Source organism: Cohnella sp. GbtcB17, assembly GCF_019091135.1.
Taxonomy (GTDB): domain Bacteria; phylum Bacillota; class Bacilli; order Paenibacillales; family Paenibacillaceae; genus Cohnella.
In genome coordinates, this window is the sequence record NZ_JAGXJW010000040.1 from 1 (window position 1) to 57,671 (window position 57,671).

At 58.6% G+C, this 57,671-nt stretch carries 51 protein-coding genes and 1 pseudogene (1 of these 52 running past the window's edge); 10 read left to right on the top strand and 42 right to left on the bottom strand.

The window, feature by feature from the left end:
* The 6 genes from KVT38_RS21105 to KVT38_RS21130 all read right to left on the bottom strand — a co-directional run.
* A partial coding sequence (locus KVT38_RS21105) for an NAD(P)-dependent oxidoreductase (protein ID WP_217595728.1) occupies nucleotides 1–765 on the bottom strand: 765 nt, incomplete at its 3' end.
* A 31-nt stretch (nucleotides 766–796) separates the two neighbouring features.
* Nucleotides 797–1,402, bottom strand: a complete 606-nt coding sequence (locus KVT38_RS21110) for a glucose-6-phosphate isomerase (RefSeq protein WP_217595729.1) — start codon at nucleotides 1,400–1,402, stop codon at nucleotides 797–799.
* A complete protein-coding gene (locus KVT38_RS21115) occupies nucleotides 1,399–2,373 on the bottom strand; it encodes a shikimate dehydrogenase family protein (protein WP_217595730.1) in 975 nt (324 codons plus the stop codon). The genes KVT38_RS21110 and KVT38_RS21115 overlap by 4 nt, the downstream gene beginning before the upstream one ends.
* Before the next feature lie 67 nt (nucleotides 2,374–2,440).
* A complete protein-coding gene (locus tag KVT38_RS21120) occupies nucleotides 2,441–3,988 on the bottom strand; it encodes a xylulokinase (RefSeq protein ID WP_217595731.1) in 1,548 nt (515 codons plus the stop codon).
* A 16-nt stretch (nucleotides 3,989–4,004) separates the two neighbouring features.
* The gene (locus KVT38_RS21125; protein WP_217595732.1) at nucleotides 4,005–5,048 is read right to left on the bottom strand and encodes an alcohol dehydrogenase catalytic domain-containing protein; all 1,044 of its coding nucleotides are present in this window, start codon (nucleotides 5,046–5,048) and stop codon (nucleotides 4,005–4,007) included.
* Nucleotides 5,049–5,063: 15 nt separating this feature from the next.
* Nucleotides 5,064–6,083 (bottom strand): Gfo/Idh/MocA family oxidoreductase, encoded by a 1,020-nt coding sequence (locus KVT38_RS21130; protein ID WP_217595733.1) that lies wholly within the window; start codon nucleotides 6,081–6,083, stop codon nucleotides 5,064–5,066.
* Nucleotides 6,084–6,309: 226 nt separating this feature from the next.
* Between KVT38_RS21130 and KVT38_RS21135 the strand changes: the two genes are divergently transcribed.
* Nucleotides 6,310–7,110, top strand: coding sequence for a DeoR/GlpR family DNA-binding transcription regulator (locus KVT38_RS21135; protein ID WP_217595734.1), 801 nt, complete (start codon nucleotides 6,310–6,312; stop codon nucleotides 7,108–7,110).
* A gap of 182 nt (nucleotides 7,111–7,292) precedes the next feature.
* On the opposite strand, the gene KVT38_RS21140 is transcribed toward KVT38_RS21135, so the two are convergent.
* The 3 genes from KVT38_RS21140 to KVT38_RS21150 form a co-directional block, all read right to left on the bottom strand.
* Complete coding sequence (locus tag KVT38_RS21140; protein ID WP_217595735.1) at nucleotides 7,293–7,460, bottom strand: hypothetical protein; 168 nt, start codon at nucleotides 7,458–7,460, stop codon at nucleotides 7,293–7,295.
* Between the two features lie 33 nt (nucleotides 7,461–7,493).
* Nucleotides 7,494–8,765: an erythromycin esterase family protein gene (locus tag KVT38_RS21145; protein WP_217595736.1), complete on the bottom strand. Its 1,272-nt coding sequence runs from the start codon at nucleotides 8,763–8,765 to the stop codon at nucleotides 7,494–7,496.
* 105 nt (nucleotides 8,766–8,870) lie between these two features.
* Nucleotides 8,871–9,989, bottom strand: a complete 1,119-nt coding sequence (locus KVT38_RS21150) for a threonine aldolase family protein (protein WP_217595737.1) — start codon at nucleotides 9,987–9,989, stop codon at nucleotides 8,871–8,873.
* 201 nt (nucleotides 9,990–10,190) lie between these two features.
* Here KVT38_RS21150 and KVT38_RS21155 point away from each other — a divergent pair, with 201 nt between their 5' ends.
* A complete protein-coding gene (locus KVT38_RS21155; protein WP_217595738.1) occupies nucleotides 10,191–11,081 on the top strand; it encodes a deoxyribonuclease IV in 891 nt (296 codons plus the stop codon).
* A gap of 50 nt (nucleotides 11,082–11,131) precedes the next feature.
* On the opposite strand, the gene KVT38_RS21160 is transcribed toward KVT38_RS21155, so the two are convergent.
* The 4 genes from KVT38_RS21160 to KVT38_RS21175 all read right to left on the bottom strand — a co-directional run bounded on the left by KVT38_RS21160 (nucleotide 11,132) and on the right by KVT38_RS21175 (nucleotide 15,867).
* A complete protein-coding gene (locus tag KVT38_RS21160; RefSeq protein ID WP_217595739.1) occupies nucleotides 11,132–11,782 on the bottom strand; it encodes a FusB/FusC family EF-G-binding protein in 651 nt (216 codons plus the stop codon).
* Between the two features lie 191 nt (nucleotides 11,783–11,973).
* Nucleotides 11,974–12,900, bottom strand: a complete 927-nt coding sequence (locus tag KVT38_RS21165; protein ID WP_217595740.1) for a polyprenyl synthetase family protein — start codon at nucleotides 12,898–12,900, stop codon at nucleotides 11,974–11,976.
* A gap of 13 nt (nucleotides 12,901–12,913) precedes the next feature.
* Nucleotides 12,914–13,549 (bottom strand): response regulator transcription factor, encoded by a 636-nt coding sequence (locus tag KVT38_RS21170; protein WP_217595741.1) that lies wholly within the window; start codon nucleotides 13,547–13,549, stop codon nucleotides 12,914–12,916.
* Complete coding sequence (locus KVT38_RS21175; RefSeq protein ID WP_217595742.1) at nucleotides 13,546–15,867, bottom strand: ATP-binding protein; 2,322 nt, start codon at nucleotides 15,865–15,867, stop codon at nucleotides 13,546–13,548. Before KVT38_RS21175 ends, KVT38_RS21170 begins: the two co-directional genes overlap by 4 nt.
* Nucleotides 15,868–15,939: 72 nt before the next feature.
* Here KVT38_RS21175 and KVT38_RS21180 point away from each other — a divergent pair, with 72 nt between their 5' ends.
* Nucleotides 15,940–16,116, top strand: coding sequence for a hypothetical protein (locus KVT38_RS21180; RefSeq protein ID WP_217595743.1), 177 nt, complete (start codon nucleotides 15,940–15,942; stop codon nucleotides 16,114–16,116).
* Between the two features lie 297 nt (nucleotides 16,117–16,413).
* The gene (gene sda, locus KVT38_RS21185; protein WP_254639412.1) at nucleotides 16,414–16,770 is read left to right on the top strand and encodes a sporulation histidine kinase inhibitor Sda; all 357 of its coding nucleotides are present in this window, start codon (nucleotides 16,414–16,416) and stop codon (nucleotides 16,768–16,770) included.
* Between the two features lie 128 nt (nucleotides 16,771–16,898).
* Here sda and KVT38_RS21190 read toward each other — a convergent pair whose 3' ends face one another.
* Nucleotides 16,899–17,489 (bottom strand): dihydrofolate reductase family protein, encoded by a 591-nt coding sequence (locus KVT38_RS21190; RefSeq protein WP_217595745.1) that lies wholly within the window; start codon nucleotides 17,487–17,489, stop codon nucleotides 16,899–16,901.
* 55 nt (nucleotides 17,490–17,544) lie between these two features.
* Nucleotides 17,545–20,160, bottom strand: a complete 2,616-nt coding sequence (ppsA, locus tag KVT38_RS21195; protein WP_217595746.1) for a phosphoenolpyruvate synthase — start codon at nucleotides 20,158–20,160, stop codon at nucleotides 17,545–17,547.
* Nucleotides 20,161–20,672: 512 nt separating this feature from the next.
* Between ppsA and xerS the strand changes: the two genes are divergently transcribed.
* Nucleotides 20,673–21,761, top strand: a complete 1,089-nt coding sequence (xerS, locus tag KVT38_RS21200) for a tyrosine recombinase XerS (protein ID WP_217595747.1) — start codon at nucleotides 20,673–20,675, stop codon at nucleotides 21,759–21,761.
* 316 nt (nucleotides 21,762–22,077) lie between these two features.
* Here the strand turns inward: xerS and KVT38_RS21205 are convergent, their stop codons facing one another.
* The 5 genes from KVT38_RS21205 to gluQRS all read right to left on the bottom strand — a co-directional run bounded on the left by KVT38_RS21205 (nucleotide 22,078) and on the right by gluQRS (nucleotide 26,470).
* Complete coding sequence (locus KVT38_RS21205; RefSeq protein WP_217595748.1) at nucleotides 22,078–22,395, bottom strand: MTH1187 family thiamine-binding protein; 318 nt, start codon at nucleotides 22,393–22,395, stop codon at nucleotides 22,078–22,080.
* Nucleotides 22,396–22,397: 2 nt separating this feature from the next.
* Nucleotides 22,398–23,420, bottom strand: coding sequence for a phosphotransferase (locus KVT38_RS21210; RefSeq protein ID WP_217595749.1), 1,023 nt, complete (start codon nucleotides 23,418–23,420; stop codon nucleotides 22,398–22,400).
* Nucleotides 23,421–23,422: 2 nt separating this feature from the next.
* Nucleotides 23,423–24,700: a stalk domain-containing protein gene (locus KVT38_RS21215; RefSeq protein ID WP_217595750.1), complete on the bottom strand. Its 1,278-nt coding sequence runs from the start codon at nucleotides 24,698–24,700 to the stop codon at nucleotides 23,423–23,425.
* A gap of 203 nt (nucleotides 24,701–24,903) precedes the next feature.
* A complete protein-coding gene (locus KVT38_RS21220; RefSeq protein WP_217595751.1) occupies nucleotides 24,904–25,443 on the bottom strand; it encodes a GNAT family N-acetyltransferase in 540 nt (179 codons plus the stop codon).
* A gap of 40 nt (nucleotides 25,444–25,483) precedes the next feature.
* A complete protein-coding gene (gluQRS, locus tag KVT38_RS21225) occupies nucleotides 25,484–26,470 on the bottom strand; it encodes a tRNA glutamyl-Q(34) synthetase GluQRS (protein WP_217595752.1) in 987 nt (328 codons plus the stop codon).
* A 161-nt stretch (nucleotides 26,471–26,631) separates the two neighbouring features.
* Here gluQRS and KVT38_RS21230 point away from each other — a divergent pair, with 161 nt between their 5' ends.
* Both KVT38_RS21230 and KVT38_RS21235 read left to right on the top strand, forming a co-directional pair.
* On the top strand, nucleotides 26,632–27,303 hold the full coding sequence (locus tag KVT38_RS21230; protein WP_368859141.1) for a response regulator transcription factor: 672 nt from the start codon (nucleotides 26,632–26,634) through the stop codon (nucleotides 27,301–27,303).
* Nucleotides 27,300–28,517: a sensor histidine kinase gene (locus KVT38_RS21235; RefSeq protein ID WP_254639410.1), complete on the top strand. Its 1,218-nt coding sequence runs from the start codon at nucleotides 27,300–27,302 to the stop codon at nucleotides 28,515–28,517. Before KVT38_RS21230 ends, KVT38_RS21235 begins: the two co-directional genes overlap by 4 nt.
* A 59-nt stretch (nucleotides 28,518–28,576) precedes the next feature.
* Here KVT38_RS21235 and KVT38_RS21240 read toward each other — a convergent pair whose 3' ends face one another.
* The 4 genes from KVT38_RS21240 to KVT38_RS21255 form a co-directional block, all read right to left on the bottom strand.
* The gene (locus tag KVT38_RS21240) at nucleotides 28,577–30,259 is read right to left on the bottom strand and encodes a methyl-accepting chemotaxis protein (protein WP_217595754.1); all 1,683 of its coding nucleotides are present in this window, start codon (nucleotides 30,257–30,259) and stop codon (nucleotides 28,577–28,579) included.
* A gap of 241 nt (nucleotides 30,260–30,500) precedes the next feature.
* Entirely contained in the window at nucleotides 30,501–32,030 is a 1,530-nt protein-coding gene (locus KVT38_RS21245) for a rhamnulokinase (RefSeq protein ID WP_217595755.1), read from the bottom strand.
* Nucleotides 32,031–32,044: 14 nt separating this feature from the next.
* Nucleotides 32,045–32,704 (bottom strand): class II aldolase/adducin family protein, encoded by a 660-nt coding sequence (locus KVT38_RS21250; protein WP_217595756.1) that lies wholly within the window; start codon nucleotides 32,702–32,704, stop codon nucleotides 32,045–32,047.
* Nucleotides 32,705–32,847: 143 nt separating this feature from the next.
* Entirely contained in the window at nucleotides 32,848–34,638 is a 1,791-nt protein-coding gene (locus KVT38_RS21255) for an L-fucose isomerase (protein ID WP_217595757.1), read from the bottom strand.
* 136 nt (nucleotides 34,639–34,774) lie between these two features.
* Here KVT38_RS21255 and KVT38_RS21260 point away from each other — a divergent pair, with 136 nt between their 5' ends.
* Nucleotides 34,775–35,788 carry a LacI family DNA-binding transcriptional regulator gene (locus tag KVT38_RS21260; RefSeq protein ID WP_217595758.1) on the top strand — a complete coding sequence of 338 codons (1,014 nt, stop codon included), beginning with the start codon at nucleotides 34,775–34,777 and terminating at the stop codon, nucleotides 35,786–35,788.
* Between the two features lie 70 nt (nucleotides 35,789–35,858).
* Here KVT38_RS21260 and KVT38_RS21265 read toward each other — a convergent pair.
* The 5 genes and pseudogenes from KVT38_RS21265 to KVT38_RS21285 all read right to left on the bottom strand — a co-directional run bounded on the left by KVT38_RS21265 (nucleotide 35,859) and on the right by KVT38_RS21285 (nucleotide 40,801).
* Nucleotides 35,859–36,454, bottom strand: a pseudogene (locus KVT38_RS21265) (AAA family ATPase).
* Complete coding sequence (locus KVT38_RS21270) at nucleotides 36,451–36,921, bottom strand: hypothetical protein (protein ID WP_217595759.1); 471 nt, start codon at nucleotides 36,919–36,921, stop codon at nucleotides 36,451–36,453. The pseudogene KVT38_RS21265 and the gene KVT38_RS21270 overlap by 4 nt, the downstream one beginning before the upstream one ends.
* A gap of 182 nt (nucleotides 36,922–37,103) precedes the next feature.
* Nucleotides 37,104–37,529: a zinc ribbon domain-containing protein gene (locus tag KVT38_RS35270; protein WP_368859142.1), complete on the bottom strand. Its 426-nt coding sequence runs from the start codon at nucleotides 37,527–37,529 to the stop codon at nucleotides 37,104–37,106.
* 6 nt (nucleotides 37,530–37,535) lie between these two features.
* Nucleotides 37,536–38,690, bottom strand: coding sequence for a metallophosphoesterase (locus KVT38_RS21280; protein WP_217595760.1), 1,155 nt, complete (start codon nucleotides 38,688–38,690; stop codon nucleotides 37,536–37,538).
* Nucleotides 38,687–40,801, bottom strand: a complete 2,115-nt coding sequence (locus KVT38_RS21285; protein WP_217595761.1) for a HelD family protein — start codon at nucleotides 40,799–40,801, stop codon at nucleotides 38,687–38,689. The genes KVT38_RS21280 and KVT38_RS21285 overlap by 4 nt, the downstream gene beginning before the upstream one ends.
* A 104-nt stretch (nucleotides 40,802–40,905) precedes the next feature.
* Between KVT38_RS21285 and KVT38_RS21290 the strand changes: the two genes are divergently transcribed.
* A complete protein-coding gene (locus KVT38_RS21290; protein ID WP_217595762.1) occupies nucleotides 40,906–41,334 on the top strand; it encodes a universal stress protein in 429 nt (142 codons plus the stop codon).
* Nucleotides 41,335–41,503: 169 nt separating this feature from the next.
* Here the strand turns inward: KVT38_RS21290 and KVT38_RS21295 are convergent, their stop codons facing one another.
* From KVT38_RS21295 to KVT38_RS21355, 13 genes are all read right to left on the bottom strand, one after another.
* Nucleotides 41,504–42,787, bottom strand: coding sequence for a glycoside hydrolase family 140 protein (locus KVT38_RS21295; protein ID WP_217595763.1), 1,284 nt, complete (start codon nucleotides 42,785–42,787; stop codon nucleotides 41,504–41,506).
* A gap of 31 nt (nucleotides 42,788–42,818) precedes the next feature.
* Nucleotides 42,819–44,471 carry a response regulator transcription factor gene (locus tag KVT38_RS21300; RefSeq protein WP_217595764.1) on the bottom strand — a complete coding sequence of 551 codons (1,653 nt, stop codon included), beginning with the start codon at nucleotides 44,469–44,471 and terminating at the stop codon, nucleotides 42,819–42,821.
* Nucleotides 44,468–46,273, bottom strand: a complete 1,806-nt coding sequence (locus KVT38_RS21305) for a sensor histidine kinase (RefSeq protein ID WP_217595765.1) — start codon at nucleotides 46,271–46,273, stop codon at nucleotides 44,468–44,470. The genes KVT38_RS21300 and KVT38_RS21305 overlap by 4 nt, the downstream gene beginning before the upstream one ends.
* Nucleotides 46,274–46,349: 76 nt before the next feature.
* A complete protein-coding gene (locus tag KVT38_RS21310; RefSeq protein ID WP_217595766.1) occupies nucleotides 46,350–47,231 on the bottom strand; it encodes a carbohydrate ABC transporter permease in 882 nt (293 codons plus the stop codon).
* Between the two features lie 17 nt (nucleotides 47,232–47,248).
* Entirely contained in the window at nucleotides 47,249–48,151 is a 903-nt protein-coding gene (locus KVT38_RS21315) for an ABC transporter permease (protein WP_217595767.1), read from the bottom strand.
* A gap of 125 nt (nucleotides 48,152–48,276) precedes the next feature.
* Nucleotides 48,277–49,986: an extracellular solute-binding protein gene (locus KVT38_RS21320; protein WP_217595768.1), complete on the bottom strand. Its 1,710-nt coding sequence runs from the start codon at nucleotides 49,984–49,986 to the stop codon at nucleotides 48,277–48,279.
* 367 nt (nucleotides 49,987–50,353) lie between these two features.
* A complete protein-coding gene (locus KVT38_RS21325) occupies nucleotides 50,354–51,010 on the bottom strand; it encodes a GntR family transcriptional regulator (protein WP_217595769.1) in 657 nt (218 codons plus the stop codon).
* 31 nt (nucleotides 51,011–51,041) lie between these two features.
* Nucleotides 51,042–52,097, bottom strand: a complete 1,056-nt coding sequence (locus tag KVT38_RS21330) for a Gfo/Idh/MocA family protein (protein WP_217595770.1) — start codon at nucleotides 52,095–52,097, stop codon at nucleotides 51,042–51,044.
* Complete coding sequence (locus KVT38_RS21335; protein ID WP_217595771.1) at nucleotides 52,094–52,858, bottom strand: amidohydrolase family protein; 765 nt, start codon at nucleotides 52,856–52,858, stop codon at nucleotides 52,094–52,096. The genes KVT38_RS21330 and KVT38_RS21335 overlap by 4 nt, the downstream gene beginning before the upstream one ends.
* 25 nt (nucleotides 52,859–52,883) lie before the next feature.
* A complete protein-coding gene (locus KVT38_RS21340) occupies nucleotides 52,884–53,729 on the bottom strand; it encodes a phosphogluconate dehydrogenase C-terminal domain-containing protein (protein ID WP_217595772.1) in 846 nt (281 codons plus the stop codon).
* A 115-nt stretch (nucleotides 53,730–53,844) separates the two neighbouring features.
* A complete protein-coding gene (locus KVT38_RS21345; protein ID WP_368859143.1) occupies nucleotides 53,845–55,233 on the bottom strand; it encodes a four-carbon acid sugar kinase family protein in 1,389 nt (462 codons plus the stop codon).
* On the bottom strand, nucleotides 55,230–56,492 hold the full coding sequence (locus tag KVT38_RS21350; protein ID WP_217595773.1) for a ribulose-bisphosphate carboxylase large subunit family protein: 1,263 nt from the start codon (nucleotides 56,490–56,492) through the stop codon (nucleotides 55,230–55,232). Before KVT38_RS21350 ends, KVT38_RS21345 begins: the two co-directional genes overlap by 4 nt.
* 444 nt (nucleotides 56,493–56,936) lie before the next feature.
* Nucleotides 56,937–57,200: a hypothetical protein gene (locus KVT38_RS21355; protein WP_217595774.1), complete on the bottom strand. Its 264-nt coding sequence runs from the start codon at nucleotides 57,198–57,200 to the stop codon at nucleotides 56,937–56,939.
* 278 nt (nucleotides 57,201–57,478) lie between these two features.
* Between KVT38_RS21355 and KVT38_RS21360 the strand changes: the two genes are divergently transcribed.
* Nucleotides 57,479–57,671, top strand: the start of a protein-coding gene (locus KVT38_RS21360) for a C40 family peptidase (protein ID WP_217595775.1). 299 nt of this gene lie beyond the right edge of the window; 193 of the gene's 492 nt are visible here — the first part of the coding sequence; it begins with the start codon at nucleotides 57,479–57,481; its stop codon lies beyond the right edge, outside the window.

A 57,671-nucleotide genomic window follows, 5' to 3' on the forward strand; every position in this document is an offset into this window, starting at 1 on the left:
GCTCGCGCGCAGCGCGTCCACCAGCGCCGCTCCGCCGATGAGCCCGCCGCGCGCCGTATCCACGAGCACCGCGGTCGGCTTCATTATCGCGAACTGCTCGCGTCCGATGATGCCCGCCGTCTTGTCGTCGAGCGGCAGATGCAGGCTTATAAAGTCGGCCTCACGGACGATCTCGTTCACCGTGTCGCGATAGGCAATGCCATGCGCCGCCGCGACGGCCTCGTCGCGGAACAGATCGTAGGCGAGCACCTTCATCCCGAAGCCGGCCGCTCTGCGGGCGACCGCCTTACCGATGGCGCCGAGTCCGAGCAGGCCAAGCGTTTTGCCGTATATATCGATCGCGGTCTCGGCCTTCCATATCCCTTCGCGACAGGCGCGGTCGATGACGTTCACCCTTCTGGCGACCGCCATCATCAGCGCAAACGCAAAATCCGCCACCGCCTCGGTATTCGAGCCCGCCGCCGTCGCTACACGGATCCCCCGCTCCTCGGCGTATCTCAAATCGATGTTGTCCGTGCCGACCCCGTACTTGGAGATGATCCTGAGCCTAGGCGCTTGCGCCAGCACGTCGCGATCGAGCGGGTCGACGCCGACGATGACGCCGTCCGCATCTGCCAGCAGCTCCTTCATTTCGTCCTTCGTCAGAATGCGACCGTACGGGTTATACACGACGTCGTACCCCTGCGACGCCAGCAGCTCGATCGGCGCCGGATCCGACTTGCCGAACGAACGGGGCGTCACGACGATTTTCAGCTTCGGTGCCATGACGGCAGCCCTCCTTTGCGCGGCGCTCTGCTCATTTCCACTTCGGATTGTCGAGCACAGCGGGCTTTCCGTCGCGTTCGACGACGATTTTCCGATAGCCCTTCGTCTCGATCGAGCCGTAGTCGTGGCCGGCGTCCGCCCGGAAGACGTAGAAGGTAATCAGCGGTTCATGCCCGGTGTTGATGCTGCGGTGCGCATACCGGCCCGGCACATAGACGGCCTTGCCCGGCGCGAACTCCTGCACGTCCCAGTCGCCCTCCGGATTTTCCATGAGCATCATCCCTTTGCCCCCGATGCAGTAGTACACTTCGGCCGTGTCGAGGATCGTATGGAAGTGCCCCTTGGTCATGTAATATTCGTCGCCGACCTTGCCCGGATAGACGATGCTCGTGCCGAACGCCAGGTTGCCGTCGGATTCGGGAATGCCGAGCTCGTGGAATTCATACAGAAGCGGGTCTGCGCCTTCTGCGAGAAGACGGTCAAACGCCTCGTCGTCCGCATACATCCCCTTCATTTTCGACAGATGGCGCTTGAGCGAAGGCGCCGCGTCGGACAAACCGTTGTTCAGGCTGAAATAAAGCGTAAACGGGGTTAACGGGTTCGACAGCTTCGTACCGATTGCGTGCGTTTGCGTCATGCCTTTGCAGCTCCTTTCGTTTCGCCGCTGCCGCGCAGCTCCATCGCGATCCGCTCCAGCCGGTCGAACGTCTCGCCCTCGATCGGCACGTGGAACACCTCGGAGATGACCTGCGTCCAGCCGTGAATGAAATAAATCCAGCCGTCCTCCACGTGGAGCCGCCGCTGATCCCGCTGACGAAGCGCCTGATGCATAAAGTCGAGCGCGCCGCGGTAGTTCAGCTCCCAAACGAGGCCGCTTTCCGGAAAAACGGCGCCGTCCGTAAGCGGAGAGCCCGGGCGGTCCTTGCCGAGCCCAGTCGCATTGACGACGAGCGAGCCGGCGGGCATCTCAGCCAGCACCGCGTCATTGTCCGCCGGCTCCGGACACAGCCTGTATTCGAACCGCACAGGCGTATCGATCCGGCCGAGCAGCTCGCGAGCCGATGCGAGACGCTCCGGACTGCGGTTCGTGATCACGATCGTGCCCGGCACGTCGTCTTCGCGCTCCGGCGCCGTCAAATAGCTGCAGATGGCGAGCGCACTGCCGCCCGCGCCCATGATCATCGCATGGCCGCCGGTCCGCTTCCAGTGTCCCGGGGGCACAAACGCCTCGAGCGACAGCCCGCTCGAGATCGGGTCCTTGGCGTGTCCGGCGAGTCGTCCGTCCGCCTTGGAGATCGACGAGATCTCCTCGAACGTGACGGCGTACGAGTCCAGCGTGTCGAACAGATCGCGCGCGGCGTTGAACAGATCGATCTTGTGCGTCGTGACGAGCGCGCCCAGGGAGAGCGGGTCCTCCTTGATAAAACGGACGCATTCCCGGTAAACCTCGGGCTCCGCGTGAATGGCGATATCGATGCCGACCATCTTCGGTCCGCCGAGGCCGAGCGCTTCGGCCCACAGCGGGAACAGCTTCATAATGGACGATTGTCCGGTCGTCACGCCGACGAAGTACATCGTCGGCGACGCCGCGCTTGGCGGCAGCTTCATAGGTTCGCGCTCCTCTCTTTGCCACCGGGCGTCGCGCCCCGGAGCATCTGCATATAGGCTGGTTTCCTTAACGTTCGAACGTTTCGACCAGTTCCTCGTTCTCGTTCAGACTCGCATACAACGCCTGCATGCCGTCCACCGTTCGGCGGTACCGACTTGCAGCAGCCGTGTACAGACGATGCCTGCCGGCATCCGGCTCGATCGCGTCTCCCGGCGCCGCGAAGCGCTCGGCAGACGCAGCCAGATCCGGGAAAAGCCCGACGCCGTGCCCCGCGACGAGCGCCGCACCGATCAGCGCCGTGTCCTCCGCCTGAAGCGGCCGGTACGCAATGCCGAGCGTATCCGCCTTGATGCGGTTGAACAGCGCGCTGCGCGCGCCGCCGCCCGCTACGTGCACGGCTTCGTACGAAGCCGTGCCGACGAGCCGCTCGAGCGTGCCGAGATAATGCTTGTATTCGTAGGCGACCGATTCGAGGATCGCCCGGAACAGCGCGCCGCGCTCGTGGGACCAGGCCATGCCGGTCCAGCTGCCGCGCAAACCCGGCGTGTTCGGACAGACACGTCCGCCGAAATGCGGTACAAACGTCAGCCCCCCGCAGCCCGGCTCCACCGACTCGGCCAGCGCGTTTAGCTCGTCGTAGCTCGCGCCGGTGAGCCGCTTAAACCAGGCGAGGCATTGGCCGCCGCCGTTGATATAAGCGAGCGGCGTCCACAGATCGGGCAGCGCCGAGCGGGCGTAGATCAGCGTCTTGCCCTCGGTATCCGGCCTGTACTCGGCCGTGCAGCACGCCAGCACCGACGCCGTGCCCGCCACGTCGAACAGCAGGCCCGGCCGCGCGATCCCCGCGCCGAGCGTGGCCGCTGCGGTATCGCCGAGGCCCGCCGCGATCGGCGTGCCCGGCAGCAGTCCTGCCGCGGCCGCGTATCGATCCGTCAGCCCGCCGACGATGTCCCATGGCCTAACGATGGCGGGCATTTTGGCGCCATCGATGCCGAACGCCCGCAGCAGCTCCTCCGACCAGGCCAGCTTCCGGATGTCGGCAAAGCCGGCAAAGTGAAGATGCGTATGATCGATGAACGCATCCTGCGCGCGCAGGCCGGCGAGTCTGCCGGCGACGTAGGCGCTGGGTACGAGGAATTTGGCGATCGCGCGATAGACCTCCGGCCGCTCCCGACGCCACCACAGAATCTTCGGTCCGTGCGCATAAGTGACCGGACTGCCCGTCACGCCGATAAAGGCGTCCTCGCCCCAGTCCCGAATGATAGGCATGGCCGCTTCGCAGCGGCTGTCGAGCCAGGAGTCATAGGGCGTCACGGCCTGCCAGTCCGCGTCGATGCCCAGCACGCCGGCCATCTGGCCGCCGATGCCGACGGCGGCTACGCGCGCGGGAGCGATGTCCGTGCGGTCCATGACCGACCGGATGGCGGAGACGACCGACCCGAACATCTCGTCCGGGTCCTGCTCCACCTGTCCGGGCGCGGGACGTATGAGGTTCGAGGCTACGAACGCGTTGCCCAGCAGTTGGCCGTCCGCAGAGACGAGCGCGGCTTTTGTCCCCTGCGTGCCGAGATCCACGGCGATCGTGAAGCTTGATCGGCTGTTGTCGGATGGCAAGTGGTCCCTCTCCCCTCTAATCGAACGCGATGACGGTCTTGATGCCCTGCGAGCTGCCGGCATGACGCAGCGCCTCGTCGAAGCGGTCGATCGCATAGCGCGCCGATACGAGCTTGTCGACGTCGAGAATGCCGCTTGCGATAAATTGAAGCGTCTTGCGGAAATGCGCGTTGTTCGCCTTCGTGCTGCCCGTCACCAGCAGCTGCTTGTAATGAATGACGTTCGTGTCCAGCGCGACGGGGACGCTATCCTTCGGCAGGCCGCCGAAAAAGTTGATCCGGCCGCCCATCGCGGCAAGCTCGATCGCGAGCTGCTGCGCTTCGGGCGACGGATTGGCCGTCACGATGACGTCCGCGCCTCGGCCGCCGGTTTGCGCAAGCAAGCTTTCCTTCAGCCCGTCGGCCGGCAGCGCGATAAACGAAGGATCGATGCGGCGCGCCAGCTCCAACCGGCCGGTCGATCGGTTGCTGAGGAACACCCTGCCGGCGCCCGACATTTTGGCGAGCTGCGCGTACATAATGCCGATCGGACCGGCGCCGATGATGAGCACGTCGTCTCCGGCGCGGATCGGGCACTGCTCGATCCCGTTGTACACGCAGGATAGCGGCTCGTTGACAGCCGCATGGTCGAACGTCACCTGCGCCGGCAGCTCGACGACGTTGCCGAAGCGCAGCGCCTGCTCCGGCACGCGCACGTACTCGGCGAAGCCGCCGTCCATCTGGACGCCGAGCGCCTCATAGCTCGCGCACAGATGCTGGTTGCCGCGGATGCATTCTCCGCAGATGCCGCAGCCCATATTGGGCGCGATGCCGACGCGCATACCAACCCGATAGCCGGTCACCTGCGCGCCGACCTCGGCGATCTCGCCGCTCAGCTCGTGGCCGAGCGTCCGCGGCGACGCCTCTGTGATGCCCGGAAAACCGTTTTTGATCATTCGCATATCCGTGCCGCAGATGCCCGCGCTCCTGACCTTGACGAGAATCTCCCGGTCCGTGATGACCGGTACAGGCACCTCGTCCAGCCGTATGTCGCCGGGTCCGTACAATCTGGCCGCTAACATATTCTTGTTCCCTCCTTAAAGCCTGACCGATGCGCCGCTTTTGATCGACGCATTGCCAGCCTCTACGACGCGTACGGCCATCTTGCCGTCATGCCCCGTCACACGGGGCGGCCGGCCTTCCAATATCGCGGCGACGAAGTCGGTATCCTCGGCAAGATACGCTTCCTTAAAAAGCGAACGCCAGCTGTTCATGAACGGCCGGCGGAGCAGTCGGTCCGGTCCTGCGACGATCGTCGTCTTCTCGTGCGTCTGGCCGAGGAAGATGACGCCCTCGGTGCCGAGAATCTCGACGCGGCTGTCGTAGCCGTAGCGGACGGCGACCGCGCCGTCGACGCTCGCTTGCGCGCCGCTCGCGAAGCGGGCCGTAAGCGAGACGTTATCGTAAAAGTCCGGGTATTCGGCCGCAACATGCCGGTTGCGGTAATTGCCGCCGATGGCGTAAACCTCCGACACCTCCGAGCCCGAGAACCAGCGGATCGTGTCGATGTCGTGGCTGTTGACCTCGGCGAGCGGACCGTTGCTCTTGGCGAGATCGTACATCCACGGCATCGGCTGGCTCGGCCCCCGCGTCAGCGACTTGACGAGCACGACCTCTCCGATGGCGCCTTCATCAATCGCGCGCTTCGCTTCGACGAAGCTCTCGTCGAAGCGTCTCATGAACGCGACCTGCAGCGTGACGCCTGCGGTCTCGCATGCGGAGATCATTTCGTCGCATTCGCGAACGCTGATCGCCATCGGCTTTTCACAGAGTACGTGCTTGCCCGCATGAGCGGACGCTACGACGATATCGCGATGGTAGATCGTCGGCGTCACGACGACGACGGCATCGATCTCGTCATCCGCGAGCGCTTGCCTGTAGTCCGTGTAGTACCGTTCGATGCCAAGCGAATTGGCAGCGGATGCGGCCGTTTCCTCGTTCGGATCGACGACGGCGACGAGTCTGGCGAACGGTACGTTTTTACGAAAGTTGGCGGCATGGATCATGCCCGCTCTCCCCGCTCCGATCACACATACGCCGATTTCCCTATGCTTCATGAGCCATTTCACCCGCTTTGAGGATTCGTTTGCCTTCCGATCGCGAAGAATTGTCGTTCGTTATCGTTTGTTGTATAAACAACAAATGGATATGCTAATTTGCGATCAAACGACAATCGCTTGCTGTTATATAGTATAATTCAGAAGAACCGTCCGCTGGATTGATCAATTTTTCGATCGGGCGCTACAATTTGCGATAATCATTCAACTTCGAAGGAAGATGGCCATGAACGAGGGGAACTCGGACGTCCTTTTCGCCGAGGAGCGGCAGGCGGCAATTGCCAAAATGGTACAGGAGCGCGGGAAAGTTCGCGTGCCCGATCTCGTCGCCTACTTTAAAATGTCGCCGGCTACGATTCGGGGCGATCTGCGGGATTTGGAAGCCAGAGGGTTGATCAAGCGCACGCACGGCGGCGCGATACCGGGGGACGCCGCCCCGGTCGGCTTCGAGCCGGACAACATGGACAAGACGGCGAAGGATCTGATCCTGAAGCAAGCGATTGCCAAAAGGGCTGCCGAGCTTGTCGACGACGGCGACATTATCCTGTTGGACGCCGGTTTAACGACCAAAGCCATGTGCGCGCATCTGCAGGACAAACAAAACCTGACCGTTATCGTCAGCGACATCGAGATCGCCTCAATGCTCGAGCGTTTCGATAACATGACGGTCGTCGTCATCGGCGGCCTGCTGCGTCGCGGCTTTCACTGTACGGTCGGACCGTTTGCCGTCAAGCTGCTCTCCGAGCTGAACGTGGACAAGGCGTTCCTCGGGACGAACGCCTTCAGCGTCCGCAAAGGCTGCACGACGCCGGACATGAACCAGGCCGAGGTCAAGCGGACGATGATCCGCATCGCGACACAGGTCGTCCTGCTGTGCGACAGCGCCAAGATCGGCAAAAATTCGTTCGTCCAATTCGCCGAGCCCGGCGAGCTCGACCTGGTCATCACCGACAGCCGGATCTCCGAGCAGCACCTGCGCGAGATGACCGAAGCGGGTTTGGAAGTGATGGTGGAGCAAGTGGACTGAGTATGTTCGCTGTGCACCTTCATCGAAAAAGCCGCTCGTGTTGCTTTTAATACGGTACTGCCTTAGAGAAGCTTTGTTCCTTTACACCACCATTTCCAACGTAAAAACCGTCAGGGGCCCATTGCCCTGACGGTCTTCTTTTCCCCACATATCGTGTTTCGCCTGCATCTGCACTTCTCGCTTCAGTCGTTTCTGCGCTTGCCGGCTTCCTGCGTCCGTTTGCTGTAAGGTCCGGGGCTGACCTCGGGCGGCTCGATCAACACGGGCTCGTCCGTGATGCGCGTTTCGTGTTGATCCACGATGCCGGCCTGCTCGGTTTTCAGATCGTGCAATTCCTTTTCGTTGGACAAGTTTGTCGCCTCCTTCGGTTTAGCCAGTCCCTGCTAGGAATAGATCTCTTCTACGGCAAGCGGGGACAGTGCGGTCGTCCGGTCGATAAAAATAAACGCGTCGTACCGCTCCGCCAGCCTGGTTGGCACGTAATTGCCCCGCTCGTGCTCGGGATGATATACGACGCCGATCGCGCGGTGTCCGATCCACGATTCGCGCAGCGCCTGGTCCGCTTCGTCTAGGAGGAGCAGCTTGTCGGCCGGCCCGATCCGATGAAGCAGCTCCTCCAGACTCCCGGCTTCCGCTGCGGGCACCTTCATCGCCTCAAGCGGCATACCCCAGCCGCGGCCTGCGATCACGGTGCCTTCGTAGGAGCCGAAACCGATGGCGCACACCTCGGCGCCGTGCGACTCGCGCAGCAGCTGGCCGACGTTGACCATGCCTTCGCGGGCCATGTCCGTCGCGCGCGCATCGCCCACATGCGTATTGTGCGCCCAGACGACGGCACGCGCCGCAGGCCCATGATACGCCATGAGACGCTCAAGCACATCGACCATGTGCCGGTCGCGCACGTTCCAGGATTCCGCGTCGTGGCGAATCATCGTCCTGTAATAATCCTCCGCGCCTTTTACTGCGAGCGCATTTAGCTCCGCCGCTAACGCGTCCTCGCGGTCGCCCGGCTGTGCGGTTTTCCATTTTTCCTGCAGCTTGCGCAGCAGCGCAACGACCTCTTCCTCGCAGCCTTCCCCGTAGAAGTTGGCCGCGAGCCCGTATTGCTGCTCCTCCCGCCCATGCGGCTCGAAGCACGCAAAGGCGCGTTTGGCCGCCTCCAGGTCGGCCCCGTCTTTTTCCCCGAGGTACTTCAGAATCTCGTCCATCGACTCCCAAAGGCTGTACAGATCGAATCCGTAAAAGCCGACCTTGTCTTCCTCGGCCCTGCCGTCGTTGAACACGCGAAGCCAATCGGCAAACGCGGCTACTTCCCGATTGGCCCACATCCACGTCGGCCAGCGCGAGAAATCCCGGAGCGCATCCGCCGCGATGTCGCCCGCCGACGCATCGCCTTTGACGTAGCGGTTCAGAACATAACATGAAGGCCAATCGCCTTCGACCGCGATAAACCGAAAGCCCTTTTCGATGATCAATCGTTTGGTCAGCTCCGCGCGCTCGGCATAAAACTCCGACGTCCCGTGCGAGGCTTCGCCGATCAACACAAATCTGGCTAGGCCCGCACGCTCGACGAGCGCATCCGCGTGAACCGCGCCCTTATACGGAACTGCGAGCCGCTTCAGCGCTTCAAGCGCCTCGATTTCCTTTTTGCGCATATCGGTCTCCCTTCGCTTTTAAACGAATGGCATCGCCTCCGTTAGGATGCGCGTAGACTTTAAGCCCGATACTCGTCCACGGAGGATAATGGTGCGGCGTTACGGCTATGCCTTCGCATGTTCTTCCGCGGAGAACGACAACAGCTTTTCCCGCAGCAGCGCAAATGCTTCGCGCAACCGCGCTTCAGGCACGGCCGCATAGCGGTCGCCGATATTCACTTCATAGCCGCTGCCGCCGCTATCCAGCGTCTTGACCCACGCGGACAAGCCGACACCCGTCTCCTCGGCGACGCTGGCTAAGATCGGCTCCAGCGCCTCCTTCGGCACATCCGCCTCGACATGAAACATGTTGGACACCGGCACCGCCGGCACGGTGCATATCGAATCGGCGCATTCGTTGTACATTTCCGCCAGCGCCTTCGCTTCATCGTAATACTGCGCCATTTTGCCGATCCGCTTGTCGAAGTAATAATCCGAGCTGATCACGTACGGATACAAGCTGATCAGGTCCCCGCCATGCCGCCGCTTCCAGATTTTCGAACGCTCGGTCAGCGCGGGTTCTCCCGCCAATATCGCGCCGGCGATGCCGCCGAGTCCCTTATAGAACGACACATACACGCTATCGAACAACGCGCAGATGTCAGCGGCTGACTTCTCGTAATGAGGCAAAATCTCGAACAAACGCGCGCCGTCCAGATGAAGCCTGATCCCCCGGCTGCGGCAGTAGGCCGATATTTTCTCAAGCTCCGCATACGGCGGCAATTGTCCGCCGATCTCCCGCTGAGGCAGCTCAAGCAGCAGGCAGGCTACATCCTCACTCAAAAGCCGGACGTCATCGAATCGGATGAGCCGATTCCGGTCGGCCAGCAGCACTGTCTCGATCCGATGCAGCTCCTTCAGACCGTCCTCTTCGTGCAGCTCGAGATGGCTGAGCGGATGGTAAGCGACCTGTCGCTTTCCCGTCTCGTCGCAATGGATTCGTAGCGCAATCTGCTGAGCCATCGTCCCGCTTGGGAAAAAGACGGCCTCCGGCTTGCCCAGATAATCTGCCATTTTCGCCTGGAATCGTTCGATAATATCCCCTTTTCCGTACATATCGCTGGCCGTATCGGCGTCTGTTCCCGCCAGCGATTCCAACAGCACCTGCACGCTGCGCTTGCCGTGGCCGACGACCGGATGCTTGCTGTTTTTAAACGCATCCGCCAAAGTCATGCTGCCTTTCATGTCGATGTCCTCCCCCTATTTCGGTTCTTCAAGTATACCATGATGCCAACGAAGGCAATCGGCGCGCAAGCTTCGTCTTCCACGGAGCGATAGCGCGCTTGGTTTATTTGGCATTGGACGGAGCGCCCAAGGCGACTTATGATGATGAAAAAGAGACGACCGTTCGAACGAACGACCCTTTCGAGGAGGCGTACCGCAAGCATGTCCTTGTTAATCGGCTCGCACGTATCGATGTCCGGCCCCCGCATGCTGCTGCAAGCCAGCGAGGAAGCGGCCTCGTACGGCGCGAATACGTTTTTGATCTATACCGGTGCGCCACACAATTCCCGTCGCAAGCCGATCGAAGCGCTCCAGATCGAGGCAGGCGCCGCCCATATGCGTGAGCACGGCATCTCGAACATCGTCGTTCACGCGCCGTTTATTATCAATCTGGCCAATACCGTCTCGCCGCGCACGTTCGAATTCGGCATCGAGCTGCTGCGCGAGGAACTGATGCGCACGGAAGCGCTCGGCAGCCGCCAGCTCGTTCTGCACCCCGGCTCGCATGTCGGCGCTGGCGTCGAAGCGGGCATCGCGCGCATCGTCGAAGGGCTTAACGAAGCGCTGTCCGAACGCCGGGACGTCCAGATATCGCTCGAGACGATGGCGGGCAAAGGCACGGAATGCGGCAGAAGCTTCGAGGAGCTGGCCCGAATTATTGACGGTGTTACGCACAACGAGCGTTTGTCCGTCTGCCTCGACACTTGCCATATTCATGACGCAGGCTATGACGTCGCCGCCGGCTTTGACGGCGTTCTGGACGAATTCGACCGCATCGTCGGCCTGGACCGGCTAAAGGTGCTGCATATCAACGATTCCAAGCATGAACGAGGATCGCGCAAGGACAGGCACGAAAATATCGGGCATGGCTTTATCGGGCTTAAGGCGCTTCGCTATGTCGTCAGGCATCCCCAGCTTCAGGGCCTCCCCATGCTGCTCGAGACGCCATCGATCGGAGCGAAGAAATACGTCAACCCGCCTTACAAGCATGAGATCGCGCTGCTGCGCGGTGAAGTCGACGCCCCCGTCCTCAAACCCGCCGCGGTGTCCTAGACAACAAAAAACGGTGAAGCCGCTTGCGCTTCACCGTTTTTGTGATGCTTCTACTTGACGAGGCTGCTCAAGAACTGCTCGAGCGGAGCGGGATCCGTGATATTGCCATTGCAAACTACGCTGTCAGCGCACATATAATTGCCGATCGCCTTGTAATAGTCCGGCGAAGCGTTCGCAGGCCTGGACTTCGTAAGCGCCGTGAACAGACCGACCTCCGTCTGCCGGTTGCAGACGAAGCAGGTCCCCTTCTTGTTCGTCGGCGTGAACCGGCCTTCGATGCCGATGAGCCGGCCGTCCAGCGGGTACACGATAAACAGCTTGTTCGCGGCGATGTCCGACCAGCCCAGATAGCTGATCGCTTTCCAATCGATCGCATCCAGATCCGGAAGCTTCAGCTTCTTGATCTTCGGATACAGCTTTTTCAGCTGCTGCTCCGTTCCCGGCTCGAACGCGATCCGGCAGCTCTCCAGCGATGCCAGATAAAGCTGGAATTCAGGCGCCGTCCCCAGCTCGGCACCGCGCAGTATGAGGTCGCGCGCCGCTTCGCTTGCTTCCGGGAAAGCCTCGGTGAGTTTGAACTGCATATTTGAACGGACCGACTCGACGATCTTCGGATCCGCAACGGTCGTGCAGGTGTTCTGCAGAAGACCGACTTGTTTTTTGATCAGGTTATATTGATGGTTTCTAATGAATGGTTGCATGCTTTCAGCCCCTTAATTAGTATGGTTCGCTAATTAGGTGCAAAGCCCATGATTAGAAACGATAACGCTGGTACGGGCGATCGATTAAAACTGAAAGTCCGGCCCCATGCAAAGTATCGCCCTGATCGCAGGCTTTGCATGAGTTAAGCGCATTCCGGCAAAGTGATTTGCCATCGACTAACGCCCCCCTCTCAACTTGCATTATACCGAACGTCGTAGTCCGGGACAAATATTTCTCTGAATTGCCCGGCCCATGGCTCCAGCATCGGCGGCAGCAGCTCGTACAGCTCGTTCGCTTTGTCCTTATAAAGCGCCTGCACGACCTTGCAGTATTCGATGCAGCCCGAATCCCGCGCATACTGCACGAATTGATGCTGACGCTCGATGAACTGTTCGCGCGACAGCGATCCCGCGTAATACGCGTCCAGCGCCGGGAATTCCTCATGGCTGTCCTCCAGCATAAACAGAACGGGCAGCGTACGCTTTTTGTGCAGAAGATCGTTCTTGTAGTCGAGCCTCAGCACATCCCTCGCATCGTTTTCGATCTGGGACACGATGCCCGCGCATACGGCCAACTGGTCCAACGCCTTTAGCGTATCGGGTTCCACTCCCTCGACGAGCGAATAGCCCATAGAGACGGCTAGTTGCATCAAAGCGCCCGATTTGTCGGCAACCATCCGAAAATATTCTTCCTCCGTCCGAACCTTGTCCGTAATATCCGCCTGCTGTCCTTGAATCGAACGCGCCAGCAGTCCGCCGATCATGGGGCCGATTCCCGGCCTGTCGCAGTTGCCAAGGATGGCGGCGAACATCGTCAGCACGGCGTTCAGCGTGACCGCTTGATCGCAGCTCATCCATGGCCTGGTCGGACTATCCCGATCCTGCAGGTCGTCCACGATGTCCAGCAGCAGGATGATCAGCTCGGTCAGTGCCGCATGCCGCTCCAGGTCCGGCGACCGTCCGCCCAGCATCCGATGCGTACAGCGGGTCATCTCGGCCCAGGACGTCTTTTCGGCTGCCTTCTCCGCGATAAAGCTCCGCAGCGTCGCGTTCAGCGTCGACTCCAGCGCGTATTCGTCAACCATGCGGTGAAGCTCCACCAGGATGCTCTCGTCCATGTCCGTCTCCCTCTCAGCCCTGATATTGCGGACTTTGCACAAATTTCTCGATCGCCTGCGCCCGCGTCTGAACGCCGAGCTTCTCATAGATGCGCCGCAAATAATTGTCGACCGAACGCTTGCTGATATACATTTGCTCGGCAATCTTCTCGTACGTGTCGCCTTTGATGATCAGTGTCATGAGCAGCACCTCTTCGTCCGTCAACAGCTGGTTGACGGCATCTTTGCCCGTTACGTTCTTGAGCTGCGGTAGCATGCTCTGCGGCAGAACGATCTGATCGTCCAGTACGCAAGCGACGATATGCTTCATCGTCGACTCGGTGACGCCTTTGGAGATGATGCCGCCAATCAGGCCGGACAGCAAAAAGGGAAGCAGATCCGACACATCGACGCCAGTGAAAATGATGATCTTGAGGTTGGGATGCGCCGCCTTCAACTGCTCCGCGACCTGCGTGCCGCTTAGATCGGGCAGCTGATAATCCAGCAGCACCAGATCGGGTCGCACCGCCGCGGATAACTGAATCGCTTCCTCGCCGTTCTTGGCAACCCCGGCCGTCTCGATCCGTTCCATCTGGCCAAGCAATTGCAGCGTCGCCTGCGCCATCAGCGGATGGTCGTCAACGACGATCGTTTTATATTTTCGCTTCATGCAGTCATACCTTCTTTAAGCGGGATTGCGGCGCTGAACGACATGCCACTGCCATGGCCGGACTTAATCTCGAACACGCCGCGCATCGATAAGATTCTGCTCTTTAATTGTTCCAGACCGATATGAGAGCCTCCGATCTCGCGTACGGTATCATTGTCGGACATAAAGCCCAACCCATCGTCACGGTATTGAACGATCAGCTTGCCGCTGGAAGCGCTCAAGTTAAAATTCACTTTATTTGCGTTCGAATGCTTCTTCGCGTTGTTGATCAGCTCCTGGAACACGCGGAACAGATGACGCTTCATCTCGATATCGCAGGATTCAATCATGTCGATCCCCCCGTACCTGAACTCAATTTCAAACGGAAGGGTGGTTTGCTCGAGCTCGATCAGCTTATCGATCGTTCGAACCAAGCCAAGTTCCTGAAGCAAATACGGATGCAGCTCGAAGCAGCTCTGGCGCAAATTCATATTGATAATGTCGATATAATCCAGCAAGCTCTTCGCTTGCTCCGAATCCTGCCAATCATCCGCGTACTTATCAAGCAATGCAGTCAGCTTTCTTTTTAAAAAGAACAAATCCTGCATGGTCGTATCGTGCAGATCGGTAGCGATGCGGAATCGTTCTTTTTCTTGAAGTTCGAACATGAGTTTGCGAAACCAAGCAATGTCGTTAGCTGTTTCCTCATTTGGTACTTGTGAAGCCAAATGCTCAAGGCGTTCCGACATTTTCCGAATTAAAAATAAGTTTTCCAGACTTACAGATAAATAAGAAATAATTAAATTGAGCCATTGCAATTCTTCATTTCCGAGCTGCGTGTTTGTTTTCTTCTGGGTCAATACAAGGTAGCTAGCGTAATCTTGATTTCGAGTCAATTCAAATAATAATAAGTCTGAGACCTCTGTGGAAGATAATGTTAATCGCTCTTCAATTAGATGATCATCAATCGCTCCTACACTAATGATTTCTGTCGAATTATTATGTTTAAAAATAACCGCTCCCCCAGAAACATTTAAGCTCTCAAGAATGTCTACAAGAATCATTTCTTTCAATTCCTTAAAACTTGATATGAAACTCAACTTTTTAGCGATCTTTTTTAAGGAATTTTGCAAAAAATGTCTTCTTGGAAAGACTACGCGCTCCCAACGGGATGATAAATATTCTAAAGAGAAAAGAGTTCCAGATAAAATTACTAATGTAAAAATGAAAGTTAAAAGCGAGGTGTCGAGCTTTAAATTTGCCGGAAAAAGTATTGATATCATACTTACCATTAATAGACTCGGGATAATTGATACGGTGGTAGTAAGAATTAATCTTCGTACGACTAGGTCAATATCATATATTTTTTTTGCCAATAGAAGATAAGTAAATGATATAGGGAATATTAGAATAAACCAAGTTGTATAAACAGTGCTCACCCAAACTTCACCAAAAACAAATTTGGATAAAAAAGAAAGAAACACAATAGGGGAAATTGAAATTGTAAAAAAGATTCCAATTGATTTTAACAAAGTTGATACGTACGGATTCAGATCTTTATTTTGATTATAAATTATGGTTAAAAAGACAATATCGAATATTACGCCTATTGAAAAAAACGCCAATTCAAAAGTTGCTTGAAAGTCATGCAATCTATAGCCAAATTCGAAGTCAAAAAAATACAAAACTTCTAGAAGGGAATTAACCGCAACGAACCCATAAATCCAATTAAAAATTTTAGTATTTATACGTATATTACTCTTTTCATAAAGAAAAACAAAAATAAAATGCAATAATACAATAGGAATAAGCTTCATACATAATCCAATTGTAAATTTACCTAGAATGTCTCCCCTAATTGATGCACCTAAACTAAAAAAGGTTAAACCGATATTTATGAAAACATAGGATAAATAACGTGCAGAGAGGGAATTTCGTACATTTGAAATGAGGACAAAAGACAAGAGCAAACTGAAAATCCCTTCAATTAACGAAGACGTATCATAAATGGTCAGTTTCGGAAATTTCGAAAAGTTAATTTCTTTAACTTCATCATTTTGAAGAATGAGGATTGAATTTGCATCATTGATTGTTCTCCATCTTCTAACAGACTTATTAGATAAAACATTCTCCCCATCTATACTCAAAATCTCTGCCCCAACTTTTAAACTAGTCTTAGAAGCCTGACTCTTGGAATCAATGGCAGTTACGTACCATTTTCCATGGCTTTCTTCAATTTCAATGTCTAGGTATTGATACTTCTCTATCACGCTCATAAACCATATTAAGGATGCAATTGAAAACAAAAATAAAATTGGATAAATCCTTTTATTCGACATATTTCTCCCCCTAACAACAAGTTTCATGGTATATTTTACTTAGAGATTATATTACTTTAGGAGGTATGCGATATGCTTTTGACCTATTCATCATCGGAAGTAAAAAAAGAAATTCGAGCTTTCAAAAAGAATGAAGTACAGAATGGATTTACTTCTCTCTCTTCTAAGTTAAATGGAAAAGAAATTTCAATACTAAAAAAGGTTGTTTATAAGTCTGATGGTACGAGTACAGCAGGTTTTTGGTCCTAACATAGTAATCGCTTCAACAATAATATTATAATTTGTAATTGGAAGCCCTTTCTCCTCTCCAAAAGAGGAAAGGGCTTTTTTGAACTTTTAGCAAAGGAAAACACTATTATTAGCGTAACAGTTCCATTATTTTGATTTTAAACGAAAAAATGCACTTCAAATTGCATCTTCACGCACGCAAATTGCACTGACAACACCAATAAATTACAGGTAAACTTTAACATATAAGCGCAATGCATTCAAAAGAATTCTATTCCTTTCAAACTAAAAGTAAACGAGGTTTAGCAGGTGATTACGATGAAGGAGATAAAGGAAAGCGACGACGCATGGTTCACCTCTCTCGCGGTTCAAACCGTGCTGCAGGAGCAAATGGTCAAGGTGAGGCTTAACCGCCATGAAATATTGAATATCGCCGAAGAAGTGCAAATGGAAATGCTTCGCTTCAAGGAAGCGGCCGGGCTCATAAAGACACCATCCGGCAAGGTGATTCCCCAAATGAGATTTATTCTGGCGCATCTGCAGGACGAACATCTGTCCAGCAGTTATTTCGAGGCCAGATCGCTTGGTCTGGATGCAGAGTTCGTTCAAATGCTGCGCTGCGAGATTATTCGGAGGGGTATTAAAGACCTGGTGTCCGAGGATTTAGAGCATTAATTGATCGAATTCAATATGTTATTGTCATTAAATGTCGAAATACGATTGTCACGAACTAAAAAAAAGACACAGGGTTACCCTATCAGGGCAAGGCCAGTGTCTTCTCATATTATGGTTTGATTTTGTCCTTACATATAGTCCTTCATCCGAAACTTCAGATGAGTAACACCAGGTTTCGCTGCAACCGCTATTGCCTCCAGATCAGCTGGCTGGATCGTAAGTCGATCAAACAAGCGCGTACCGTCGCCGAGGAGCACATGAGCCAGATGAATATAGATCTCGTCTAGCAAGCCGGCGTTAAGGTATTGTTGGGCAGCACCAGCGCCGCCCATGACAATAACATCTTTAGTGCCTGCAGCCTCTCGTGCTCGTTCGAGTGCACGCTCAATACCGTCAGTGACAAAATTATACGAGGTGCCACCTTGCTTGATAATGGTTTCGCCCGGCTCAGCGGTTAACACAAAGCAAGGGGCATGGAACGGCGGATTTTCTCCCCACGGCTTCAGCCCGAGTTCGAATGTACGTTTCCCCATAATGTAGGCGCCGGTATTCTCGAAAAATTCAGCCAGGAATTCGTTGGCCTCCCCTTCCGTGTTCCCCTTGAACATCCAATCGTGGAGCTTCTCGCCCGCATCGCCCATAGGCTCCTCGTCCCGGATACGGGGACCGGCGATAAAACCGTCCAGTGACATGCTGATATTTAGGATCACTTTGCCCATTTTCTTTCCTCCTTGTATACGAAGCGCAGTTCCTCACTGTAAGTGGGGTAGCCCATTAAATAATCTCGATATACCCTTCGGTTCCGTGTACGCGTATACGCTGCCCGTCCTTGATCCGCTTGGTGGCGTTCTCCACGCCGACAACGGCGGGCAAGCCATATTCGCGAGCGATAACGGCTCCATGCGTCATCAATCCGCCCACCTCGGTAACCAAGCCTTTGATGGATAAAAACAATGGCGTCCAGCTCGGGTCGGTAAAGGCGGTAACCAGAATATCGCCCTCCTCCAGATCAGCCTCTTCGACGTTCAAAATTACACGCGCCCTTCCTTCTATAACACCTGAAGAAACTGCGAGTCCAGCAATGGCTCCGGCGGGAACGTTTTCCCGTTTGTATTGCCCCGTGATGATTTCGCCATCCGACGTGATCACACGCGGCGGCGTCAATTTTTCATACAACTTGTACTCGTCTTTTCGTTTGTCGATGACCGTGCGATCCAGTTGGCGAGTGCGAATGACTTCTTGAAGCTCTTCAAACGTGAGATAGTAGATATCCTCTTGATCTTGGATCACGCCGGTCAGAACGAGTTGCTTCGCTTCCTTCAGCAACGCTTGCTTATAAATGTAGTAGCGGCTGACAATGTCGTACTTCGGATATTCCCGATATCCGATGAAATTCCGGATCAAGTCGATCATTTGTTTGGTTTCATCGGCTTTTTGCTCACCATCCGGCAGCGCATTTAATCGGGCCAACAAATCTTGCTCTTTTTTCAAAGCCTCCTGTCGTCCTTGCTCGAATTTTCGTTTACTGGCGCCAGGCGATTGATTTTTGATGTTGCTGAGGATCATCGGGACCAGTATGTTGGGCTTTTCACGCCAGCGCGTTCTTGTAATATCGATCTCTCCGGCACAGCGCATCCCGTATTTGTCGAGATAAGCGACTATAGCATCCCGCACCTGACGTCCGCCTTCGAATGATACCAGTTCATCCAAAAAGGGCTCATCCTTGACTTGTTGCAAATACGCGATGATCTCCGGATAGGGGCGGATTGCATCGGCTACATCCAGCAGCTCCAAGCCCATTTCAGAAGTGACATTGTTAGGGACAGACAGGGAAAGGGTGTCTGCCACATTTTTTTCACCCAACCAGTCATTCATTTTTTCATTAATCCATGCCGAGGCATGGATGGCGGCCATAATTACGTTCAAATGTTTTAAATCTGAACTATGCTGCCTCCGTTGCTGCATATCCTCCAGAATGCATTCCATTACATCTAATCCCGACTTGGACTGAATGTTTTGTTTTAAGACAGCTATCGATGCCTGGCTACGCTTAATCAGAGCTGCCACAATGCCCGGGTCATTTCCTGCCTCAGCCAAAATATCCGCAGACGACATCCCTACATGGCTTTTCACGGGGCCCGAGGCGCTCTTGGCATTAGGGTTCAATTTAATAAAATCTCGCTCTATGAGAGTCATAAGCGCATCTTTGATCAACGGATCGGAGTGCCCCAGCACACCCAATAAATTTTGCCGGCCTTCAGCTGTCCCTAAACCCATCGAAATATCCACGAACAGCCGCCCACCGCCCGTTTTAAACATCGTTGCGGCCCCTGTCAGCTTCCAAACGGATATCCCCAGCGGCTTAATGGGGTCCGTCATCATCTGTTGATGGCCGACCGATACATACACATGATTCTCTTCGTCATTCGTTTCCGGAATCGGATATAACGTGGTGATCGGTCGGCTTTGAAGGATATAAAACGTATCGTCGGCCAACCCCCATTCGATATCCTGGGGACTGCCGAAATGTTGCTCGATCTGTCTGCCGATGCTCGCCAATTGTAAAATTTGTTGATCTGTGAGTGTTTGCGTCACTTGCCGATCGAGATCGATCGCTCGTGTTTCTGTTCCGCCTTCCTTTCTTCCGTAAATTGCGATTTTCTTGGTTTCAATCCGCTTGTTGACGATGCCCCCGTCCTTGATTTGATAGCCGTCGGCGGATACCAAGCCGGACACCAGCGCTTCCCCAAGACCGAAGCTGGCATCGATCGTGAGTATTTTTCGATTGCCGGAGACAGGATCGGCGGTAAATAAAATTCCCGAAGCTTGTGGGAACACCATTCTTTGGACGATTACGGATAAATAAACTTGCCTATGATCGTATCCGTTCAGCATGCGGTAAATGACCGCGCGTTCCGTAAATAAAGAAGCCCAACATTTGCGAATGTGTTCCAGGATGGATGCCTTGCCGATAATATTCAAGTAGGTGTCTTGTTGTCCTGCAAATGAAGCATGGGGCAAATCTTCGGCTGTCGCACTGGAACGTACGGAATAAGCATGTTCATCGCCGAACCAGGAGAGACGGTCAGTCACGGCCTGCTCAACATCGGAAGGAATGTCTGTTTCCATAATGACCTGTCGGATCTTGTTGCTGATCTCAACGATTTGATCCCGATCATCCATTTGAAGCATGGCCAACCGATCCAGCAACGCATGGAATGTTTGGTTAGACGCGATGGCTTTTTGATAGCCAACCGTCGTCACACAGAACCCTTCCGGCACTTGAATTCCTTCCAGCTTGGATAAAGCCCCCAAGTGCAGCCCTTTTCCGCCCACTAACAAAAGCTGAGAAGGATTCATTTCTTGAAAGTCGAGAACCAGAGCGTTCATTCAACATCTCTCCTAACCGTTGCGTTTTTGTTGTTGACACCTGTTTTAACCCCTATTGCACCGAACGCCAGCTTATCGCCTTAATTTCTCCATGGATACACTCCTTCATAATTTCTTCGAGGGATTAAAAAGAGCATTGACAAAACGCAGTATTCGGTTTACTATTAAGATAGGGATCAAAATAATTACCGAACAAAATGAAATTTTCAATGACGCCAAAGATTATATCACGGCGTTTATTTTAGTTCAAATGGTCTTTTAAAAAGAGATGATTCTGGTGTTTACCAGGGTCGTCTCTTTTTGATTTTGGAGATTAATCCATAATGTGTCGGAAATGGGCATTCAATGTCAACTTCGCTGGAACAGCCCCTTTAAACTGATTTTTGGGGCAGCTATTCAAATTCAGTTTACATAATATTATTTACGACGCCTTCTATTGAGAGTTCGTAGCGCACTTCCATCCGTTGGTCTGGTATAATAACCCTAAATCAACTGCATGGAGCGCGAATTCAATGAACCTGCAAAAATTAAAAGACCGCGAGCAGCTGGACCAGCGCGTGCCCAGTATGCCCTGGTACGTCGAGAAGTTTATTAACTACAAGCTGCCGGACCTCTCCCCCTCTTCCCTGCTGGAGTATGTGAGAGATTACGAAGCTTTTTTTAGCTGGTTGATGCGCGAAGGTTTGACGACGGCGGAGAAGATGTCCGACATTCCGATCGAAGCGCTGGAGAAGCTGAAAATGGACGAAATCGACAGCTTCCGGATGGAGCTGTCCACCCGCCGCGAGCATGCCAATTCTCGGACGACCATCTCGCGCAAGCTCTCCTCCCTCCGCTCGCTGTTCCACTATCTCAGCCAGATCGCGGAGGATGACGACTTCTACCCGTTGCTCAAGCGCAACGTGATGGCCAAGGTGTCGATCAAACGAACGCACAAGCCGAAGGACACGGCGGCCAAGCTGGAAGGCAAGTTGCTTCAGGAGGAGGAAATTTCGGAATTTATCGCGTATATCAACGAGTATTATGCGTTGGACGTCGCGAACAATAAGCAGGCCCTTTACGCTCACGAGCTGAACCATACGCGGGACGCCTGTATCGTAAGCCTCATTTTGAATTCAGGCTTGCGCGTATCGGAGCTTGTGAACCTGAACCTCGAGGATCTGGATCTTAAAAAGAAGCTTGTGTACGTCTACCGCAAGGGCAGCAACGACGACACCTTCAAGACGCCGGTTTTTTTCCGGCAAGACGCGCTTGCCAACCTGGAGTCCTACCTGCAGCAGCGCGAGATTCGCTATCATGCGCCTAAACGCGAAAAAGCCCTCTTTCTCGCGCTGGCAAACGGCAAGAAAGAAGGCTCGCGCATGACCAAGCGCGCGGTCCAAGAAATGGTAATCAAATACGCGAAGCGGTTCGGCAAGCCTTATCTGTCCGTCCACAAGCTTCGCCATTCGTTCGCGACCGACTACTATCTGTCCAACGATCTATACAAGACGCAGGAGCAGCTCGGCCACGCATCGCCGGAGACGACGCAGATCTACGCGCATCTGACGGACAAAACGATGGAGGAAGCGATCGACAAGCGCCGTACCTCGGATTCTTAATCGTACACACCGCAAAAGGGACGATCTCGCATCGTCCCTTTTTTTAACCGATTTTAAAGTGTTCTATGACGTAAAAGCATCCGCGGCACTTCGGACTCAATGGACGCTATTTCTTAAAAAAGGGGCTAATTCCGATAGGTTTCGGACTGGAACGACGTTATTTACTCGGATCGACGCTGAGAAAGGCCGACTTACCCGAAATAGCGTCCTCGGTGTCCGCAAGCGGGCCGGGAATCGCGATAAATCCAACAATAGCGGCGCCCCGGTCCGTTCGCTACGCGCGAAAACGCGATGCAAGTTGTGGCAAGCGCCTTTTTTATTCCGACTGCTGCCGCAGCTTGTCCGCGACAGCCTCCATTTTTTGCGCCATACTCCCCTGCTTATCCCGGCGGTCGTCGATCGTGATCGACGTCGATACGCGCTGGGCGCCATGATTATACGGCGTCTCGTGCATGCGTCTGACGACAGCCAGCACATCCTCGAGCTCGCCTTCAATGATCGTGCTCATCGGCGTCATCTCATGTTTGATACGCTCCGGCGCCATGCGCAATACGCGCTCGACCTCGGCGACGTATGCGCTGACGCTCGTCGATCCGGTGCCGATCGGCACGATCGTCACTTGTGCGATTGCCATCGTTATCCACTCGCTTTCTTCGTCATCGTCTCCATGCACACCGACCGAATGGCCGCTTCATGCCGATCCAATAGCGCCAGCCCCGCCGCCATATCCTTCGTCTGCTGACGAAGGACGTCTGCACCGTCCACTTCGCTTAAATAGCGTCCCAGGAAATGGACGAAAACATCCAGCCGCCGAAGCCGCATGAGCAGAGGCAGCGCATCGATCTCTTCTTCGCTTAGCGGAGCGATGCCGCCGAAACCGCTTAAAAACGAGGCCGCCGCGTCAAGGTTCCCCGCCTCGCCGATTAACCCCGCCAACGTAACCGCCGGCTCCATCGCTCTAAGTTCCATCGTGCAAAACTCAAAGTCCAGTATAGCCGCGATCTGCGTACGAATGTGCGTGTCGACCAGCAGATTGGAATCGTTAATATCGCCGTGCACCAGCTGATGCGGCAGGCTGCGAACGGTGTCTAGCGCCGCCTGAAAGTCGTGCATCGCCTTGCCGATCAGCTGAAGCGAGTCCTGCAAATCGGCAAACACGGCCGGCGGCGCCTTGCAAAAAGCCATGATAACGCTGCCCGAACATGCAGGATGCGTCCGCTCGAGCTCGTAGCATGGCAAATAGGCCGGCGCAGCAGCGGGCTCGAGCGTCCGGAGCGCCAGCGACAGACGGCCGACGGCATCGCCGATCGAAGCGGCGACGGCAGGCTCCGATCCGTCCGGCCTGACGCCCTCCGTATACGTAAACAACGCGGCATAACGCCCCGTCCCATCCGCCAGCGTCGAAAAGGTCGCGCCGCCCGGCAGCGCGATCGGCCGTGGCACGGCAAACGGCAAAGCCGTCTCGTTCAGCTTCAGCAGCACATCGTGCTCGAATGCGATCTTGTCGGCATCCTTGTGCGTCTCATAGATACGAAGCACGCGCTTATCGCCGCAATCGTTTTCCGCGATTCGCGTCGTGTTGTTCCAGCCGCTCTCTCCCTCGGAGACCGTCCAGCTTGTTCCCGGATCGTAGCGGTTCAATAAAGCGGCAAACGGCATGCCTATCCTCCGATCTTCTTCACCGAACGATCGATAGCGGTCCGCTCGGCGTCCGTAAATAGCCCCAATCTCCAAAAGGCGGCGCCGCCAAGACCGTAGCGCTTCGCCAGACCGAGCTTGTCGTCGACCGTAGTCTCGTTTTCCGCATTCAAATTAATCGCCAGCAGCAGCTTGGACTTTGGCGCGCCCGTCGCGATCGCCTTGTCGATTGCCTCTACGACCTTCGCGTTCGGCTGCGGCTTATCGTTGTTTCCGTAGTCATAGGCCATAATGACGAGCTCGTCCGCCCATTTGGCCAACGCCGCATAATCGTACCCCTTGTATTCGCCGTTGAGCGGCGGCACTGCTAGCGCTACCTTGATGCCGTCCGGCTTGACTGCCGAGACGAGCTGCTTGACATAGCCGTTCAACGCCGACTGGGCCATGACGGGATCGTCGCGCCAGCCAAGCCCTTCGAAGTCGAGCATGATGCCGCCAAAGGCGTTGTCCTTGGCGAGAGAATGCAGTCGTTCGATCGATGCGTCCCGCAGCGTCTTGTCGGTCAGCATCTTCATCAGCTGCCCCTTGCCGTCCTTGCCGAGCACCGCCAAGTAGCTGCCCGAGCCGTTCGAATTGACTTGCGCCACGATCGATTCGGGCGTATCTTCGGCTGCCGCTTGCGGCCAATACCAGCGATCGCCGGTCGTATCTTTTATGTTGATTTGCCCATTGTAATCGACCTGGCTCCAGCCGAAGGCAACATCGTTCATTTCGTTCGTAATCGCCAGCTGACTATAAGCCCCTACTGCATAAAAACCGAGCAGCCGCATCTCGCTTTGCGGCGATACGACGCGGACCGTCTTGGCAGGCCCGTCCCAAGTCACTTGCGCGCCAAATGCCTGGCTGAAAAAGGCTAGCGGCACGAGCACCGAATCGCCAGACATGACAGGCGCAGCGTTCAGCGCATATTTAACGTTGTTAATTGTAGCCGTTTTCTGGCCGAGCTTCAAAAGCACCTCGACACGCTGCCCCGCGGCGCCTTTGCCCTTCGCGATGACAGACTTGTTCGCGGGCACCCAGACCGCGTTGACGCCCAGCGCCTCCGCAATCTTCCGGAACGGCAGCAGAATCGTTCCTTTGCTGTTGAGCGGCGGCACGGGTACGGGCAGCTTCACGTCGTCCAGCACGATCGTGACCGCTGGCGCCGTCGCCGCCGAAGCGCCTTGCGCGCCGATCGGCAGCAGCATCGCCGAGGCCAGAACGGCCGGGAGACATTTTCGAATCGGATAAGGCAATCTCATCAGGGTAACGCTCCCTCTCTTTCAAGCCATCTATGAATCTATTCATTAGACGCTTTAAAAGAGGAGGAGTTGCATTCGACTGGCAAATTCAAATGTTAATGTCATTAACTAAAACCGCCTTGATACAAGCACGAGGCACGCAGAAGGCGGAACGGGCGGTTTTTGCAGATTTTGTTTACATAATATATTTTATGACGCGTTTATTATTCAGTCCATTCCGACCTCAATAATCCCATTTGAATGACGTCCGCATAGCGGCCATTTCGGTACAGCTTCTCTCTTAACCTCCCCTCTTCGACAAAACCGCACTTCAAATAGCTCCGATACGCTCTCTCGTTAAAATCGTACACCTCCAGTTCCAATCGATGGAGATTAAGCTCCTTGAACGCATAGCCGCACAAAAGCCGCATCGCTTCCGTCCCCAGTCCCTGCCCGCAGCGCTCGAGCGTGCCGATGACGACGCCGATCCGCCCGCAGCGGTTTTTCCAATCGATCGCGTCCAGTCCGATCTGTCCGATATACAGCTCCGTATCCGCTTCCGCGATGACGAAGCTGCGGCTGTCCGGCCGCTGATCCATCATGTCGGCCAGAAATCCTTCCGTCGACTCCAGTCCGTGCGGAAACAGAAAAATATCCGACAAAAATTCCGTAATGGCTTCGTCGTTCACCCATTGGCGGATCGGCACGAGATCCTCATGGCGATATTCGCGCAGTCGAACGCGCTGGCCGATAATGTGCGGCATGTTGCCACGTCTCCTCTATTTTTAATGAATGGTCCGCAAGCTACTTGCCGGTCAGCAGATCGATCCAGTTGTCCGGCAGCGTCACCGCTTGCCTGCGGACGGAAGCAAGGTCGAAGGCGGCGATCCAATCCGCCGGCCTCGACGCCTCGACTCGGTCGCACAAGCCGGCGAGCCAGGCCAGAAACCCGACCAAACGCTCCGCGCGCACGCCGAACCGGTCCCTGAGCTCCGGAAGCGATACCGCTCCGTGACGCTTGGACAGTCGGCTGCCGTCCGCGCCGAGCAGCAGCGGCGAATGCGCGAAGCGCGGCGGCGGACTGCCCAACGCTTCGTAAAGCGCCAGCTGCCGTGGCGTCGAATCGAGCAGATCCCAGCCGCGCAGCACGTCGGTAATCTCCATCTCGATATCGTCGGCAACGACGGCGAGCTGATAAGCCACGATGCCGTCCGCGCGCCGCACGACGAAGTCGCCGCCGCTCGCGCCGGAGAATACGGTCTCGCCGGCGATGCCGTCATGGAACCGATAGTTCGCTTGCTCATCCATCGCAAAGCGCAGCGACGGCGTCTTGCGCAGCGCCCGCTCCGTCCGCTCTGCGGCGGTCAGTCTTCGGCAAGTGCCCGGATAGGCCGGCCCCTCCGCGTCAAGCCCGTGCGGCGCGCTGGCCGCAGCCTGCAGGTCCGCACGGCTGCAATAGCACGGATACAAGCGCCCCTGCCGCTGCAGCTCGTCCAATACCCGTTCGTATAACGCCGTACGCCTGCTCTGCTCGTAAGGCGCGTGGGGTCCGCCCACGTCCGGCCCTTCGTCCCAGTCCAGGCCCAGCCACTTGAGCTCACCGGGCAGCTCGCCGGCCAGCTCCGGCTTGCATCTTTGCCGATCGAGGTCCTCCAGCCGCAGAACGATCTCCCCGCCCGCCGAGCGAATGTGCAGCCAGGCCAGCAGCGCCGTCAGCGCGTTGCCCAGATGCAGCCTGCCGGACGGCGTGGGCGCGAATCTGCCGCGAATCGGTTTCCCGTTTGCAGCCATCTCCCTTCCCCTTTCTCCAATACGCGATCTTGTAGCATAATAGGATTCATATTCAGTTCACAAACTAGCGTCAAAATACTTTCTATACTTTCTTTATTTCTATACTCTAGGCAGCGCAACCCGCGCATGTCCCAATCCAAGCGCAAAGGTGGCCGATGCTTGTGGCGCGCATTCTTATTGTAGACGATGATCCGCATATCCGCGAGTTGCTCGGTCATTTCCTGGCCGCCGAAGGCTTCGAGATCCAGGAAGCGACGGATGGCCAAGAAGCGCTGGCGATGCTGGCGGAATCACCGTTCGATCTGGTCGTGCTGGACATTATGATGCCGAACATGGACGGCTGGGAGCTGTGCCGCGAACTAAGGACGCATTACGAGCTGCCGGTCCTCATGCTCACTGCGATGGGCGAGACCGCGCAGAAGGTCAAGGGCTTCCAGCTCGGCACCGACGACTATATGGTGAAGCCGTTCGAGCCGGCGGAGCTGGTCGTACGCGTCAAGGCGCTCATGCGCAGGTACAAGATCGCCGTCTCCCATCAGACACAGGTCGGCCGCGTCGTCATGAACCGGCAGACGTTCGAGCTTCAGCTGGACGGCGAGCCGCTCACGCTGCCGCTCAAGGAGTTCGAGCTGTTGTTCAAGCTGGCGAGCCATCCCGGTCAGACGTTCTCCCGCGATCAGCTCATCGAGCAGATCTGGGGCTTCGACTACGAAGGCGACGAGCGTACGGTCGACGTGCATATCAAACGGCTGCGCGAGCGCTTCCCCGACGATTGCGGCTTCCGGATCACCACGATTCGGGGGCTTGGCTACCGGCTGGAGGTGCTCGCTTGAACATCGGCGGATCGCGGCTTTCCCGTCTATGGAAGAAATTCGAACAGAGCCACAAGGAATATCGCCGGCTGCAAAAGCAATTCGAGAACCGCATGCGCGAGCAGCGCAGAAGCGAGGCGCTGGCGGCCGGCGGAACGCGGGCATGGTTCGAGAGGCTGCCGCCGCCGTTGCATTTTTTGACCGGCGTCTTCGTGTTTCTAACCTGCTACTCCATTCTTTGGACCGCCGCGCACTTTTTGCTTCGTGCCGTCAACCGCATGCTGCCGATGCCCGGGACACTGCGCGAATATTTGACGCTCATTTTTACTTTTTTCCTGTTTGGCTTGTCCATTGCCGTCATTCGTTATCTGTTCAGGCCGGAGGCAAGGGCGATGCAGCTCGTGAATGCGCTGACCGACGCGATGTCCCGAATGGGCAAAGGCGACTTCAACGTGAACCTGGAGGTCAATCCGCGGTACGCGGGACAATACTATGAGGTCGTCAAAAATTTCAAGCAGATGGCTGCCGATCTCGGTCAGATCGAAAATATGCGGCAGCAGTTCGTCGCCAACGTCTCTCACGAGATTCAATCGCCGCTCACGTCGATCAAAGGCTTTGCGCAGGCGCTCAAATCGGATCGGCTCACGGAGGCGCAGCGCAAGCATTACCTGGACATTATCGAAGCGGAGAGCGAGCGACTGTCCAGGCTCAGCGACAACCTGCTCATGCTTACGACGCTCGAATCCAAGCGCCCGGCGTTCCAGCCCCGCACGTACAGGCTGGACAAGCAGCTGCGCCAGGTCGTGCTGGCCGCCGAGCCCCAATGGCAAGCCAAACGGCTGGAGCTCGACATCCGACTCGCCGAATGCGAACTGGAAGCCGACGAAGAGCTGCTGAGACAGGTGTGGGTGAACCTGCTTCACAATGCGATCAAATTTACGCCCGAAGGCGGCATGCTCGGCATCACGCTGACCGTAACGGGCGGCAGCGCAGTCGTGCACGTCGAAGATACCGGCCCCGGCGTTGCGCCCGAGCATCTCCCCCGTCTGTTCGAGCGATTTTACAAAGCGGACAAATCGCGCAACCGGGCGGCCGGCGGCAGCGGTCCCGGCCTGTCGATCGTCCAGCGGATCGTGCAAATGCACAGCGGCGATGTGTCGATCGCGAACCGGCTCGTCGTCGGCACGCGCGTCACGGTCGAGCTTCCGCTCACGCAGCATGCATCCCCGTCATAACGTGCCGAAAAGCCGCCTTCGCAAAAACGCGAGTGCGGCTTTTCCCAGTCTATGCTCTCTTACAGCTTAAAAGCGCTGACGGTATTCTTGAGCTCCGCCGCGATGCCGGACAGCGTCCGGGACGAGGAAGACAGCTCCTCGCTGAACGCGAGCTGCTCCTCCGCCGAAGCCGCCGCCTCTTGCGTCATCGAAGCGGTCGTGGACGCCATATGGCCGATATTCGACACCGACGCGGACACTTCCTCCGAGCTCGCGGCCAATTGTTCGGCTGCCGCTGCAGCCTCCTGTACGCGGGAGGAAACGTCGTACGAGGCGCTCGCGATCTGCTTGAAGGCGGCAGCCGCTTCGTTCACGGCCGTGCTGCCGGCTTGCACCTCTTCGATGCTCGCGTTCATGAGCGCGGACATCGACTCGACTTGCTCGCGCACCTCGGTGATCAGCGTGTAGACGTTGCCGACAGATTCGTTGGTCTGGGTGGCGAGCTTGCGAACTTCACCCGCAACGACCGCAAAGCCTGCACCGTGCTCGCCTGCGCGAGTCGCTTCGATCGCGGCGTTCAGCGCGAGCAGGTTGGTGCGCGAAGCGATCTCGCCGATGATGCCCGTCACCTCGCCGATCTGTTGAGATTTGGCGACGAGATTGGTGATCTGCTTGCCGGCAAGCGCTACGGTCTGCTCAAGCGACGCCATTCGCTCCGTCACATTGACGATGCGATCTGTCCCCGTCGTAGCCGCAGCAGCGGCACCTGCGGACAGCTCCGCGACCTCGGAGGTCGTCTCCGCGATTCTGCTGACGCCCTCTGCCATCTCCTCCATCACTCTGTCGCACTCTGCCGCCGACTTGGCCTGGCTTTCCGAATTGGAAGCGATGAGCGAGACGGACTCCGCGATCTTCCCGGATGCGCCTTTGTTCTGCTCGGAGCCGCCGGACAGTTGGATCGCGGACGTTGCGAGCACCGAAGCGCTGTCCTGTATCTGGCTGACGGAGCCCCTCAATTTGGCGACCGTATCGTTCAGTCTCCTCAGCAGCGTGCCGAACTCGTCGCTTCGCTTCGTTTCGATCGAGGTAATCTGAAGATCGCCCGCGGCTACTCGGCCAAGTGCTTCCGTCGTCTGCTTCAGCGGCACCGTAATGTTGCGGATCATCGACCAGGACAGCACGACTGCGAGCAGAACGATCGCGATTCCAAGGTAAAAAACGAGCGATGCGCTGCTTTTGAACAGCTTGTCGTTATCCTTCACGCTTTTTACGGCACCGTCGTGGTTAAAGTCGATCAGCAGGTCCACGTCTTTTTCAAGCTTTGTGAACGCTTCGACCGTTTTGTTCGAGATGTCCGCGCTGCCGGCATTTTGAGACGAAGCCGCATAGCTGGCCTTGAATTCCGTCCAGTTTTGCTGCAGCGCCTCATAAAGCTTCTTGTCTTCATCGTTTGCGACCGAGCTTTTATATTCGCTCACGCTTTTATCGATCTCCGGGAACAAAGCCGTCAATTGGTCGATTGCCTTCTTTTTGGCGGCTGCGTCCGCGGCCATTAACGACTGATAGTATTGATTGGTAATCTCCTGAAGATCGATTTTGATGTTGCTCATCGATTCGACGCCGCTTAGCCAGTCGTTGCCGATCTCCTGCGACTGCTTGTTCATAAAGCTCATGTTAACCAAGCTGATAAAGCCCAGCGCCGCAAGCGCGACGACGATGGCGGTAAACGCCGCTACCATTTTTTTGCCGACCGTCCAATTCATCCGTTGACTGCCTCCCGCCGCACGTCCGGCTCTTCGTTAGGTTGCTCTCTACTTCACATATCGGCGTGAGGATTAAAATAACTTAATGTCAAACCCGTAATCGATGAAATATTTGATGAATTATCAACAACAAAGTCGTTTATTGTCGTTTAATGTCGTTTAAAGATTAGGAAAGTGAAATGAAATAAACCCGCCTTTTCCTTTCGGAAGCAGCGGGTTATTCATTATATCCAGTTAGAAGCTACATCTCGGCTTCAGGCTTCAGCGCCCGAAACCGGCTATAGGCCGCCTCCCATGCTTCCCCCTCGGCAGGCTCGTAACGATCCGCCGGGAACGAAGCCGACACAAGACGTCTTGCTTCGGCTAGATCCGAGATCTCGCCTTGGGCGACGAATTGCAGCAGCAGATTGCCGATCGCGCTCGCCTCGGCCGGTCCCGCATGGACCGGACGGCCGATCGCGCCGGCCGAAAGCCGGCAGAGCAGCTTGTTCTGGATGCCGCCGCCGACCATGTACAGTCCGCCGAACTGACGGCCGGTAAGCGCCTCCGCCTGTTCCAGCGCCTGGCGATAGCGGAGCGCGAGACTCTCGATAATGCAGCGGGCGAATTCGCCCGGGTTCCGCGGCTCCGGCTGGCCGGTCTCCCGGCAGAAAGCGCGAATCTTGGACGTCATGTCGGAAGGTCCGTAAAAGCGCGCGTCGTCCGGGTCGATCAAGCTCCGCAGCGGCTCTGCCGCTTCCGCAAGCTCGACCAGCTCGGGATAGCCGATCGGGGACCCGCTCTCGTCCCATTCACGTTTGCACTCCTGCAAGATCCACAGGCCCATGATGTTTTTAAGCAGCTGGTATTTGCCGCCGACGCCGCCTTCGTTGGAAAAGGACAGCGCCAGCGTCTCCGGCTTCAGAACCGGCTCCGCCAGCTCCGTGCCGAGCAGCGACCAGGTGCCGCAGACGAGATAGGCGAACGGCTCGTCTCCCGCCGGCACGGCCGCGATCGCGGATGCCGTATCGTGGGAGCCGACCGCCACCGCTTCGATCGCGGGAATGCGCAGCTCCTCCAGCACCTCGTCCGACAGCGTGCCGATCCGCGTGCCCGGCGCGACCGGCTCGAGGAACAGCGTCTCGGGAATGCCGAGCGCGCTCATCAGCGAAGTGTTCCAGCTGCGCGTGCGCGGGTCGAACAGCTGCGTCGTCGTCGCCATCGTGAATTCGCAAGCCGGCACGCCCGTGAGCAAATAGGTGAGCAGATCGGGCGTCAGCAGCAGCGTCTTGGCTGCGGCGAGCTTCGCCGAACCGGCCCGGCTCATCGCATAGAGCTGATAAAGCGTATTGAAGGGCATGAATTGAAGCCCGCTCGACGCGAACAGCTCGTCTGCGCCGAAGCGCTCGCTCAGCTCCTCGATCAACCCTTCGGTCTGCGGATCGCGATAATGGTACGGATTGCCGAGCAGTTCGCCGCCTTTGTCGATCAGCCCGAAGTCGACGCCCCACGTATCGATGCCGAGCGTCCGCGGCGCATAGCCGGCCTGGAACGTCTTGCGAATGCCGCGCTTAATTTCCTGCAGCAAGCGCAGGATGTCCCAATGCAGATGTTTGCCCACGCGGACGGCTTCGTTTTCGAAGCGGTGCATCTCGGCCACCTTTAGCTTGCGGGTGCCGTCCGCTTCTGCGGCAAGCTCACCGACATAGGCGCGCCCCGAGCTTGCGCCCATATCGAACGCCAGCGCGATCGCGCGGCGAGAATCGCCCCTTGCAGCCGTTGTCTCGCTCATGTCCCGTCCTCCGCCTATTTCATTTTTTGCAGCAGCTCGATCCGATACGCCTCGCTCTCCAGGGAAGCGATCTCTTTGTACTCGGCGTCCGTCAAAGCCTTCGGCGTCTTGATGGCGCTCGCGATCAGCCAGATCTTCGCGCTCTCCTCGACGACTTCGGTACGGTAGTACGCTTCGCGAAGATTGCGCCCCGTCGTGACCAGGCCGTGATTGCCGAGCAGAATCGTGCTGTAGTCGTTCACCTTGGCGACGACAGCGTCAGCGAGACGATCGGTCGTCGGCAGCACGTACGGAACATACGTCGTCGTGCCGACAAGCGCCGCCTGGTCGGGGAACATGACGGGCAGCTCCTGCTCGACCAGCGTGAAGGCGATGCAGTACGGCGGATGCGTGTGAACGATCGCCCCGATGGACGGATTGGCCCGATAGGCGTACAGATGCATCAGCACCTCTGACGATGGCCGCAGTCCGATGTCGGTAATGTCCCCGCTCTCGATGTCCACCTCGACCCATTGCTCGGGCGCGATCTCGTCCAGGGCGAACCCGCTCGGAGACAGATACATTTTGCCCTCGTGACGGGCGCTCAGATTGCCGCCGGGCCCGACGACCAGTTTGTTCGATACCGTCTTGCGCGCGTACTTGCACAGCTCATTGCGAATATCGGTGGCGCTCATGCGTGAATGACCTCCAAGGTTTTAAAAAGTTGCGATCGGAAAATGCCGACGGAAAACGGTGCGGTCGAACAAAGAAAAGGATCAGACGGGACGAAGGCCGCCCGGAGCGGACGGCTTCGCTGGATGGCCCGTTCGTCGGCCCGTTATTTGTAAAGCGGTCCGAAGTTCGCGCACGCTCTGAAGTCGGCGCCTTCGATGCCGTCCGTGCCGAACAGTCCCCATGCCCGCGGGCGGAAGACGCGCTCCTCGGCGACGTTGTGCATGCTGATCGGAATGCGAAGCATCGAAGCGAGCGTGATCAGGTCGGCGCCGATATGGCCGTAGCTGATCGAGCCGTGGTTCGCGCCCCAGTTGTCCATGACGTCGTACACGGTGCGGAACGCGCCCTTGCCGGTCACGATCGGGGCAAACCAGGTCGTCGGCCAGGTCGGGTCGGTGCGCTTGTCGAGCGCGTCGTGCACTTCGGGCGGCAGGTCGACCGAATAGCCTTCGGCGATTTGCAGCGTCGGGCCGATGCCTTTGACGTAGTTCAGGCGGGACATCGTCATCGGCATGCCGCCCTTCGTCAGGAAGTCCGACGAATAGCCGCCCCCGCGGAAGTATTCCGCGGACGCCGGACGCCAGCTCGTCGCGTCCAGACACTTTTGCGCCTCTTCGGGCGAAATGTCCCAGAACGGCTTCATCGCCGGCTTGCCGTCCTTCGATTGTTCGCCGGTGCCGTCCATCGTCGCGGAGCCGGAGTTGATGAGGTGCAGCAGGCCGCCCGCGGCAGCACCCGTTAATTTGTGACCGGTAACTCTTTCAACCGAATCGGGTCCCCAGTATGTCCGCACGTCGGCGAAAATTTGCGCGGTGTTCGTGAGCAGGTAGCCCATCAGCATCGGGATGCCGTTCAGGCTGTCGTTTTCCGTGGCGACGATATAAGGCGCGCGGATGCCGTTCCAGTCGAACGACGAATTCAGAATCGTCTCGAGGAAGTCGCCGTTCGGGAAATGATCGGTCCAAGCGCGCTGCCCCTGGAAGCCGGAGACGATCGCGTTGTGGCCGAGCGCTTCTTCGCCGAAGCCGAGCTCCGCCAGTCGCGGGTTGCCGATCATCAGATCGCGGGCGATCTGCGTCATCTTGACGACGGTCTCCCAATCCTTGTCCTTGTCCGCGCGGCTCTTCTGCAGGCGCTCCGGATTGTTGTCCGGCCCTTCCTTGCAGTTCTCCTTCACCCACGCCAGCGCCTTTTCGAACTCGGCCGGATCGTAGATCTCCTCTTCGATGCGGCGCACGAACTCGGACATGTCCACGTACTCCGTGCGCATGCCGAGGTATTCCTGGAACAGGCCGTCGTTCACGATCGAGCCTGCGATGCCCATCGATACCGAGCCCATCGACAAATACGATTTGCCGCGCATAATCGCGACCGCAAGCCCCGCGCGGGCGAACCCGATCAGCTTCTCGCGGACGTCCTCGGGTACGGTCGTGTCGCCAGAGTCCTGCACCTGCTCGCCGTAAATGCCGAACGCGGGCAGTCCCTTTTGCGCGTAGCCGGACAGCACGGCGGCCAGGTAGACGGCGCCCGGACGCTCCGTGCCGTTGAAGCCCCACACCGCCTTCGGCAGCGTCGGGTCCATGTCCATCGTCTCGGTGCCGTAGCACCAGCACGGCGTGACAGTGAGCGAGACGCCGACGCCGGCCTTGGCGAATTTGTCGGCCGATGCGGCAGCCTCGGCGACGCCGCCGATGCAGGTGTCCGAGATGACGCACTCGACCGGCTCGCCGTTCGGGTACCGCAGCGTGCTGCTGAGCAGCTCCGCCACGGCCTTGGCCATGTTCATCGTCTGGTCCTCAAGCGATTCGCGCACGCCCTTGCGACGGCCGTCGATCGTCGGGCGAATGCCGATCTTGGGAAATCCGCTTTGATACCGGTAAGCGTTGTCAGTCATTAATGATGCCTCCTTGAAAGCGATTAATATGTTATCGATAACTCTAAATTAACAACGAAACGTCTTGCTGTCAATCCATCACTTTTGTAAGATAGAGATTAAGCATATGGCGGCTTGATGAAAGGATTGGACGCGCATGGTCACCATCTACGATATCGCGGAAAAAGCCGGCGTCTCGGCGATGACGGTATCTAGAGTTATCAATAACACGGGACGCATCAGCGAAAAAACGCGGACAAAAGTCAAACGCGTCATGGACGAGCTGGGGTATGTGCCGAACCAGATGGCGCGCAGCCTCGTCCTCCAGGAGACGCGGCTGCTGTTTCTGATGATTACCGATATTACAAACCCTTTTTATACGACGCTTGCGCGCGGTGCCGAGGACGCGGCGAAAAAGCACGGCTATCGGCTGCTGTTCGGCAATACGGACGAGGACCTGGAAAAGGAAAACGACTATATCGACGCCGTTCTGAAAACGCGGGCGGACGGCGTGCTCATCGCTCCTGCCGGGGATGCGTCCCTCCCTCATCTTGAGATGCTGCGTCGTCACCGCGTGCCGTTCGTGCTGCTCGACCGCGAGGTGCCGGGCATGGACAGCGACGTCGTGCTCGGCGACAGCAAGGAGGGCGCGCGCCAACTGGTCAAGCAGCTCGTCGGCTGCGGCCACCGCAGAATTGCGCTGATCAACGGCTCGCGCACGATCTCAAGCGCCAGGGAGCGGCTCGAGGGCTACCGGGAAGCGCTCAAGCTGAACGATCTTGCCTACGACGAAGCGCTGGTGCTGGAGACGAGCTTCGGTCCGCGCAGCGATCTGACCGGCATCGAAGCTTGGCTCGACAGCCTGCGCCCCCTTCCTACAGCCTTCGTCGCAGGCAACAACGTGCTTGCCGTCGAGCTCATGCGGTCGCTTAGATCGCGCGGGCTTCGCGTGCCGGAAGACGTATCGCTCGTCTGCTTCGACGAGCTGGTGTCTTACGCCGAGATGGATCCCTTCCTCACGGTCATCTCCCAGCAAGCTTACCAATTCGGCTACCTCGGCATGCAGATGCTGCTAGATCGAATCCAATCCCGCGACGGACAGGTGCCGGGCTGGCGCAAGATCGTGCTGCCCGCCGAGCTCATCGTTCGGCGTTCGGTGCGGCAGCTTTAATGCAGTTGCGGGGTAACACGAACAGGCGCCGCGGGAAATGTGCCGCGGCGCCTGTCTCTATGCTTATACACTATCGCCCGAGCCGAATATGGCCGGCTTTCGTTCGCAGCCTGTCCCAGGCCCGCTTGATCGAGCCGCGGCGATCCGGCGCGAGCGCGAGTCCGGACAACTCGGAGATGCGGGCGACGACTTGATCCGGATTCATGCCGTCCGTTTGAATATGGACCTCGAATGCCGGCTTCGACAAGCCGGCCAAGCATCGGTCGATCTGCAGAGCCGCCCATGAGCGCTCGCTCTCCCACCGGCTGCGAAGACGACGCAGCAGCGTCTCGCGCGACGCCGTCAGCGTGTAGTCGTCGACGCGAATGCCGAGCCGCGCAGCGCGCCGACCAACTCGTCCATGTAATCCTCGTTCACGACCGTCATCGGCACGATGATCGGTCCCGCATGCTTCGCCGCCAGATAAGCCAGCATCTCGCGGTTGATCGACCGCCACATCGGAAAGTCCTGGAAGTCGCTGCCGCGAAGCGACTTGGGCAGCCTCGCGCGGATGTAGAAACCGGCCTCCTCCGGATCGAACACGAACGAGCCGGGAAGTCTCCGGTGCAGCTCATATGCGGCCGTCGTCTTGCCTGCACCGAAAGCGCCGTTGATCCAAATGATCACCGGCTATGTCCAGTGCTACGCTTCGAATTGCGCTGCCAGACGACATAAGCGGCGATCGCTGCTGCGGCGATAAGCAGCGACCACAGCCAGTCGAGCTTCGCCAGCGCTTCTCTCGTGCCGCTTAGCTTGCTGTCCTTGTAGGACTCCTGGTAGACCGCTTTGACGTAGACGCCGCCTCCTGCGTCGATAGCGATCGCATCCTGCACGTCGATGCCCAGAATCCCTTTGAATTCGGTGCCCTTCGGCAGCGCGTTGGAGAAATTCCCCTTGTAAGCGCCTTCGGTCTCGGCATAAAGGGAAACTTTGCCCAGCTTCATGCCGAGCCGGTCTGCGGGCACGGATTCATCCGTTATTTTGTACAAATTGTCGTAATAAACGACAAACGGCGTGTCCCAGCTGGCCGCAGCGCCAACGGACGGAACGAGCAGCATCAGCGCCGCAAACAGCAGCAGAAGCTTACGTGACATGGCCAGGCTCCTTCGAATCGATAGGATCTAATGAGGAAAAACGTTGCTTGGTTCACATTTTAAAGCAAAAACAGCCTTGCGAATAGTCCCCCGGGACAGCCCGGCTTGGTCGGCGCTTCGACCGAATCACCGACCACCAGCGTGCTTTTAAAACACTATTAGTTCCGCCCTTACACTTCGCACTAGCCGCCGAAAAGCATGTCGAGCGCGGTGCCCAGCTTGCCCGGCTTGCGGCCGAGCAGCACCTCAGGGTCGTAAATCTCGACGTTGCCGCAGCGTTCGCAGGACACAAAAAGATAGTGATAATGCTGCACGTCCAGCAGCTTGCTGAGTCCTGCGCCGGTCATCGACACTTCTTTGGCAATGCCTCCGCGTCCGCCGCAGCGGCGGCAGACGAAGCGATCCTCGAGCGCCTCCGCCAACTCTCGAATATCACGAGGCTCCAAGTCTTCGGCATCGCCCGAAGACCCTTCGTCCTCCGGGGCGCCGCCCGCCTCTAACGCCGTCTCTTCGAAGTCTTCTTCGGTCACCTCGTACAGCTTGCGCCTGCAGTTCGGGCATCTCCCCGCGACCTGCACCAGCTCGGCCTGGCAATAAGGACACTCCACCGCTTATCACGCTCCTCCGCTGAAGGTGACGGACAAGTGCACGATCTCGCTGCGGCTCGCCAGACGGACCGGCGGCCCCCAGGTTCCGTAGCCGGATGAGACGACCGCGTGCATTCTGCCTTTTCGCAAATAACCCCAGTCCAGCTCGAACAGTCTCCCCGTCACCCAGTGGTTCGGCGCGAACTGGCCCCGATGCGTGTGGCCCGACACGACGATGTCGACGCCGGCCTCCTCGGCCGCCGCATAGCCGTACGGCTGATGGTCCATGAGTATGATCGGCAGCGAGCGATCGACGCCCGCAAGCAGCTCGGCCACCGGCTTGCGGCCGTTCGGATCCATCGACTCCGCCGCCTTGTCCTTGCGGCCGACGACGTTCAAGATGCCGCCCGGCGTCGCATGCTCGTCGCGCAGTACGGGGAAGCCGAGCGCCTTCATGCGCTCGACGTATTCCTCGATATGCCCGCCGTAGTATTCGTGATTGCCGAGCACGGCGTAGACGCCGAGCGGCGCCGCGAGCCGGCCGAGACGCTCGGCCATCCGGTTGCGGACGAACGGCTCGATCACGTCGTCGAGCACGTCGCCTGCGAGCAAGATCAGATCAGGCTTGATCTTTTCCACGCGGGGGAGCAATCGATCCAGGTGGCGGTTGCCGACGATGTTGCCCAGATGAAGGTCGCTGACGAGCACGATGTCCATTCGGCGCCGTCCCCCGACATCCTTCGCGACGTCGAGCTCGTATTTGCGCACGATCGGCGTCCAGGCGTTCCAGGTTCCCCAGGCGAACAGGAGCAGCAGCAGTACGGCGACGATGAAACCGGTCGTTTCTACCGTATGCTTATAATCCGAGCCCGCTTCGTAGAACAGCCACACCGCCAGATCGGCGAGCGGCAGCAGGAGCACGGCGTATTCGAACAGCCCGATATAATAAGCGCCGAACACCTTCAGCCCGCGCCCGACGGGCTTCGGCAGAAAACGGAGACGCCCAATCAAATAGCCGAGCGCCGCCAAAGCGAGCAATGTCCACAGCGCCGCGTCCGGAAAGCCGGGCAACCAAACGTTCAGCCAGGTTTGCGCATTCCAGCCGATAAAGAAGTTCAGTCCGAGATACGCGGCAATGATAAGCGCAAAATTCAAGACAGCCCGCAGGCCTCCTCTTCTCATCGGCTCGCCACCTCCGGCGCGCCGTCCCGCTCGGCAATAAGCGCTGTCGGCGCGTCCGCATAGAGCAGCTTCAGCCTGTGCAGCGCGCGCGTGCATCCGACGTAGAGCAGCTTGGCGTCCCCCGCCCCGTAGTCCGCCGCGCCTGCATCCGGAATGAGCACGGCATCGAATTCAAGTCCCTTGGACAAATACACCGGCGCGACCGTGATCCCGCCTTCGTAATTTTGCTGCTTCGCCTCCAGCAGCGAAGCTTGAATGCCGCGGGCCGTCAGACCCGCATGAATGCGCGCGCAGGCCGCGGCCGTCCGGCCCAGCACCGCGATGCTTTGCAGCTCGGCTTCCCGCCCCCACTCTTCGACGATCGCCGCGATCGCGGCGACGTCCGGCGACTCGGCGGTCCGCTCGACCTCCACCGGCCGGCCGCTGCGGAAGACGGGGCGCGCCGGCTTGACGCCCCCGCCCATGCCCTTCAGAATGCGGTTGGCGAATTCGATGATTTCCAGCGTCGACCGGTAACTCCGGTCCAGCTCGTAATACGAAGTCTCGTCCGCGGGAAACAAGCCTTTGAGCTCCGCCCAGTCGGTGATGCCCGCATAGTCGTGGATGCCCTGCTGCAGATCGCCGAGCACCGTCATCGACGTGATCCGTTGATGCTGCCTCAGCACATGCAGCTGCGCCGGCGCATAATCCTGCGCTTCGTCGATCACGATATGGTCGTAGGCCGGCACGGTCGGGCCGAGCAGTTTCAGATGAATATGGACGAGCGCGGCCAGATCTTCCCTGGCGAAAACGGCGGAAGCCTTGCTTTTACCCTTCGATCTGGAAGACGCGCCGGCGCGCTTTGTCCCTTCTGCCTCGTTCGCCAGCCAGCCGCACGCTTTGTAAAAGGAAGCGGCCGTATGCTGCGGCAGCTTGCCGGCGTATGCCTTCCAGCGAGCATTCGCCTTTTTGCGCACCTCGGCTTCGCTCCATTTGGCTTTGCCGAGCTCGATCTCCATCCAGCGCTTGATCCGGTTAAGCACCCGTTCCCGCTTTTTCATGAGCGGATCGAGCGGATTTTCCTCCGCGAACCAGGCGCGAACCTGCTCTGCCGTCAGGATGCGGCGATCGTCGGGCGAGAACGGCTCGTCCGGCACCATCGTCCGCGCAAGCTCCGCGATCGCTTCGTCGATCTCTGCCAAAAAGCCGAGACTGCCCTTGCGCTTGGCCGGCGTGTCCGACCGACCGCTCGCGACGGCATCGCCCTCAAACCACCGGGCCAACTCTTCCGCCGGATCCCGGAGCCGCAGCTCCTCGCCGATCTGCTCGAGCGCCCAATCTTCGAACGTCTGCTGGCCGATATCCCCGACGCCAAGCTCGGGTAGCACCCCGGATATATAATTCAGGAACATTTTGCTCGGCGCGAGGATCATCATGCGGTCGGCGCGGACGCGATCCTGATAGCGGTAGAGCAGGTAGGCGAGCCGATGAAGCGCGACGGTCGTCTTGCCGCTTCCCGCGACGCCCTGGATGAATACGGCTTTGTTTTTCTCGGTACGGATAATCGCGTCCTGTTCCTGCTGAATCGTCGACACGATATCCCGCAGCTTGTTGTCCTTGCTCTCTCCAAGCTTGTGCAACAAAAACTCGTCGCCGGCCGAGCCGCCCTGCTCGCCGCCTTCGGCATAGCTGTCCACGACGCGCTGCAGCTCGCCTTCGCGCACGAGCAGGTTGCGCTTCAAGTGGACGGTGCCGGGCACGGGCCCCTCCGGCGAATCGTAGGCAACCTCGGGATCGCCGCCAGAGAACGCGTAAAACAAGCTCGATACCGGCGCCCGCCAATCCACGACGAGCAGGCGGTGCCCGTTCTCCTCGCCTACGCCAGACTTCCCGATATAAAGCGGCAGCGGCTCGCTCTTGCCCGCCTCGCGGAAGTCGAGCCTTCCGAAGTACGGTTCCTTTTCGGATGCGGTCAATCGAATCTTGCGCTCCTGACGAATGGCGTCGAGCGTCTGTTCGGTATAATCGTTGCCCGTGTACCGCGGGCCGATGCCCGCGATCTGCGTTCGAATCGCTTCCTTCGTATGCTCCAGTTTCACCGTTTCTTCACGGAATCTTTGGTCTTCCGACACGATCGCATCCTCCTTCAAATTGATTACGGCTGATTAAGTATGGTTAAATAAAGGAAGATACATGGCCTATACAAGTTACATAATTCGGCGAGGAGGGCATATCGATGAGCTACAACAACATTTTGGTGGCGTACGACGGTTCGAATCTGTCGCGAAAGGCGATCTCCCATGCCTCCGCGCTGGCGGAGAGCTACGGTGCAGCGTTGACGGTGATGCACGTCTACCAGGTGCCGCTCGTCAACAACGGCGACTTCATGGTCACCTTGCCTGCCGACTGGTCCCAGCAATACATGGATCACTCGTTCAAGGTGCTCGAGGAAGCGAAGGCGCTCGTACCGTCTACGGTCAACGCGACGTTCAAGCTGATCGACGGCGATCCGGCCAACACGATCCTCGACTATGCCGGCGACAACGGCGCGGACCTCATCGTGCTCGGCAGCCGCGGGCTCGGCGGCATCCGTGAGTTCGTGCTCGGCAGCGTCAGCCACAACGTCATGCAGCATGCCAAGACGCCGGTGCTGATCGTCAAGTAATCGGGGCCGCTTGTTCGGCGCTTGCCCGGTCCAACGACAAAAATCGGTCTCTTCCCAAAAGGGAAGGGACCGATGTCTGTTATTCAAGGCTTATGCAGGCTGACTGTGCAGGTCTGCCCTATAATATATCGTATATCGTTAGCCAAGTAAAATACATAGGAAGACCGCGTCAGATCCGTATCGCCGCGATCAACAGATCGGCATTCGTCTCGGGAAGCTCCACGAGCGCGCCTTCCGGGCAAACCCGCACGTCAAGGACGATCGGCAGGCGGCGGTCCAGGTCGAACGCTTCGAAGCGGTAACGCTCCGGGTCGACGCGAAGCGCGAGCTTGCGGCTGTAAGGGACATAGGCGAAAATGGCGCTGTCGTCAGGCCAAGCGGCGACGCGAATTTCCGGACATTCGAAGGCAAGCTTGTCCTGGGCGGCGGGAATGCCGCACAAGCCGTACTTTTCGACTAACCAGCCGCCAAGCGAGACATCCGCGGCACCGGCCAGCCGCAGCGCCTCCGACCAGACGAACGGCGTCAAGTAAAAGTCTTCGCTGTTGAACGCCGTCTCCTTGCGGTGCCAGGACCACAAGCCGTGCGCGCCGTAGGCGAAACCCGCCGATGCGCCGGACAGCACGCTCCACCAGAACGCCTTGCGCACGTCGAACGCCTGGAATCGTCCGTATTTGCCGAAATGCCCGATCCCCTCGTAGCACGGCTCCGCGTTCAGCACCGGCCGGCGCACGCTTTTCGCCATAAACTTCTCCGGCAGCAAATAAGCGCCGTTCTGGCTCGCCGGATCGTGGCTCGATTGATACACGTAGAAGTCAAGCTCCCGCTCGAGATCGGCCGGTATCTCGTAAGCGCCGCCATTCATATGCAGCGAAGCGATTGCATCGGGATCGACCGCCTTGATGCCCCGCAGCGCCTCCAGATAATGGCCGGCCGCGGCCTCCTCCGACTCGAAGTTCGTATCGCCGCTGATGAAGTACATCGGGGAATAAGGCAGGAACGTGCGGGCCACAAGTTCCGCATACGGCCGCACCGTCTCGATCGGCATGACGTGCGAGCCCTCCGACTGCCGGCTCATCCAGTTGCCCGGCGCATAGTTGCCCCACAGCACGACCAGACAAGGCAAAATGCCGCGCTCGCTCGCCATCCGCGCCATCGTCCCCGCCCGCTCGAAAAATGCGTCGTTCGGATGCGCATAATCCCAGCCTCCGCCCTCCCGCGCGTGAAACGGCTCGATGCCGAGCACCGATTCGCTGGCGTCGTGGATGATCGGCAAAATCGAGATTTGCACCGCGTTAAAGCCTTGGCTCCGCCGGTAATCGAGATATTGCGCCCACTCTTCGAGGGTAGCGTTGGAAAATACGCTCCACACCGTATCGGCGATATAAAAAAACGGCTTGCCCGCTCGCTCCAAATAGGAGCGGTCTTTCGAAATTTGAATCCGGTTGTTCACGATTGCGTTCCCCTTTCGTTTTTGACTCTCGTTATTTGGCCCATTCCCGGTATTGCTGCGGCGTCATGTCAGTTTCCTTTTTGAACAAGCGGATGAAATACGGGGCCGATTCGAAGCCGACGGCTTTCGTAATCTCCTGCACCTGCATGCTCGTATCTCTGAGCAGCCGCTTGGCCTCCTGGAGCCGCTTGGCAAGAATATGCTCCGTCAGATTGATGCCCGAATGCAGCTTGAACACGCGCGACAGATAGCTGGCATTAAACGAAAATACTTCGCCCAGCCGGGTGAGCGACAAATCCCCCGACAGATGGCTGTCGACATAGGCGCCGACCGCTTCGATCAGTTCGTCGCCGAGCCGCTGCCGACCCGAACGGCGGTCCTCGAACAGCGCCTCCGCCAGCTTGAGGAAGTAGACGAGCCGAGCCTCCCAGGTCGCGTGCGACTCGTAGCGGGTGAGTCGCGCGAGATCGATCCGCTCCGCGACGCTGCGGAACAGCCCCCCGCGCATCAGATCGTTCATAAACAGGGCGACGAGCTGATAATAGACGGTCATCCGCTCCGCTTCGGTCGCGCCGGCCAGGCTCTCGTCGAGCATGAGCGCCCGCAGCGCGTCCGCGAACGCTTGTTGCTCGCCGGCATCGAGCAGCGAAGCGAGCGCAGCCGCCCGGTTCGCCACGCTCCGCGCCGCGATGCCCTCGCCCTCCGCCGCGAGCCCCGCGTTCTCGCCCTCGAGCAGCAGCAGTTCCTCGAGCGGCCCGAAGCTGCGGTGGAACATCAGGTCGAGCGCCGCGGACTTGTCGGGCAGCGTCTCCCACGGCACGCATGCCGATGCCATGACGAAGGAGACGGACAGCTTCAGGAGACTCCGGCAGGCCGTCTGGATCGGCTCCAGATTGCCGTATACGAAATGCTTCAGCCGCTCCTGTGCTTGTGCGGCGCTCCCGACGTCTTCATCGGGAGCGGAGGATGGCTGAAGCAGCCAGGAGATTCGGTTGCCCTCGTACGCGAAGGAGACGAGCGAGGCGCCGGCGGACCAGAATTCCTCGCCGATGTTGCGAATCGCGAACAGCAGCAACGTACGGTCCGACGCGCTCAGCGCTTCGGGCCATTGGAGGATGCGGCTCTGGACGAGCAGCACGCCGGACGAGGCGGAGAGCGGCACGCCAAGCTCGCGCAGCTGCCCGCCGAGCTGCGCGGCGGACGCCGGCGGCCGGCGAAGGAGCTCCAGCAAGAACTCCTTCTGGAGCAACGGCAGCGCGCTGCGCATTTGCCGCTGCGCCTGCGCCATATACGTATCGCGCTCGAGCTGCGCTTCGAGCTCGCCGATCGTGCGCAGGACGGCCGCGACGATCTCTTCGTCGCCGTCGGTTTTTAGAATGTAGTCCGAGGCGCCGTGGCGCAGCGCTTCCTTGGCGTACTCGAACGTATCGTGTCCGGTGAGAAAAACGACCTTGCACTTCGGCCACTGGGCGAGAATTCGCTTTTGCAGCTCCAGGCCGTTCATGCCGGGCATGTGGATGTCGGACAGAACGATGTCCACCCGGGTCCGGGCGAGGCGCTCGAGCGCCTCGCGCGACGAGGTCGCCCCGTACGTCTCCAGATTCGGGATGTCCGCCTCCTGCAGAAGGCCGGTCAAGCCTTCGACGACGTAGGGCTCGTCGTCGACGATCAGCAAACGAATCAAAGCGCTTCCTCCTCCCTTTTCCCCGCGACCCTCGCGAGCGCCGCCGGTATCGCGAGCGTCGCGCGCAGACCGCCGAGCGGACTGCGCGACAGCTTAAGCCCGAAGTCTTCGCCGTATCGCAGCCGGACGCGCCGGTGAACGTTCAGCAGGCCCGTGATCTCCGCGTCGGGAAGCGCCCCGTCGAGGCTGCCCTCGAGCGCTTCCAGCGCGGCATCCGTCAGCTCTTCCCCGTTGTCCTCGATATGGATGACGATCCGGGACGGCGCCGTCCCGTCCGTCTCCTCGGAGACGGTTACCCGCAGGACGCCTTGCTCCAGCTTGTTCTTTAACCCGTGCTGGTAGACGTTCTCGATCATCGGCTGCAGCAGCAGGCGGGGCACCGACAGCTCGCCCAGGCCGCTGGGCAACGGATCGAATTCGGCCTTGATCCGGTCCCGGTACCGAAGCGCCTGAAGCTCCATGAACACGACGATGTGGCGGTATTCGTCCGCCAGCGGGACCTCGTCCGAGGCGCTGCGCGTAATATGACGGAAGTAAATGCCCAAATACTCGGTCGCCCGGATCACCTCCTCGGTCTTGAACGCCTTGGCCATCCGATGAACGAGAAAATACGTATTGTACAAAAAGTGCGGATTGATCTGAGGCTGCAGCTGCTTGAGCTCGGCACGCTGCAGCATGATGCGGCTCTCGTACACTTCGCCGATGAGGGAGCCCAGCCGGTCGACCGTAATGTTGAACTGGGTGTATAAATACTGGAATTCGTCCTGTCGCTTCATGCCGATCCGTACGCTCATGTCTCCCCGCTCCAGCCGCCGGAACGCCGATACCATGCTGCGCAGCGGCTTGTGAATGACGCGGTAGAGCGAGGACGAGAACAGCAAAATCGTGAGCAGCGACAAGCCCGACAGCACCCACAGCCATACGCGGTATCGTCCGAGATCCCCAACAGAGGCCGATTCGGGTAGCGTCAGCATCAGAGAACTGCGGAGCGCCTCCGAGTATGCGAAGGCGACGAGGTACGTCCGGCCGTTCAGCCGCATTCGCTCCTCCCCGCTCCGGACGCCCTCCTCGAAGCGCGCGTTCACGAATTCGACCGCCGCCCTTCCCGGCCCCTTGTCGTCGTCGTCCATCGTCGATACGGCCCAGCTCTGCGAGCGATTGATGAGCGCAGCCCCGCTGCCCTCGGTTGCCGACAGCTGGGCAAGCTCGATCATAATCTGCTCGCGAGACAGATCGATCTGCATAATAAAGGACGTTTTTTCCGGCGCGATCTGCGGATTCGGCGAGATGTATTGCACGACGAGCCGATCCCCCAGTCGGGCGATCGGCTTGTCCTGCGTGACGGCGGCCTGCTTGGCCGCCTTGACGTCCGATGGGCTCATCTCCCCTTCGTCCGATCCCGACAGGATCGTCTTCCCGATCATCGGGATGAAGATGCGGGACTCGGCCACGTAAGGGCTCGAGATCGTCATCAGCATCATCTTGTCCTGTACGCGCCGCTGCGCCATCGCCCGCTCGAACGGACTCATGGACGGCGCGATGCCGCTCAGCTTTTGGATATCCTCGTCGATGACGTATTGGCGCTGAAGTCTCGAGATGCCGTCCACGGCCTTCTGGAGGGAATCGAGATAATAGCCGACGCGCGAGCTCATCGACTCCTTGACCTGTGTCATGACGCTGTCCGCGCCCATACGGTTCAATTGAAGACTGACGAGAAACAACGGCGCAAGGGCGGCCAAAAACGTAATGATCAGCTTGGCGTTGATCGAGCGAAGACGCTGCAGGATACGGTGTCGGGTCATGAAGGCTGCTCCTCGGATGTCGGCGTATGCCTTCTATTATCGGTCATGAATCGCAGACCGGACAAGCGGCGAACGGTTATTCCTTCACGCTCCCCATGACGATGCCTTTGACGAAAAATCGCTGCAAAAACGGATAGACGATCAGGATCGGCAGCGCGCCAAGGAAAATTTGCGCCGCTTTTGCGGTCCGGTCGGAGACGGCGGCGAGCGCCTTCATCTGGTCCGTGCTCAGCGACGACATATTGATTTTCGTCAATATCGTCTGCAAATAAGTCGACAGCGGATAGTTGGCGGGCGAATTCATCAGAATCAGGCCGTCGAACCAGGCGTTCCAGTGGCCGACGATCGTAAACAGCAATATCGTCGCGAGCGACGGCATCGAGAGCGGCACATAAATGCGCCAGAGCGCCCCCCAGTAGCCGGAGCCGTCGATGAAGGCCGACTCCTCGAGCTCCTTGGGCAAGCCGCGGAAAAAGTTCAGCAGCAGGATGACGTTGAACACGGGGACGGCGCCCGGCAGCACGAGCGCCCAGATCGAGTCCATGATGCCCGTGGATTTGATGGTCATGTACCAGGGAATCAGACCGCCGCTGAGCAGAATCGTGAAGACGAAGTACCAGGCGTAGACGGTTCTGAATTTGAACTGACGCGCCTCCTTGGACAGCGGGTAGGCGATCAGCACGGTGAGCACCATGTTGATGGCGGTGCCGAGCGCGACCCGCTCCAGCGTGATGCCGAACGACCGGATAAAGCTCGGATCGTCGAGAATATACTGGTACGACTTCGTCGTGAAGCCGACCGGCCAGAAGGTGACGAGACCTGCGGTCGCGGCGCTGCTCGAGCTGAACGAGATCGCGAGCACGTGCACGAGCGGGAAAATGCAAGCGAGCGACAGCAGCGTCAAAAACGCGTAGTTGGCGTATTCGAACGCCCGCCTGCCGGCGGTGTAGGCGTACATGTCGATTCTCCTTTCGGTTAGAAAATCCGGTAGTTGGCGAACCGGTACGCCGTCCAGTACGAAACGCTGATCAGGATAAGAGAAACGACGGACTTGAACAGACCGACGATCGTCGCGACGCCGTACTGCATGTCGACGAGACCGGTCCGGTAGACGAGCGTATCGATGATGTCCCCGCTCTCGTACACGGCAGGACCGTACAAATTGAATACCTGGTCGAAGCCGGCGTTCAGCACGTTGCCGAGACTCAGCGTCGCCAGCAGTACGATGATCGGCATCATGCCCGGCAGCGTCACATGCCACGTTTGCTTCCAGCGGCCCGCGCCGTCCATGTAGGCGGCCTCGTACAGCGAAGGATTAATCGCGGTAAGCGCGGCCAGGTAGACGATCGTATTAAAGCCGAATTCCTTCCAGATGTCGGTGACGACGAGCGTATAGGGGAACCAGTCGTTGTCGCCCAGAAAATAGATCGGTTTCACGCCGAACAGTCCGAGAAACTGATTGACGATCCCTTGTCCCGGAGACAAAATGTCCACCAGAATTCCGCCGAGGATGATCCAGGACAAAAAATGCGGCAAATAAATGAGCGTTTGCACGATCTTCTTGAACTTTTGCCTGACGATCTCGTTCAGCAGCAGCGCTATGACGATCGGGAAAATCTGGCCGAGCGCGATCTTCATGGAGGCGATGTAGATCGTATTGAAGACGACGCGGCCGATTCCCGGCATATTCAGCATATAATGGAGATTATCGAGTCCCGTCCACTTGGAGCCGAACATGCCCTTGGAGGGCATGAACTTTTGAAAACCGATCGCGATGCCCGCCATCGGCAGGTAGCTGTAAATAAACACGAGAATAACGCCGGGCAGCAGCATCAGGTGGAGCGGTATTTGTCGGAATTTTCTGGCGAATTGAGCCATTGTCTCTCTCTCCTCCTACGCGCCGCCGCGATCGGGACGGAGAACGGCGACCGTGCCGCCCTCCGTCCCGCAGCTTGCATGCGGCTTTCTATACTTGTCGCCTTCGCCAAACTTGCTCCGGCAGATTACGGATTGGACGCCTTCCAGGCGTTGACCTGCTCCGTAATTTCGCTGCCGCCGAGCTTGGACCAGTCGGTGACGTACTTGTCGAACGTATCCGGCGATGCCGCGCCCATTATAATCTTGGTGAAGCTCTCGAGCTGCATCTTGCCGAGCGCCGCGGACTTCTCGCCCATCGCTTCGGTCGGCGCGCCGTAGAAGGCGTTGTCGTTGACGAGATTGTTTTTGACGTAGTTCTCGATGACGGTAAAGGAGCTTGTGTTGCCGAAGACGCGTTCGTTCGCCCAGCCGGTCAGATCTCCCTTTTCCAAATAAGCCGTAATCTGATCGTAGCGGTCCTTGTCCTCCGTGTTCAGCTTGGACGGGTCTTTGGATGCGAGCGCTTCGACCATCGCGATGTGCGTATTCAGGTTGCGACGGCTCGGTTCGGCTTCGGGATAGACGGCGTACTTGCGATACTCGATCGTACGATCCTTGCTCCAATATTTGACCGGATCGTAAAGCGAGCCCCACTGGCGCTCCATGTCGAGGTTGAGCAGCTTAATCGCGACTTCCGGGTGGTCGTAGCCCTTGCGTACGGCAAAGTAGTGGCCTACCGGAAACGCGGCGCTTACCTTGGCCGGCTCGGCGTCAGCAGACGGAACTGCGTACGCTTGCCATTCCATGTCCGGATTTTGCTTCTTGCCGTCCTGCAGCGGCCACAGCGGCGTCCACATCGCGCCGAAGTACATGCCGAGCTTGCCGCTCGTCGCGGCTTCGGCGACTTTGCCGCCGTCCTTGGAGGCGAACTCGGGATCGATCTGGCCGTCCTTGTACAGCTCGCTCAGCTTGGCCAGCGCCGGCTTGACCTCGGGCTGCACCGAGCCGTAGACGAGCTTGCCGTCCGCTCCTTTGACCCAGATGCTCGGGAAGGCGTGATACATATTGAAGAAGCCTTCGAGGCCGGGCATGCCGCCCCATAGATCCTTGCTTAAGCCAAGTCCGAACGTATCGTTTTTGCCGTTGCCGTCCGGGTCCTGCTTCGTGAACGCCTCCGACAGCTTGAAGAAGTCTTCCGCCGTCTTCGGCTCGGGCAGGCCGAGCTTCTTGCGCCAATCCTCGCGGATCCACAGAATCGGCGTCGAATCGATGTTCGAGCCGGTCTGCGGGATGGCATACAGCTTGCCGTCGAACGTGGCGGACTTGAGCGCGTTGCCGCCGTCCTGGGTCATGACGTCCTTGGCGAACGGCGAGCCGTACTTCTCGAGCAGCGGACCGAGATCCTGAACGAGATCGGCCTCGACGAGCTGCTTGAGCTGCTGGGCGTTAACGTACATGAGATCGGGAAGCTCGTTGGACGCGATGACGACGTTCATCTTCTGGTCGTATTGATCGCCGGTTCCTTTGACGACCCAGGCGTTTTTAACGTTGATGTTCAGCTTGTCCTTATATTCACGGATGATCGGATTGTCGTCGATTGTGTCGCTGCCCTCGAACTTGACTTCCTGGCCCTGGTATTTGCTGTAGCTGATCGTGACGGGCTCGGGATATTTGCCGAACGGATCGAGCGGGATGCTGCTGTCTTCACTTGCGCCTGCCGAGGCGCCGGACTTTCCGTTGCCGTTCGCATTTGCGTTGTTCGCGTCGTTGCCCCCGCCCGCGCATGCCGTCAGCACCAGCGCGAACGCCGTAGCCGCGGACGCCAGCTTGCCGTATTTTCTGAGATTCGGATTCATGTCGTTGCCCCCTTTGATGATGGGAGGAGCTGCTCGTTCCTCTTGCTTTTATTATGTAAGGGGTTGCATGCATCCTCAATAATCGAAGCTTTACATCGATTGTCCTGTCTTTACCTCTTCTTATCTTTCCCGCTTGCGCGCACAAAAAAAGCCGCCTGCGGCCTGTTGGTTCGCGCATGATTCCGCAGCGAACGGACAGAGGCGGCTTTATTGTTGCTCGCGATGCGATTCGCGGCCAGATTGTTGGAAGGGATGACACTTGGGCCGTTGTCGCGGGATTACCGCAGATCGGACGGGAAGGATGTGCAGCTCCATGGAGAGCCGCACGGGGGCTGGAGCTGCACGGAAATGTCGCGTAATTCGCGCTTCAGCCGGTCAGCACCTTTTTGCCGAAATCGAGATGCGCCCGCATCCTTTCGGTCGCCTCCTCCGCTTCTCCATCCGCCAGCAAGTCGACGATCGCTTCATGATCGTCGAGCGCCGCCCGCATCCGATCCGGCACGCGGCGAAGCACGCCGAGGGTGAAGCGATATAGATGCGCCTGATAATTTTGCATAAGCGTCTCGAATTCGGTATTCCCCGCGCTCGCGCACAGCAGCGTGTGAAACGTGATGTCCTCCCGGGTAAAGGCGATCTCGTCGCCCGCCTCGGCCGCTTCCCGCTGCCGCGCCAGGGAGACACGAAGCGCTTCGAGCGCCTGTGGCCGCAGACGTCCGGCAACGCGCGCGCACACAAAGCACTCGATCGCCTCGCGCAGCTCGAACATATCCCGCGCCTTGGAGACCGACAGCTCGCGGATGAGCACGCCCTGCTTCGGCGATACGGTCACGAATCCCTCGGATTCCAGCCGGTCGAGCGCCGACTTGATCGGCGTCTTGCTCATGCCAAGAAAGTCGATCAGCTTTTTCTCCGACAAGAAGCCGCCCGGCGGGAACACCTCGTCCATGATCGCCTGCTTGATGGCCGCATAGGCTTTCTCCTTTAGCAGCGGCGCGCTTTGGGCGCCTCCCGGATTGACGTTCAACGCTTCCCACTCCCCCCGGCATAATGTGTCATTATAGCATGTCCGCAGGCGAGACGGGCAGATGGGTCCGTGCGCTCTCGTAGGCGGCGAACATAAGAGCCAGCGTGCGCAGATTGTCGGCGCCCTCCGTCTCAAATGGCGCTCCGTCGTTGAGACGATCGATAAAATGCGTCTGCAGACGGACGTGGCTCGCAGCGTGGTCGAGCACCGTCCGCTCCCGCACGGTCCGCTCGGCGCCGTCGTCGCCGATCAAGGCGAGCCGGCCGCTTCGGTACAGCTTGATCGTCGCGAGCTCGCCCTCGACGATCAGCTGCTCGCGATGAGCGGGCCTGACGGCATCTTCGACGGGACCGTCCAGTGCGCCGCGGGTCGCCCAGCTCATGTCCATAAGGCCCGCAAAGCTGCCGCTTGACAGCGTGACGATGCCGCTGTCTTCGCCGGCGATATGAGGACTCACGCGGAGCATCTGCGCATACAGCCGGTCGGATTCGCCGAACAGGAATCGCCACGTATCGAACCAATGGGCGCCCATCTCGTAGAACAGCAGCCGCGGCATTTCACGGAAGAACGGCTGCGGCAGCGCCTTGCCCGGCGCCATCCGCGGCGTATAAAAGTCCGTGTGCGTATATCGCGCCATTCGAACCTGCCCGACGGCGCCCTCGTCCAGCAGTTGCCTGATAAGCCGGTTCGGCTCGAGCCAGCGCCAGTTTTCGGTGACCATGAGGCGCACGCCGGCAGCCTCGGCCGCCGCGACCATCGCCTTCGCTTCATCCATCGAAGCCGCGAAAGGTTTTTGGCACATGATATGCTTGCCCGCCCGCGCCGCCTTGACGACCAGTTCGAGATGCGTCTCGGGTCCCGTAACGATATCGACGACATCGATCTCGTCCGCCGCCAGCATATCGTCCAGCGACGCGTAGGTCCGCTCGGCAGGTATGCCGAACTGAGCTGCCCGTGCCGCCAGCTTGTCCGGACTGCGGTTGCAGAGCGCGGCGACGCGCGCGCCTGGAATGGCGTTCCACGCGTTCAGATGATGCTCGCTCCAGTAACCGGTGCCCACGACGCCAACCCGCCAGAGTTTGCTCACGATTCCGCCCTCCCAACCCGATCCTGCAAGCCGTAGACGCGGAGCGCGGAGCGATACAGCAGCCAGTTCTGCTCCTCCGCCGTCAGGTCGCTCGTACCCACCTTGGCGAGCTCCGTGCCGCAGTTGTCCGCATGGTCGGTGCCGAACATGAAGCGTTCCGCGCCGAGCTCGCGCACCCAATGCCGGATGAGAAAGCCGCCCGTCCACGTGATGTCGGCGTACAGGTTCGGGCAGGCCTGCATCGCGATGTGCGTCTCGCCCGCGAGCACCATCATGCCGCAATGCGCGATGACGATGTTCACGTCCGGGTACGACTGCGCGACCGGGATCAGATGGCTTGGATTCGCGAAAGGGATGCCCGCGCCGGTATGCACCATGACGGGTACGCCGAGCCTGCGACCCCATTCGAACACTTTGCGGCCGTCCCGGCTCGTCGGATTGACCGCATGCGCGGATGTATGAAGCTTGATGCCGACGAAGCCGAGCGTTTCGACGCAGCGCCGCACTTCGGCCTCGTAGACGTCGTCCGGCAGATGCGGATTCGGGTTCGCCATGCCGGCGAACCGGTCCGGATGGCTACGGACGAGCGCCGCGATGGCATCGTGCTGCGCCTTCACTTCCTCCAGCGTGTGCACGAGCGCCGGCTGCAGAATCGTGAAGTCGATGCCGAAATTTTCAATCTTGTCCCATTGCTCGCGTTCGGTGAACTCCTCGTCGAATACGCGGTCCGTCCCCAGATGGGCATGTACGTCTATAATCACGGGCGCTTCCCCCTTGAAATATGAATCAAACCGCGTCGCCACGCGGCGCCAGCATGATGTCCACTTGCTCGCGCACGCTCTCCGGCGAAAGCAGCCGCTCCCAGCCCGGCTTCAGCCAGGCTTCGCGGCCGTATGCCATGGCGACCTGGCAGGCGTCGGAGAACGGATTGCCGGCTTCGCCGAAGGCGATGGCCAGCTCGATATGGATATGTCCGAGCATAAAATCGCGCGCGGCTTCGGCCGGCACGCCCCGCCGAATCGCCTCGTCCATGGCGCCGCGCAGAAACATCGCCGCGCTCGCGCCGATCGTCTCCGCCATGCCGGGCTCGAGCGTCGCCATCTGCTCTACCGTCATCCGGTGGCTGCGCATGACGGGCGCGTAGATCTCGCGGCCCAGCGCCTCGCCGCGTGCATAGTCCGCCTCTTCGCCCTGCATGAGCGCACATACGATCGCCTGCTTCGCCTTGATGCCGCCGAAGAAGTCGCGGCGCGCTTCGGGATCGTCCTCGTCGCCGAATACCGGCGGATGGCAAGGATGCGCGACGAAGTAGGCGATGTCTTCGCGCTCCGGCAGATGCCCGGCATATGCCGCCGCCGGGTCGAGCAGCATCAGCATGGCGCCGCTTTTCATAAGCGGCACGGCTTGCGAAGCCACGACGCGAATCGCCGTATCCGGCACCGCGAGAACGACGACGTCCGCGCTTGCGGCCGCCTCGTCCAGACTGCTGGGCGTAAGGCCGCGCGCGCTCATATTCGCTCTGCCGCGCTCTCCGTTTTCTACATAATAAACTTGGTGGCTTCCACCGGACAAACGGTCGGAGATTCTTCCGCCCATTTTGCCGCCGGCGCCGATCAGCGCGATAATTGCCATGTTGGGTTCCTTCTTTCCGATTGTATGATGAATGCTCGAACGCTTCTATATAAATTCGAGCGGGCTGCGGCGCTATGCGGCCGGTCTTGCCGGAAGAGCGCTCACGCCCCGCCCTTTATCGCCCGAGCTGGACGCGTTCAAAATAATCGTCCTGCCCGACCTGTCCGCCCTTCAGCGCCAGCTCCAGGCCGTCTGCGCCCGGACCGGCGCCGTGCGCGAGGCATAGCGGACCGCCCGGCGCGATCGGCGTCAGACATTCAAGGCCGAGGATGCCGAGCTCCCTGGCGACATAGCCCGACGTGTCGCCGCCGGCGACAATCATCCGCCGCGGACGCCAGCGCTCGACGAACGTGCGCGCGACCTTGCCCAACTGCTCCCCGATCAAGCGTCCGGTATCGGGCGATACGATGCCCGCTTCGCGCATGAGCCGTTTAAGCTCGCCCACGTCAAGCCCTTCTCCGCCGAGCGCCGTATAAAGAAGCGGGCTGCCGCCCGCTCGCCAGACGTCTTCCGCTTGCGACAAAATCGCCGCGCGGGCGCCTTCGGCATCCGACAGAAAGGACTCGGGATGGACGCGAACACCCGTAAAGCCGCTGGAGAGCGCATGCCGGATCTGCGATTCGGTAACGGGCGAGCAGCTCCCGGAGACGGCCAGCAGCTGATCGACAGGCTCGGAAGGCCGGAGCAGCGACGCAGCGGTCTCTACCTCGCCCGTCTCCCGCCAATGCGCCGCCAGCGCGTATTGCACGCCCGAGGAACCGGCGACGAACCGGACGCCTCGCCGCGCCTCCCTGGCAAGCAGCCTGCCGGCACCTCGCAGCCGCGCTTCGTCGAGCACGTCGAACAGCACGATGCCGGGATTGTCCGCCAGCTTCGCGTCAAACGTCTGCGCGACGCTCTCCGGTGGTCCGTCCAGGTCCAGTATGCTGAGGAGCGCGATTCGCTTGTCGGTCTGCTTGGCCAGATGGAGTCGAAGGTCGGCTTCGTCCATCGGCGTCGCCGGGTGGGCAGACATTGTCGGATGCCGGTCGAGCCGCACGACATCCGCGCCGAACGCGGCGAAGTGCTGGCCGAAAACGGTGTACCTGCGCAGCTGCGGCACGCCGACGAGCAGCGGCGCATAGCTTTGCCCGTCGAACGTCTCGAGCGCTAGGTCGATCGCCTTGCCGATGCTGCCAAGCTGCGGCGACGAGTCGAATGTCGAGCAGAGCTTGTAATGCACGATCGGTGCGCCGCTACGGCTTAGAGCCTCGAACGTCGGGGGCAGCTCCCGCGCCATCTCCGACGGCGACAAAGAACGCCCGACGCCGGCCACGCCGAAGGCGCGAATATGCGGGAATCGCTCCCGAAGCAAGCTTGCCGAGGGCGGTTCGAGGAACATCGCAGCCGGAATTCCCGCGGCCGCGAGTGCTTCGAGCGAATCGGTCGTTCCGGTAAAATCGTCGCCGTAGTAGGCCATCAGCAGCGGTTCTAACGTCGGACGCCGTTCGGAGGCGCCGTTCACGGCCGCCTCCCGAACGCTTCCAGCGCGCGCCGCAGCTCGCTCCGGGTCTTAGCGTATTGCTCCGCGGGCACACCCGCCAGCGCCGCTTCCCAAGCTTGATGCATGCTGGCGACACCGGCCGCAGCCCCGTCGGGATGGGCGATAATGCCGCCGCCCGCAATGTTCATCAGATCGACTGTACCGAGCTCCCGGTATGTCGTCTCCGCCGTCGCGGCCGATTGGCCGGAGGAGAGCACCGGCATGCAGCTTTCGGTTCCGGCCAGCGGCGTACGGAGCGCGCGAACGGAGGCGATGACGGATTCGTTGCTCTCGTAAAATTTGCTATCGAGCGCATTGACATGCAGATGATCGGCGCCGGCGAGCCGGGCCAGCTTCTGATAAGCCGCAAACGACATGCCCAGCATCGGATGGCGCGTCAGCATGCCCCACCCGTTGCGATGCGCGTGAATGGGCACCTCGCTGAACGAGCGCAGGTAAGCCAAACCCGCAAAGCCTATGCTTTGCACGCTCGCCATCACGCAGGTGCCGCCGTGGGAAACCACCAGCTCGTGCCTGCGCTTCAGCTCCTCGATATCGCCGGTAATGTTGAAGGCATACATCACCTTCCGGCCGGCGCGGTCGGCAGCCCGTTCGATGACCGGCATGACCGCCTTGACCTTTTGCTCCAGCGTGGCGAACGGCGGATCCGCGTTCAGCTCGTCGTCCTTGATAAAGTCGAGACCCGCCTCGCATAGCCGTCCGACTAGCGACGCCAGTTCTTCGGGACTGAGCCCGATGCTCGGCTTTACGATCGTGCCGACGATCGGCCTTCCGTATACGCCCGTCAGCTCGCGCGTGCCGGCGACGCCGAACCGCGGCCCGCCATAACGCCGAGCGAAGTCGTCCGGCAGCTCCAGATCGAGCAGCCGCAGGCCCGATACTTCTTGCAGCTCGAACAAATTGCCGGCAACCGTTGCCAGCAGATTCGGTATCGACGGTCCGAAGTTCGCGAGCGGAAATTCAAGCGTCACCTTGCCGCGATTGAATACGGCACCTTCCCCTGCAGGCGTCTTCGCGCCAGGCAGCGACGGCGCGGCCACGGGCGCCTCCTCTTCAATAGAAGAAATGCGCGCCGCATGCAGGGCTTTAAGACGGTCGGTCTCGCCCGGCACGGCTACGAAGGTGCCGGTCGATTGCTCGCCGGCGATGACAGCCGCCGCCCGCTCAAGCGGATAAGGGGTCTCGATGCGATAGGTCGCACGCACAACGGCCGAACTCATAAGATCATCTCACCTCATAGTATCTATCTTAGATCTAAGTTGTATTTATAAGACTCTCTTAGCATAAAAGCTTGCCTGCCGCCTGTCAATCGCTAATATCGTACCCACTCCATACCTGCAACATCCCCGAACCGAGCCCGAGATCGGTCTAAATCGTATTGTAAGGGCAAAATGTTACTCTACAGTCTCTACAGCCTCGCGAACCGCTCTAAATGATGCTGCAGGAGCAAAAAGTTACGTTACAGCCGCCTGAGAGGCGGTTGCAGCCATACTTGCATCCATAGTGCCGAGAGGTTTGACGACCGGTCCTCCTCCTCCCTCCCAAACACAAAAAGCCGAACACAGGAGCGATGTGCGCTCCTGCGTTCGGCTTCCTTTTGCTTCCCTTTTTGCTTCCCCTTGCTGCGCTGTAGCCTCGCATCCCGCCTCGAATGGCAAGGATCGTTAACCTAGCGCATCCACCGCCGCATCGATCAACCGTTCGTACAACTCGTCGTTCGACTCGATCTCCGCGTCCACAGCATCAATCTGTTCCTCGCTGCCCGACTTGCCTGCAAAGAGCAGCGAATAGCTCCATTCGTTGCCCTTGTCGCTCTGCAGCGCCATCTCGTATGATGCGTCGTGTCCCTCGACCTCGAACACGACTTTGCCGACGTAGCCGTTGACCTCGTCCTTCGTCATTGCCGCCTCGCATATCTTTACGTTCATGCCGATTCTCCTTTTTGTCGGGTTGTTATCGCGGTCAGACGCGGTTTCTTGCCCCATTTTAACGGTTTCAAAACCATTTATGCAAAAAAAGCGTACTTTTCGCATTTGTCCAGTTGTCTAGAATTAATATTTTCTTAATCGTTTTTCATATAAACGCCCAAACCGCCATGCATCAAGCTTTCGCCGCTTAGAGGGAAATGAAGGGAAGTTTCGATCTGATATATTGATTCTAGCAGCAAGCGCAGCACGACTACAACAACATTGGAGGAATCACAACTATGGCAGCATCCTATACCTTTAAAAAATTAATGGCGTCGGCCGTCGCATTCACCGTCCTGTTCGGGGGTGCGGCAGCGGCATTGCCCGCAAAGCCGGTCAGCGCGGCGGAAGCGACCGTCACCGCCAGCTCCAAAGCTTCCAGCATTATCGCCCTCGGCAAAAAGTACATGGGCGTCAAATATAAGTTCGGCG

Excerpts from the sequence above, each read along its gene's own strand:
- KVT38_RS21110 (WP_217595729.1), bottom strand. The coding sequence starts at position 1,402 with ATGACGCAAACGCACGCAATCGGTACGAAGCTGTCGAACCCGTTAACC.
- KVT38_RS21115 (WP_217595730.1), bottom strand. The coding sequence starts at position 2,373 with ATGAAGCTGCCGCCAAGCGCGGCGTCGCCGACGATGTACTTCGTCGGC.
- KVT38_RS21125 (WP_217595732.1), bottom strand. The coding sequence starts at position 5,048 with ATGTTAGCGGCCAGATTGTACGGACCCGGCGACATACGGCTGGACGAG.
- KVT38_RS21130 (WP_217595733.1), bottom strand. The coding sequence starts at position 6,083 with ATGAAGCATAGGGAAATCGGCGTATGTGTGATCGGAGCGGGGAGAGCG.
- KVT38_RS21135 (WP_217595734.1), top strand. The coding sequence starts at position 6,310 with ATGAACGAGGGGAACTCGGACGTCCTTTTCGCCGAGGAGCGGCAGGCG.
- KVT38_RS21145 (WP_217595736.1), bottom strand. The coding sequence starts at position 8,765 with ATGCGCAAAAAGGAAATCGAGGCGCTTGAAGCGCTGAAGCGGCTCGCA.
- KVT38_RS21150 (WP_217595737.1), bottom strand. The coding sequence starts at position 9,989 with ATGAAAGGCAGCATGACTTTGGCGGATGCGTTTAAAAACAGCAAGCAT.
- KVT38_RS21155 (WP_217595738.1), top strand. The coding sequence starts at position 10,191 with ATGTCCTTGTTAATCGGCTCGCACGTATCGATGTCCGGCCCCCGCATG.
- KVT38_RS21160 (WP_217595739.1), bottom strand. The coding sequence starts at position 11,782 with ATGCAACCATTCATTAGAAACCATCAATATAACCTGATCAAAAAACAA.
- KVT38_RS21165 (WP_217595740.1), bottom strand. The coding sequence starts at position 12,900 with ATGGACGAGAGCATCCTGGTGGAGCTTCACCGCATGGTTGACGAATAC.
- KVT38_RS21170 (WP_217595741.1), bottom strand. The coding sequence starts at position 13,549 with ATGAAGCGAAAATATAAAACGATCGTCGTTGACGACCATCCGCTGATG.
- KVT38_RS21175 (WP_217595742.1), bottom strand. The coding sequence starts at position 15,867 with ATGTCGAATAAAAGGATTTATCCAATTTTATTTTTGTTTTCAATTGCA.
- KVT38_RS21180 (WP_217595743.1), top strand. The coding sequence starts at position 15,940 with ATGCTTTTGACCTATTCATCATCGGAAGTAAAAAAAGAAATTCGAGCT.
- sda (WP_254639412.1), top strand. The coding sequence starts at position 16,414 with ATGAAGGAGATAAAGGAAAGCGACGACGCATGGTTCACCTCTCTCGCG.
- KVT38_RS21190 (WP_217595745.1), bottom strand. The coding sequence starts at position 17,489 with ATGGGCAAAGTGATCCTAAATATCAGCATGTCACTGGACGGTTTTATC.
- ppsA (WP_217595746.1), bottom strand. The coding sequence starts at position 20,160 with ATGAACGCTCTGGTTCTCGACTTTCAAGAAATGAATCCTTCTCAGCTT.
- xerS (WP_217595747.1), top strand. The coding sequence starts at position 20,673 with ATGAACCTGCAAAAATTAAAAGACCGCGAGCAGCTGGACCAGCGCGTG.
- KVT38_RS21205 (WP_217595748.1), bottom strand. The coding sequence starts at position 22,395 with ATGGCAATCGCACAAGTGACGATCGTGCCGATCGGCACCGGATCGACG.
- KVT38_RS21210 (WP_217595749.1), bottom strand. The coding sequence starts at position 23,420 with ATGCCGTTTGCCGCTTTATTGAACCGCTACGATCCGGGAACAAGCTGG.
- KVT38_RS21215 (WP_217595750.1), bottom strand. The coding sequence starts at position 24,700 with ATGAGATTGCCTTATCCGATTCGAAAATGTCTCCCGGCCGTTCTGGCC.
- KVT38_RS21220 (WP_217595751.1), bottom strand. The coding sequence starts at position 25,443 with ATGCCGCACATTATCGGCCAGCGCGTTCGACTGCGCGAATATCGCCAT.
- gluQRS (WP_217595752.1), bottom strand. The coding sequence starts at position 26,470 with ATGGCTGCAAACGGGAAACCGATTCGCGGCAGATTCGCGCCCACGCCG.
- KVT38_RS21240 (WP_217595754.1), bottom strand. The coding sequence starts at position 30,259 with ATGAATTGGACGGTCGGCAAAAAAATGGTAGCGGCGTTTACCGCCATC.
- KVT38_RS21245 (WP_217595755.1), bottom strand. The coding sequence starts at position 32,030 with ATGAGCGAGACAACGGCTGCAAGGGGCGATTCTCGCCGCGCGATCGCG.
- KVT38_RS21250 (WP_217595756.1), bottom strand. The coding sequence starts at position 32,704 with ATGAGCGCCACCGATATTCGCAATGAGCTGTGCAAGTACGCGCGCAAG.
- KVT38_RS21255 (WP_217595757.1), bottom strand. The coding sequence starts at position 34,638 with ATGACTGACAACGCTTACCGGTATCAAAGCGGATTTCCCAAGATCGGC.
- KVT38_RS21260 (WP_217595758.1), top strand. The coding sequence starts at position 34,775 with ATGGTCACCATCTACGATATCGCGGAAAAAGCCGGCGTCTCGGCGATG.
- KVT38_RS21270 (WP_217595759.1), bottom strand. The coding sequence starts at position 36,921 with ATGTCACGTAAGCTTCTGCTGCTGTTTGCGGCGCTGATGCTGCTCGTT.
- KVT38_RS21280 (WP_217595760.1), bottom strand. The coding sequence starts at position 38,690 with ATGAGAAGAGGAGGCCTGCGGGCTGTCTTGAATTTTGCGCTTATCATT.
- KVT38_RS21290 (WP_217595762.1), top strand. The coding sequence starts at position 40,906 with ATGAGCTACAACAACATTTTGGTGGCGTACGACGGTTCGAATCTGTCG.
- KVT38_RS21305 (WP_217595765.1), bottom strand. The coding sequence starts at position 46,273 with ATGACCCGACACCGTATCCTGCAGCGTCTTCGCTCGATCAACGCCAAG.
- KVT38_RS21310 (WP_217595766.1), bottom strand. The coding sequence starts at position 47,231 with ATGTACGCCTACACCGCCGGCAGGCGGGCGTTCGAATACGCCAACTAC.
- KVT38_RS21315 (WP_217595767.1), bottom strand. The coding sequence starts at position 48,151 with ATGGCTCAATTCGCCAGAAAATTCCGACAAATACCGCTCCACCTGATG.
- KVT38_RS21320 (WP_217595768.1), bottom strand. The coding sequence starts at position 49,986 with ATGAATCCGAATCTCAGAAAATACGGCAAGCTGGCGTCCGCGGCTACG.
- KVT38_RS21340 (WP_217595772.1), bottom strand. The coding sequence starts at position 53,729 with ATGGCAATTATCGCGCTGATCGGCGCCGGCGGCAAAATGGGCGGAAGA.
- KVT38_RS21350 (WP_217595773.1), bottom strand. The coding sequence starts at position 56,492 with ATGAGTTCGGCCGTTGTGCGTGCGACCTATCGCATCGAGACCCCTTAT.
- KVT38_RS21355 (WP_217595774.1), bottom strand. The coding sequence starts at position 57,200 with ATGAACGTAAAGATATGCGAGGCGGCAATGACGAAGGACGAGGTCAAC.